The organism is Pandoraea vervacti, from assembly GCF_000934605.2.
Taxonomy (GTDB): domain Bacteria; phylum Pseudomonadota; class Gammaproteobacteria; order Burkholderiales; family Burkholderiaceae; genus Pandoraea; species Pandoraea vervacti.
In genome coordinates this window covers 2,242,838-2,300,508 of sequence record NZ_CP010897.2, presented here as the reverse complement: position 1 = coordinate 2,300,508, position 57,671 = coordinate 2,242,838, and the positions used below count along the sequence as shown (strand labels likewise).

47 protein-coding genes, 5 tRNA genes and 2 pseudogenes (1 of these 54 cut by a window edge) are annotated in these 57,671 nt (G+C 63.5%); 31 read left to right on the top strand and 23 right to left on the bottom strand.

Going from position 1 to position 57,671, the window contains the following annotated elements; translation table 11 throughout:
- The first annotated feature begins 225 nt into the window (after positions 1-225).
- Together UC34_RS10455 and UC34_RS10450 are read left to right on the top strand one after the other, a co-directional pair.
- Entirely contained in the window at positions 226-3,000 is a 2,775-nt protein-coding gene (locus UC34_RS10455; protein ID WP_157123133.1) for a hypothetical protein, read from the top strand.
- 12 nt (positions 3,001-3,012) lie between these two features.
- A complete protein-coding gene (locus UC34_RS10450; RefSeq protein WP_157123131.1) occupies positions 3,013-6,009 on the top strand; it encodes a hypothetical protein in 2,997 nt (998 codons plus the stop codon).
- A gap of 49 nt (positions 6,010-6,058) precedes the next feature.
- On the opposite strand, the gene rlmB is transcribed toward UC34_RS10450, so the two are convergent.
- Entirely contained in the window at positions 6,059-6,832 is a 774-nt protein-coding gene (gene rlmB / locus UC34_RS10445) for a 23S rRNA (guanosine(2251)-2'-O)-methyltransferase RlmB (protein ID WP_044455482.1), read from the bottom strand.
- A gap of 324 nt (positions 6,833-7,156) precedes the next feature.
- Positions 7,157-9,727 (bottom strand): ribonuclease R, encoded by a 2,571-nt coding sequence (gene rnr / locus UC34_RS10440; protein ID WP_044455481.1) that lies wholly within the window; start codon positions 9,725-9,727, stop codon positions 7,157-7,159.
- A gap of 279 nt (positions 9,728-10,006) precedes the next feature.
- On the opposite strand from rnr, the gene UC34_RS10435 reads away from it, so the two are divergent.
- Positions 10,007-10,091: transfer RNA gene (locus UC34_RS10435), tRNA-Leu, on the top strand.
- Positions 10,092-10,134: 43 nt separating this feature from the next.
- Here the strand turns inward: UC34_RS10435 and UC34_RS10430 are convergent.
- Positions 10,135-11,070, bottom strand: coding sequence for a LysR family transcriptional regulator (locus tag UC34_RS10430; RefSeq protein ID WP_052810980.1), 936 nt, complete (start codon positions 11,068-11,070; stop codon positions 10,135-10,137).
- Positions 11,071-11,173: 103 nt separating this feature from the next.
- Between UC34_RS10430 and UC34_RS10425 the strand changes: the two genes are divergently transcribed.
- The 6 genes from UC34_RS10425 to UC34_RS10400 all read left to right on the top strand — a co-directional run bounded on the left by UC34_RS10425 (position 11,174) and on the right by UC34_RS10400 (position 16,714).
- Positions 11,174-11,839 carry a short chain dehydrogenase gene (locus UC34_RS10425; RefSeq protein WP_044455480.1) on the top strand — a complete coding sequence of 222 codons (666 nt, stop codon included), beginning with the start codon at positions 11,174-11,176 and terminating at the stop codon, positions 11,837-11,839.
- Between the two features lie 432 nt (positions 11,840-12,271).
- A complete protein-coding gene (locus UC34_RS10420; RefSeq protein WP_044455479.1) occupies positions 12,272-13,186 on the top strand; it encodes a LysR family transcriptional regulator in 915 nt (304 codons plus the stop codon).
- A 138-nt stretch (positions 13,187-13,324) separates the two neighbouring features.
- A tRNA-Leu gene (locus tag UC34_RS10415) sits at positions 13,325-13,409 on the top strand.
- A 391-nt stretch (positions 13,410-13,800) separates the two neighbouring features.
- Entirely contained in the window at positions 13,801-14,814 is a 1,014-nt protein-coding gene (locus tag UC34_RS10410) for an AraC family transcriptional regulator (protein ID WP_044455478.1), read from the top strand.
- Positions 14,815-15,020: 206 nt separating this feature from the next.
- A complete protein-coding gene (locus UC34_RS10405; RefSeq protein ID WP_044455477.1) occupies positions 15,021-15,587 on the top strand; it encodes a carboxymuconolactone decarboxylase family protein in 567 nt (188 codons plus the stop codon).
- Positions 15,584-16,714: an acyl-CoA dehydrogenase family protein gene (locus tag UC34_RS10400; RefSeq protein ID WP_044455476.1), complete on the top strand. Its 1,131-nt coding sequence runs from the start codon at positions 15,584-15,586 to the stop codon at positions 16,712-16,714. The genes UC34_RS10405 and UC34_RS10400 overlap by 4 nt, the downstream gene beginning before the upstream one ends.
- Here the strand turns inward: UC34_RS10400 and UC34_RS25800 are convergent.
- Positions 16,692-16,940, bottom strand: a complete 249-nt coding sequence (locus UC34_RS25800) for a hypothetical protein (RefSeq protein ID WP_237165289.1) — start codon at positions 16,938-16,940, stop codon at positions 16,692-16,694. The two genes, UC34_RS10400 and UC34_RS25800, sit on opposite strands and share 23 nt — an antisense overlap.
- A 49-nt stretch (positions 16,941-16,989) precedes the next feature.
- On the opposite strand from UC34_RS25800, the gene UC34_RS10390 reads away from it, so the two are divergent.
- From UC34_RS10390 to UC34_RS10375, 4 genes are all read left to right on the top strand, one after another.
- Positions 16,990-17,757, top strand: coding sequence for an ABC transporter ATP-binding protein (locus UC34_RS10390; protein ID WP_044457995.1), 768 nt, complete (start codon positions 16,990-16,992; stop codon positions 17,755-17,757).
- A 35-nt stretch (positions 17,758-17,792) separates the two neighbouring features.
- Positions 17,793-18,977 carry an ABC transporter substrate-binding protein gene (locus tag UC34_RS10385; RefSeq protein ID WP_044455474.1) on the top strand — a complete coding sequence of 395 codons (1,185 nt, stop codon included), beginning with the start codon at positions 17,793-17,795 and terminating at the stop codon, positions 18,975-18,977.
- A complete protein-coding gene (locus UC34_RS10380) occupies positions 18,970-19,827 on the top strand; it encodes an ABC transporter permease (protein WP_084070525.1) in 858 nt (285 codons plus the stop codon). Before UC34_RS10385 ends, UC34_RS10380 begins: the two co-directional genes overlap by 8 nt.
- A gap of 74 nt (positions 19,828-19,901) precedes the next feature.
- Positions 19,902-20,621, top strand: a complete 720-nt coding sequence (locus UC34_RS10375; RefSeq protein ID WP_044455473.1) for a pseudouridine synthase — start codon at positions 19,902-19,904, stop codon at positions 20,619-20,621.
- A 162-nt stretch (positions 20,622-20,783) separates the two neighbouring features.
- On the opposite strand, the gene UC34_RS10370 is transcribed toward UC34_RS10375, so the two are convergent.
- The 6 genes from UC34_RS10370 to UC34_RS10345 all read right to left on the bottom strand — a co-directional run bounded on the left by UC34_RS10370 (position 20,784) and on the right by UC34_RS10345 (position 26,198).
- Entirely contained in the window at positions 20,784-21,656 is an 873-nt protein-coding gene (locus tag UC34_RS10370; RefSeq protein WP_044455472.1) for a 23S rRNA (adenine(2030)-N(6))-methyltransferase RlmJ, read from the bottom strand.
- Positions 21,656-22,318, bottom strand: coding sequence for a DNA-3-methyladenine glycosylase I (locus tag UC34_RS10365; protein ID WP_044455471.1), 663 nt, complete (start codon positions 22,316-22,318; stop codon positions 21,656-21,658). Before UC34_RS10365 ends, UC34_RS10370 begins: the two co-directional genes overlap by 1 nt.
- A gap of 356 nt (positions 22,319-22,674) precedes the next feature.
- Entirely contained in the window at positions 22,675-23,436 is a 762-nt protein-coding gene (locus UC34_RS10360; protein WP_044455470.1) for an SDR family NAD(P)-dependent oxidoreductase, read from the bottom strand.
- Positions 23,437-23,634: 198 nt separating this feature from the next.
- Positions 23,635-24,495, bottom strand: coding sequence for a fumarylacetoacetate hydrolase family protein (locus tag UC34_RS10355; RefSeq protein WP_044455469.1), 861 nt, complete (start codon positions 24,493-24,495; stop codon positions 23,635-23,637).
- 18 nt (positions 24,496-24,513) lie between these two features.
- Positions 24,514-25,269 carry an SDR family oxidoreductase gene (locus tag UC34_RS10350; protein ID WP_044455468.1) on the bottom strand — a complete coding sequence of 252 codons (756 nt, stop codon included), beginning with the start codon at positions 25,267-25,269 and terminating at the stop codon, positions 24,514-24,516.
- 188 nt (positions 25,270-25,457) lie between these two features.
- A complete protein-coding gene (locus UC34_RS10345; RefSeq protein ID WP_044455467.1) occupies positions 25,458-26,198 on the bottom strand; it encodes a FadR/GntR family transcriptional regulator in 741 nt (246 codons plus the stop codon).
- Between the two features lie 428 nt (positions 26,199-26,626).
- Between UC34_RS10345 and UC34_RS10340 the strand changes: the two genes are divergently transcribed.
- Positions 26,627-27,664, top strand: coding sequence for a calcium:cation antiporter (locus UC34_RS10340; RefSeq protein ID WP_237165288.1), 1,038 nt, complete (start codon positions 26,627-26,629; stop codon positions 27,662-27,664).
- Positions 27,665-27,843: 179 nt separating this feature from the next.
- Here UC34_RS10340 and UC34_RS10335 read toward each other — a convergent pair whose 3' ends face one another.
- Together UC34_RS10335 and UC34_RS10330 are read right to left on the bottom strand one after the other, a co-directional pair.
- Complete coding sequence (locus tag UC34_RS10335; protein ID WP_044455465.1) at positions 27,844-28,071, bottom strand: hypothetical protein; 228 nt, start codon at positions 28,069-28,071, stop codon at positions 27,844-27,846.
- 157 nt (positions 28,072-28,228) lie between these two features.
- Positions 28,229-28,483, bottom strand: coding sequence for a hypothetical protein (locus UC34_RS10330; protein WP_044455464.1), 255 nt, complete (start codon positions 28,481-28,483; stop codon positions 28,229-28,231).
- A 124-nt stretch (positions 28,484-28,607) separates the two neighbouring features.
- On the opposite strand from UC34_RS10330, the gene UC34_RS10325 reads away from it, so the two are divergent.
- The gene (locus UC34_RS10325; RefSeq protein WP_044455463.1) at positions 28,608-29,321 is read left to right on the top strand and encodes a riboflavin synthase; all 714 of its coding nucleotides are present in this window, start codon (positions 28,608-28,610) and stop codon (positions 29,319-29,321) included.
- A gap of 28 nt (positions 29,322-29,349) precedes the next feature.
- Complete coding sequence (gene xth, locus UC34_RS10320; protein WP_044455462.1) at positions 29,350-30,129, top strand: exodeoxyribonuclease III; 780 nt, start codon at positions 29,350-29,352, stop codon at positions 30,127-30,129.
- 105 nt (positions 30,130-30,234) lie between these two features.
- Here xth and UC34_RS10315 read toward each other — a convergent pair whose 3' ends face one another.
- The 6 genes and pseudogenes from UC34_RS10315 to glnA all read right to left on the bottom strand — a co-directional run bounded on the left by UC34_RS10315 (position 30,235) and on the right by glnA (position 40,016).
- A complete protein-coding gene (locus tag UC34_RS10315) occupies positions 30,235-31,218 on the bottom strand; it encodes a flagellar brake protein (protein ID WP_167370656.1) in 984 nt (327 codons plus the stop codon).
- A gap of 335 nt (positions 31,219-31,553) precedes the next feature.
- Positions 31,554-34,454: a pentapeptide repeat-containing protein gene (locus tag UC34_RS10310; RefSeq protein WP_167370655.1), complete on the bottom strand. Its 2,901-nt coding sequence runs from the start codon at positions 34,452-34,454 to the stop codon at positions 31,554-31,556.
- A gap of 127 nt (positions 34,455-34,581) precedes the next feature.
- Positions 34,582-35,463, bottom strand: a complete 882-nt coding sequence (gene rfbD, locus UC34_RS10305) for a dTDP-4-dehydrorhamnose reductase (protein WP_044455460.1) — start codon at positions 35,461-35,463, stop codon at positions 34,582-34,584.
- Positions 35,464-35,533: 70 nt separating this feature from the next.
- Positions 35,534-37,117 (bottom strand): nitrogen regulation protein NR(I), encoded by a 1,584-nt coding sequence (gene ntrC / locus UC34_RS10300; RefSeq protein ID WP_044455459.1) that lies wholly within the window; start codon positions 37,115-37,117, stop codon positions 35,534-35,536.
- 61 nt (positions 37,118-37,178) lie between these two features.
- A pseudogene (glnL, locus tag UC34_RS10295) lies at positions 37,179-38,231 on the bottom strand (nitrogen regulation protein NR(II)); the annotation flags it as partial.
- Between the two features lie 369 nt (positions 38,232-38,600).
- Positions 38,601-40,016, bottom strand: coding sequence for a type I glutamate--ammonia ligase (glnA, locus tag UC34_RS10290; protein WP_044455458.1), 1,416 nt, complete (start codon positions 40,014-40,016; stop codon positions 38,601-38,603).
- A 482-nt stretch (positions 40,017-40,498) separates the two neighbouring features.
- Here glnA and UC34_RS10285 point away from each other — a divergent pair, with 482 nt between their 5' ends.
- From UC34_RS10285 to UC34_RS10275, 3 genes are all read left to right on the top strand, one after another.
- Complete coding sequence (locus UC34_RS10285) at positions 40,499-40,966, top strand: rhodanese-like domain-containing protein (protein WP_044455457.1); 468 nt, start codon at positions 40,499-40,501, stop codon at positions 40,964-40,966.
- 46 nt (positions 40,967-41,012) lie between these two features.
- Entirely contained in the window at positions 41,013-41,630 is a 618-nt protein-coding gene (locus tag UC34_RS10280) for a LysE family translocator (RefSeq protein WP_044455456.1), read from the top strand.
- A 249-nt stretch (positions 41,631-41,879) separates the two neighbouring features.
- Positions 41,880-42,221 carry a DUF4148 domain-containing protein gene (locus UC34_RS10275; protein WP_044455455.1) on the top strand — a complete coding sequence of 114 codons (342 nt, stop codon included), beginning with the start codon at positions 41,880-41,882 and terminating at the stop codon, positions 42,219-42,221.
- Between the two features lie 298 nt (positions 42,222-42,519).
- Here the strand turns inward: UC34_RS10275 and UC34_RS10270 are convergent, their stop codons facing one another.
- The 4 genes and pseudogenes from UC34_RS10270 to UC34_RS10255 all read right to left on the bottom strand — a co-directional run bounded on the left by UC34_RS10270 (position 42,520) and on the right by UC34_RS10255 (position 46,978).
- Positions 42,520-43,953, bottom strand: coding sequence for an efflux transporter outer membrane subunit (locus UC34_RS10270; protein WP_044455454.1), 1,434 nt, complete (start codon positions 43,951-43,953; stop codon positions 42,520-42,522).
- Positions 43,950-44,840 (bottom strand): efflux RND transporter periplasmic adaptor subunit, encoded by an 891-nt coding sequence (locus UC34_RS10265; protein WP_044455453.1) that lies wholly within the window; start codon positions 44,838-44,840, stop codon positions 43,950-43,952. Before UC34_RS10265 ends, UC34_RS10270 begins: the two co-directional genes overlap by 4 nt.
- 1 nt (position 44,841) lies before the next feature.
- Complete coding sequence (locus UC34_RS10260) at positions 44,842-45,051, bottom strand: DUF1656 domain-containing protein (RefSeq protein WP_044455451.1); 210 nt, start codon at positions 45,049-45,051, stop codon at positions 44,842-44,844.
- Between the two features lie 4 nt (positions 45,052-45,055).
- A pseudogene (locus tag UC34_RS10255) lies at positions 45,056-46,978 on the bottom strand (FUSC family protein).
- A 330-nt stretch (positions 46,979-47,308) separates the two neighbouring features.
- Here UC34_RS10255 and UC34_RS10250 point away from each other — a divergent pair.
- From UC34_RS10250 to UC34_RS10220, 7 genes are all read left to right on the top strand, one after another.
- Complete coding sequence (locus UC34_RS10250) at positions 47,309-48,127, top strand: AraC family transcriptional regulator (protein ID WP_044455449.1); 819 nt, start codon at positions 47,309-47,311, stop codon at positions 48,125-48,127.
- A gap of 142 nt (positions 48,128-48,269) precedes the next feature.
- Positions 48,270-48,509 carry a hypothetical protein gene (locus tag UC34_RS10245; RefSeq protein ID WP_044455448.1) on the top strand — a complete coding sequence of 80 codons (240 nt, stop codon included), beginning with the start codon at positions 48,270-48,272 and terminating at the stop codon, positions 48,507-48,509.
- A 196-nt stretch (positions 48,510-48,705) separates the two neighbouring features.
- Positions 48,706-48,891, top strand: a complete 186-nt coding sequence (locus tag UC34_RS10240) for a hypothetical protein (RefSeq protein WP_044455447.1) — start codon at positions 48,706-48,708, stop codon at positions 48,889-48,891.
- A gap of 72 nt (positions 48,892-48,963) precedes the next feature.
- A tRNA-Lys gene (locus UC34_RS10235) sits at positions 48,964-49,039 on the top strand.
- Positions 49,040-49,098: 59 nt separating this feature from the next.
- Positions 49,099-49,174 (top strand) — tRNA-Lys (locus UC34_RS10230).
- Positions 49,175-49,228: 54 nt separating this feature from the next.
- Positions 49,229-49,304, top strand: a tRNA-Lys gene (locus UC34_RS10225).
- Between the two features lie 386 nt (positions 49,305-49,690).
- A complete protein-coding gene (locus tag UC34_RS10220; RefSeq protein ID WP_044455446.1) occupies positions 49,691-49,879 on the top strand; it encodes a glycine zipper 2TM domain-containing protein in 189 nt (62 codons plus the stop codon).
- Between the two features lie 109 nt (positions 49,880-49,988).
- Here the strand turns inward: UC34_RS10220 and UC34_RS10215 are convergent, their stop codons facing one another.
- Positions 49,989-50,351 carry a hypothetical protein gene (locus UC34_RS10215; RefSeq protein ID WP_044455445.1) on the bottom strand — a complete coding sequence of 121 codons (363 nt, stop codon included), beginning with the start codon at positions 50,349-50,351 and terminating at the stop codon, positions 49,989-49,991.
- 361 nt (positions 50,352-50,712) lie between these two features.
- Here UC34_RS10215 and UC34_RS10210 point away from each other — a divergent pair, with 361 nt between their 5' ends.
- The 5 genes from UC34_RS10210 to pdxY form a co-directional block, all read left to right on the top strand.
- On the top strand, positions 50,713-50,982 hold the full coding sequence (locus tag UC34_RS10210) for a MoaD/ThiS family protein (RefSeq protein WP_044457991.1): 270 nt from the start codon (positions 50,713-50,715) through the stop codon (positions 50,980-50,982).
- Between the two features lie 195 nt (positions 50,983-51,177).
- A complete protein-coding gene (locus UC34_RS10205; RefSeq protein WP_044455444.1) occupies positions 51,178-52,323 on the top strand; it encodes a beta propeller repeat protein in 1,146 nt (381 codons plus the stop codon).
- 414 nt (positions 52,324-52,737) lie between these two features.
- The gene (locus UC34_RS10200; protein WP_044455443.1) at positions 52,738-54,384 is read left to right on the top strand and encodes a methyl-accepting chemotaxis protein; all 1,647 of its coding nucleotides are present in this window, start codon (positions 52,738-52,740) and stop codon (positions 54,382-54,384) included.
- 329 nt (positions 54,385-54,713) lie between these two features.
- Positions 54,714-56,810 carry an elongation factor G gene (fusA, locus tag UC34_RS10195; protein WP_044455442.1) on the top strand — a complete coding sequence of 699 codons (2,097 nt, stop codon included), beginning with the start codon at positions 54,714-54,716 and terminating at the stop codon, positions 56,808-56,810.
- Positions 56,811-56,983: 173 nt separating this feature from the next.
- On the top strand, positions 56,984-57,671 hold the 5' portion of the coding sequence (gene pdxY, locus UC34_RS10190) for a pyridoxal kinase PdxY (RefSeq protein ID WP_044455441.1). The gene runs 173 nt beyond the window's last position; only the first 688 of its 861 coding nucleotides appear in the window; its start codon is at positions 56,984-56,986; its stop codon lies off the right edge, out of view.

Genomic DNA, 57,671 nt, shown 5'->3' with positions numbered 1-57,671 from the left:
CTGGCGCAAGCACGTATGGGCAGCGAACACCTCCCGCTGTCGAATGCCCAACCGGGATCGGTACGACTGCGATCGCGCTCGCCCTCCATGCCCGACCTGATGAAGCCGGGCAGACACGCCCCCGCGACGGTGGTCCTCACACCGGCGCAAATGCCGTCATCCTTCGTCGACAGGCAAGGCGTCCGACGATTTTCCGAATTGAGCGCGTGGCCGAGTCGCGAATCGATGACCCTGCATTACCACAGCGAGCGGGACGCTTCGGGCAGTCCTGCGCCACGTGCGCCACGTGCGCCAGCGCCCGGCGCAACACGCTTCGATTCCCGCCCGTCGGTCGAACTCGTGCAGGCACGTATGGACGGCGTGAACATCGCCGACCTACAACGCCTTGAACCGGCGATTCGGAAGTTCCTTCTCGATAGCCGTATCGGCGGCATTGGTGAGCATGCGGTCAAAAAAAGCGAGCGCACCACGCCGGATCTTGGCGCGCACCCTGACGATATCGCGGCGTTGAGCATGCCGTCCTCGCAGTATCCGGTGATTCTCACCTGTCGCAAGGCGCTGGATCTGGACGCCGTCGATCTACTGCCGATCGACACGGTGGCGGTCGGCATGGCCGACGTCGGGCTGGAGGAACTGGGGATCCCCCCGCCTGTGCATCCGCCCGCCGATACCCCCCAAACGGCGCCGGACGTACGCGACATCATTCCGAAGCTGTATCAACAGATGCTGGGCGTGAGCGCCGTGTTTCAGGTCGACGGGAAATGGAACATCGGAACCGCGTCCGGCGTGGCGCAGATGCAAGCGCGCCTTGACGTCAGCAATCTGATGATCGTGACCTTCAGCACGGCGAGCACGACATATCTGTACTTCGCCCAGGACATCGACCCGCACCAGAGCACCGCCCCGATGCTACCCGTGGAGTGGCTCATGAATCACGCGGACACCTTCGACGCCGGGCGGCTGAAGGTTGTCGACGCCAGACGCCGTGTGCGCAATGCCAGCGCCCAATCGGCCGGCGCCTCCGCGTTCGCGTACAGGGGAATACGCCCGGCGATTTCGTCAGTGCCCAGACAGGCCGATCAGGTCATCGCCAAGGCGATCGAACTCGACGTCAAAGACCACGAGATCCTCACGCGTCTCCATGTGAACCGTCTGGTCGACGTGGAAGCGTCAAGCGCCGATATGCTCTTGCCGCTGCGCAAAGTCACCAACCGCGCCATCAACTATCTCTACCTGAGAGACGCCGGTGTACGTGCGGCCAACAGTCCCTTGAGGTCCGTGCGGGGACTGCAAAGAATGGCGTGCATCGTGAACGAAATCCGCGACCAGTGGATTCTCGGGCATCGGGCGAGCATGACGCTATCGGCGCAGAAACTGTTCGACCCGCGCCTGCTTCAGAATTTCACGAATGCGCTCGACCATGCCCACGACGACTCGAAAGCGACGTCGGCGCTCTTCAGCAAGGCCATTTCAGCGTATTTGCACCTTCTCACGGCATTGATGGCCGACAGCGTATTGACGCCGCTGGCGGTCTGGGACACGCTCAAGACGCACGACGGTCAGCGCTTCACGAGCATGTTGGGCGAGCGCACCCGAGTCGTGCCCGCGTCCCACGTGGGCCCGAACCGGGCGCGCGGCGACGCGGCACCGGCACGCGCCTATGTGCGCCTCATGGATCAGTTCTTCATCCAGCACCTCTTTGTCTCCAGCATCACCAGTCTGCTGGTCGCAGAGCCATCGCTCAAATGCGAAGGCTTCTATCGCAAGGTATTCCAGGCGGCGAAGCCCGGCAACGCCGTGGCGCCGGATGCTGTCGCCATCCGGCACGAACTCGAACGCAAGGGCTACGTGGGACGAACGGCAGCCGTGCAGATCAGCAAGAAGAACCTGAGATCGATGCACCGTCATGCGTTTCAGGTGCTCAACGAGACCTCGGCGCCGCTGCGCGACAACGACCTCAAGCATGCCGAATTCGACAGGCTTGCGCCGGTAGACAAGTTGCTCGATGGATTGCGCGAGCTGCTTTGCAGCGAAACCTTCGAGCGCATGGAATCCTTCAGCTTCACGACCACCCTGCGCGAGGACATGCCGACCCTCCCCGTCAGTGAACATCATGCGCTTCGCGACATGATGGTATCTACGGTGGAAACGGCGTGGAGCAAGGCGCTGCCCCGCGAAGCACTCCCGGCGAAGGTCACGAGATCGCTGATCGAGTCCGAGGGCAAAGCGCTCGGCCATCACGTGGCGCAAGCCCGCAAACCTGCCAGAGACCAGATCATCGAGCGCGCGGGTCAAGCCTATGTGCAGCACCTGCGGACACACCCGGACGCCACTAAAGCCGACTTGATCGCAGCACGAGAACGCATCCGTGCGGCCGCCATGGACGAGTACCGCAAACTCGTCGGCACGCACAACGCAAGAACGGAGCGCGTGGCCCACGCGGCGGCGGCCCTCAGTGCAGATCATGCCGCCACCCGCGCGAGCGCCTTGATGACACAGCGGGTCGCGGCCGCTGCGGCCATCGGCACGGCAGCGCCGAAGGAAAGCGACGCCTTCCCGTCGCAATTTGCGCAGACGGCCGACGCCCGCGCAAGAGAAAGGGAAGCGACAAGGCAAGGATTGGCCGAATCCCACCAGACGTTTCAGGACGTCAGGAACACGCTCGCCCGCGTCGTGCAGGACAAGGCGCTGGAAAAGTCGATAGCACAGACAAAAGCCCGTGCGAAACGGGAGTCCGAAGCGCAGATCGCATGCGCCGCCGACGCCTACCGTAAAGCGATGGCGCAGGAACCGCATGCAAGAGCGTCCACGTGGACCTGGCAGCGGGCAGCCGAGTCCTTCAAGTCCGCCTCCCGGCTCTCGGTCAGTTCCGTCGACTCGGACGAAGCAATGGAAACAGCGTTTCGCATACTGCTGCCCGACCCACCCGCCAGCCCCGTTGGCGCTCGGCAACGAGATCCGGGATCCGGCAGACAGGCCGATCCGTCAGCAGGCCATTGATCGATGACCCTCATGATGACAACTTCGATGTCTCACACGGTGTCGCCGATTCCGGGCGCACCGCAAGGCGCAACGACGGACGTTGCCGACGCGCTCGTCGACCCGGCGCGCACACGCGCCGACGCTTTTAGCGACGAACTGCTTCTCGCGTCACACCGATCGCCCGATGCCGAACCGAACCGTGCAAACTCGCCGGTGTGCGTCACCACGACCCTGCACTACTATCCGGACGCCAGTCCACGAACCGGCCCAACCGGCCCACAAACCGACCCACAAACCGGCCGTATTACGCCTCCCCCGATGGCGTACCTCGACAGAAGCGACTCGCCCATCCTGTCCACCGTCGCGCAACGCAGGCTGGACGGCGTCAGTCGTTCGGCGTTGCGCAGCCTCGAACCCGAGATCCGGAAATTCCTGCTGGATAACCGCATCGGGGGCATCGGGTCGTTCGCCATGATCGTCTTTCCGGTGCCTGCGTCCCGCGATGCTGCCCACCCGTGCGACACCGAATCCCTGAGCGTGCCCAACGCGTTCTACACGCCAAGCGTGGCGAGCCGCAAGGTTCTGGATCTCGATGCGCGCGATCTGCAACCCGTCGAAACGGCGCCTGCGGACATGACGGACGTCGGCCTGGAGGAACTCGGCATTGCACCACCGGTGCATCCCCCCGCCGATGCCCCGCGCACCGACCCGGCTGCGCGCGAGATCATTCCCAAGGTGTATCGCCAGTTGCTCGGCAGGAGCGCCGTCTTTCAAACGCACGGTAAATGGAATATCGGCACCTCGTACGGTGTCGTGGCCATGCAGCGGGAAATGCACGTGACCAATCTCATGGTCGTCATGTTCGGCACGGCATCGTCGACCTTCCTCTACTTCGCGCAGGACATCGACCCACATCAGACGACCGCGCCGATACTTCCCATCGAATGGCTGATGAACACCGAAGAGAAGATCACCGAAGGCGCGCTGACCATCGTCGACGCACGGCGACGCGTGCTCAGGGCCACGGCGCGCCCGGGCGGCTCGGCGTTTGCACACACCTCGACGCTCGCGCCAACGATTTCGGTGTCGACCGAAAGTGCCGAGCAAGTCATCGCCCGCGCCATCGTGCTGGACGTGGGCGACACAACGATCGTCACCCGCGTTCTCGCCAGTCGCATTGTCGACGCCGATACAAGGAGCACGGACATGCTGCTCGCGATACGCAACGCGACGGGCCGTGCAATCGACTACACATTCCTGAGAGAGGCCGGTGTGCGGGTCGCCAATAGCCATCTCGCGCCGATCAATGGCCTTCAGGCGCTTGCCGTCGTGTTCGAAGCACTACGTCATCAGGTCATTGTCGGCCATAGCGCGAGCCTGAAGCTCACGGCGAGAAAGCTGCTTGAACCGAATATTGTCTCGACCCTTGCCTGCGCGATGAAGCACGCGCATAGCGACTCGAAAGCGACGGCCGAACTGTTTGGCAAGGTCACCGTAGGCTATTTGCAGTTGCTCACGAGCCTGATGGCCGATGGCGTACTCGAATCCATGTCGGTCTGGTCCATGCTGAAGACGATCCCGGGCCAGTTCCTGACCTCCATGCTCGCGGTTCGTGCACGTTACGATGCCGCGCCCGCCCGGGCGTTTGTCCGCATTGCCGACCAGTTCTTCATTCAGGAGGTTTTTCTGACGAGCATCCGGGGCACATTCTTCGCATCGACCTATTCGCAATACGAGGGCTTCTATCGGGAGATTTGCGCGGCGGCGAGCTCTCGCGACCCCGGCGCAGCGGCTGCCCGTGAGATCCGGGACGAACTCGAAGCGAAATCGTTCGCTTGCCGGACCAGTGCAAAGTCGAGGATCAGCAGGAAAAACCGCGAGGAACTGTTCAGGTTCCCGTTCGGCTCGCGAAGCAAGACGTCTCACAACCGGCGCAAGGCCGAGGACATGCCCAGCGAGTCGGCCGTCGAACTGCTCGACGGACTGTGCACCCTGCTCTGCCGAAACACGTTCGACCAGATCGAGAAGTCGGTGCTCGAGGACGCACTGAGAACCGACATGCCGACACTGCCGTGCGACGAGCTGCGCAACCTGCGCGAGACCATGACGTCGGCGCTCGAGCGGGAATGGCGCAAGGTGCTGCCGGACGACGCCCCCCCGCGTGGCGTCACGCGATCTGTGCTCGAGACCGATGGAAAAACGCTCGGACGCGCCATTGCCGAGGCACGCAGACCCGCACGGGACCACATCGTTCAGGAGGCGGGTGAAGCCTACGTGGAATATCTGCGAACCCATCCGGAGGCGACGGCCAACGAAAGGGTCGACGTGCGCACGCAGTTGATCGGCGTGGCAAAGGCGGAATACGAGAAATTGATCAGGGAAGACTCGCGCCTGGTCGGCACATCGGCACAGGTCGCTGTGGCATCGGGCGGGCAACAGGCATTGGCGAGCGCGCAAACCGTGCGGGCGCAGCGGGTTGTCGCCGCAGATGTCGCAGCGAGCGCCGCGACAGGTGCACCTTTGGGCGCGAAGACGCGCGTCGAGCAAACGATGCTTCAACTGACGAAGATCAACGAAACCCAGGCGGCGCAGCGGGCACGGGATGCGGCGTTCGCCAAGGCCATCGGCATTTCCCATGTGGCCGGACGCGCCGTGCAGACGCCTGCACGCCGCAAGCTCAAGCGAGTGGCCGTGCCGCAGCCGCAGGCCGCAGCAAAGGCCACAGCCGCACCGACGACATCAGCGACATCGGCGACATCCGCTACCGCGCCCTCATGGGGTCAGCATGCGGATCGCGACATGCGGATGCAGACGCCATCGCCCCTGCGTCGCGAAACCGCCTCCAGAGCGGACGACAGCTCCACCTGCTCGCTGAATTCGTTGTTTGCCTGCGCCGATGATGCGGGCGCCCCTACGCAGGCGTCGCTGCTGGGCAGGCTCCCCGACGTACCCTCCGGTCGCGTCGGCGGGCCCGACGCCGAGTCACAGCGTTCCGGCAGCCGGGCCATGGCGTCCCCGGGCCAATAGGCCGACGCGCGCCGATCGACCGCCGGGGGCATCCGGCGGTGTCCGAGGCTTACTTCGCGCTCTTTGCCGCCACCGCGCGTTGGCGCACGGCTTCGTACAGGCACACGGCGCTGGCTACGGAGACATTGAGGCTCTCGCAGCCGCCCGCCATCGGGATGCTCATGAGCTCGTCGCACGTTTCTCCGACGAGGCGCCGCATGCCCTCGCCTTCCGCGCCCATGACGATGGCCATCGGACCGGTGAGCTTCGTGCCGTAGATGTCGGCCGGCGCGTCGTCGGACGTGCCGACCACCCAGATGCCGCGATCCTTCAGTTCGCGCAGCGTGCGCGCGAGGTTCGTCACCATGATGTACGGCACGGTCTCGGCGGCGCCGCTTGCGACCTTGGCCACCGTCGCATTCAGGCCGACCGCCCGGTCTTTGGGAGCGATCACGGCGTGCGCCCCGGCACCGTCGGCAACACGCAGGCACGCGCCGAGGTTGTGCGGATCGGTCACGCCGTCGAGCACGAGCAGCAGCGGGTCACCCGAAATGCCGTCGAGCAGTTCGTCCAGATTGAGCGCCAGCGAGACTTCCTGCGCCTGCGCCACCACCCCCTGGTGACGCGACGAACCCGCCATGCCGTCCAGACGTTTGCCGTCGGCCTGAATGACCTTGATCTTGACGCCCGGCGCATTCTTGAACGACTCCACAGCCTTGAGGAAATCGGTCATGCGGCGGTCGCGGCGGCTCGGGTCGTAATAGATTTCCTCGATGCTGCTGGCGTCGTGGCGCAGTCGGGCAGTCACGGCATGAAAGCCGAACAGCAATTTCAATTTACTCATTTCACATCCTCAAAATAGCGTGCGCCCGGGCAGTCATCGCGAACCGTGCGACTCGATTCGGTCGATCACGTCGATCACGTCGATCACAACGGGCCGCCCAAAGCACGACGGCGGCGGGAGCCCGATGGGCCACCGCCGCCGCAATTCATCGCGGGTACCGAATGCCGCTGATTCCCGGCAAAGGCGCCCATCTTACTGCAAACCGCTCACTTCGCCGCCGTTCGGTGACACGTTGCCCGGAAATACGGGTGGCACGCCGTAGGTTCATCGCTTGACGAAGCCCGGTTGCGCTCACCGGCGCTCAAGGGTTTGGCGGCACAAAACTCAGCGGCGAGGTTTCTTCGCCGGCCCGCCCGGCCCGCCTTGGCGCTTGGCCGGCGCCTTGCCGCCACCACCGCCACTCCCCCCATGCTTGGCGGGCGCCGCGCCGCGCTCGGCACGTGCCGCTTTCACCTTGGCAGACTTGGGCTTGGCGGGACGCTTGCCGGCTGGTGCGGGCTGCACGCCGTTGAGCAACGCGCCGCCCTTGGGCAACTGGCGAATGCTCGGACCGGGGCTTGCCGAGCCGGCGATGCCTGGTGTGCCCGCCGCAGGCGACGGTGCAGGTGCCCCACCGCGTTCCGCACGACCCGAGGTCTTCGCCAGCGAGCGGGCGTTCGGCTCGCGCACGAGGCGGAAGTCGATCTTGCGTGCATCCAGATCCACGCGGCTCACTTGCACGCGCACGCGGTCGGTCAGGCGATAACGGATACCGGTTCGCTCGCCGCGCAACTCGTGACGCACCTCGTCGAACTGGAAATAATCGCTGCCCAGTTCGGTGACATGCACCAGACCTTCGATGAACAGATCGTCGAGCTGCACGAAGATGCCGAACGACGTCACGGCGCTGACCGTGCCACCATATTCCTCGCCGAGCTTGTCGCGCATGAAGTAGCACTTGAGCCAGGCTTCCACGTCGCGCGAGGCTTCGTCAGCCCGGCGTTCGTTCGCGGAGCAATGCAGGCCGAGTTCGTCCCAGATGGCATCGCGCTTCCTCGCCGCCGGCGACTTTTTGCCCTTGGCAGCGTCGTCGTCCTTTTGCAACTTGCGCGCGTGCGGCGAAAGCCCCGTCGTCAGTTCCACGCCCGCCGGAATCTCCGGCTCATACTTCTTGCCCGCGAGAATCGCCTTGATGGCGCGATGCGTGAGCAGGTCGGGATAGCGGCGAATCGGACTCGTAAAGTGCGTGTAAGCCGGATAGGCCAGACCGAAGTGACCGATGTTGTCCGGGCTGTAGACCGCTTGCTGCATGGAGCGCAGCAGCATGGTCTGCAGCATGGGGGCGTCGGGACGCGACTCGATCTGCGTCATCAGCTCGGAGTAATCGGACGTGGACGGCTCGTCGCCACCGCCGAGCGCAAGCCCGAGGGTCTTGAGGAACGTGCGCAGCACCTGGAGTCGTTCGCCGGAGGGTCCCGCGTGAATACGATAAAGGCCGGGCTGCTTGTGACGCTTGAGGAAATCGGCGGCGCACACGTTGGCCGTGAGCATGCATTCCTCGATGAGCCGATGGGCGTCGTTACGCGTGCGCGGCAGGATCTGTTCGATCTTGCCTTGCGCGTTACAGACGATGTATGTCTCCGTCGAATCGAATTCGATGGCGCCGCGCGATTTGCGCGCCTTCGCAAGCACCTTGTAAAGCTCGTACAGATTCTGGAGGTGCGGCAGCAACGCGGCACGGCGCTGGGCTTCGGCGCCCTTCGTGTTGCCGAGCACGGCGGCCACTTCGGTATAGGTCAGGCGCGCGGCGGAATGAATGACCGCCGGATAGAACTGATACGCCTTGACCTCACCGTTGGGCGCGACGAGCGCATCGCACACGAGCACACAGCGGTCCACGTCGGGATTGAGCGAGCACAGGCCGTTCGAGAGCTTCTCGGGAAGCATCGGAATGACGCGACGCGGGAAGTAGACGGAGGTGCTGCGCGTGAGCGCATCGGCGTCGAGCGGACTACCGGGCGCGACGTAGTGCGAGACGTCGGCGATCGCAACGATGAGGCGGAAACCGTTGACGCGTCCCACCTTGGCAGGCTCGCAGTAGACGGCGTCGTCGAAGTCGCGGGCATCTTCGCCGTCGATGGTGACGAGCGGCACGTCTCGCAGGTCGATGCGGTGGCGCAGGTCGGGGGCGCGCACCTCGTCCGGCAGCGCGCCCGCGGCAGCGAGCGCCTCGGCCGAGAATTGATGCGGCACGCCGTACTTGCGCACGGCGATTTCGATTTCCATGCCCGGGTCGTCGATATCGCCGAGCACTTCTGAGACGCGGCCGATGGGCTGGCTGTAGCGGCTGGGGTAATCGGTAAGTTCGACGGAGACGACCTGCCCCACCTTCGCTTTGCCCTGCGCGCGCGGCGGAATGAGGATGTCGTGGCCGATGCGCTTGTCTTCGGGGGCGACGACCATGACGCCGTTCTCATTGAGCAAACGGCCGATGACGTGCGTGTTCGCGCGGCTCACGACTTCGACGATATGACCTTCGGGACGGCCCCGGCGGTCGTAGCCGGCGATGCGCAGAAGGACCCGGTCGTTGTGCATGACCTTCTTCATTTCCTCATTAGGAAGGAAGAGGTCATCGCCGTCGTCGTCCCGAACGGCAAAGCCATAGCCGTCGCGATGGCCAATGACGCGGCCGGCGATGAAGTTCGAGGGGTGCGTCAGTTGGTAGTAGCCCCGGCGATCGAGGCGGATCTGATCGTCGCGCTCCATGGCGGCGAGACGTTTGAAGAAGCCTTCGCGTTCCTGCTTCTTGATGGCAAGCGCTTCGGCGATATCGTTAGCGGACAGCGCGGAGTCGGCGGTGCGCAGGACACCGAGGATTTCTTCGCGGCTCGGGATCGGATAGGGATATTTGCTCAAAGGTCGGTAGCGTTGCTTTGCCGGTTGAGTCCGGCCGAGTGGCGCACCATGCGCCCGACGGTCCGTGGAGGTGTATGACGCGCGTAGTGCGGCGTCCTACAGTCAGGGACAATCATACGGCAAACCTCACGAAAACTGCCACCTGTGCGGAATTTGAGCGCGGCAGTGGGCGGGGGCGAGAGAAAAGAAAATTTTTTACGCAAAAGTGTTGACACTCCCGCGCCCGATACGCATAATTCCACTTCTTCGCAGCGAGCAAGCAGTAAGCGAGCTGACGGGGCCCAGATGGCGGAATTGGTAGACGCACTAGTTTCAGGTACTAGCGGGTAACACCGTGGAGGTTCGAGTCCTCTTCTGGGCACCAACAAAATACGAAAAGCCGATGATCGAAAGATCATCGGCTTTTTTCATGCCTGCACGGCAGGGATGACCGCCGCGGAGGCAACACCTCCCCCGCGGGCTGACGCTTCGATCGACGTCAGGACGTCACGCAACCAGATCCCCATCGGGTTCCCGGCAGTTTTCCGGTGCCACCCAACGCTTGCCGTCAGGACCTCCGGCATCGGCGTCAGATCGACGGTTTGCAACCGACAAGCCACCGCAACCGAACAGGGCACGAACGCGAGGACGTCGTTGACGTCGAGAAACGGCTTGAGCGAGGTATAACACGCCAACGTCGCCACCGGCGCACCTGTCACGCCATGCGCCGCGAGCCACTGCGACACCCTATCGCGCGAGTCGCTGCTGCCAGGCGAAAAATCCACGCGCGCGAACTTCCCGATATCCGCAACCTCGCGAATTTGGCTCGCGATCCGCGAGCCATCTCCCACCACACAGCAATACCGCTCATCGCGCAGCGCGGTTCTCACGAGCGAGCCGTCGAAAAACGCGGAGAACCCGAGCACCAGTTCCGCCTCCCCTTTCGCGAGTTGCTCCGCGTGCGCAGCGTCATCGAAGTCCAGCACCTTCACCCTGACATGCGGCGCCGACTGACGAATCTGCGCCACGAACCTCGGCAGCATCGACAGTTGGGCGTACTCGTTGGCGATGATGCCGATGCATCGATCCCACGTCGCGGGATCGAACACGCCCGCGTGAAACACGCCGTCGACTTCATCGAGGGCGCGCTCGAACTTTCGCGCCACGTCCAGCGCAAAGTCCGTGGGCTCGATTCCATTGCTATGACGCAGAAAAATCTCGTGAGGCAGCGCGTCGCGCAAGCGTTTCAGATATCCACTTATCGCCTGCTGGGACATGCCCGTTTCGACGGCGACTTTCGACGCGCTTTTCTCACGAACGAGCCGCAGGAAGATGCGCATATGTTTGAGGTCGATACTGTCCACAACGATTCCTTGTAACGGATACAACCCCCGCCTGATTTACCGCACACCCGGCGATTTCTATGATGGCGCCTCGTTTTCCAATGTACTGAGCGAGGTAAGCAACATGAGCACCGGCACCAAGGACACCAAGGACACCAAGCGGAAAAAGCGCGTCATCGTGATCGGCGCGACGGGTCACATCGGACAGGCCGCCATGACCGATCTGGACGACCATGACATCCTCATGGCCAGCCGATCCGGCGGCAGCGATCCGAAGCATCTTCAGGTCGACATCACGTGCAGCGAGTCGCTCGCGAGCCTGTTTGCATCCGTCGTCGAGACTTATGGATCGTTCGACGCCGTCATCAGCGCCGTCGGCCACTGCGAATACGCCGACTTCGAGTCGATGACCGACAGCCAGTGGGCGACCACGATTCAAAGCAAGCTGGTGGGCCAGATGAACGTCGTGCGCGAGGGGTTGAAGTACATCGACGACCGAGGATCGTTCACGCTGATCTCCGGCATTCTGAACATCAAACCGATGCCCCTGGGCATCGCGGATGCCACGACCAGCGGCGCCATCGATACCTTCGTGAAATGCGTCGCACATGAGTTGCCGCGCGGCATCCGGATCAACGCGGTCAATCCGACCGTGATCGAATCGGCGTGGGCGGACTATCGGGACATGATGCCCGGCTATCAGCCGGTCGCCGACACCCTGGTCGGCAAAGCATTCCGGCGATGCGTCGACAGTTTCATCACGGGGCAGGTCATTTTCGTGGACGCCTGATGCGGCGTCCATGAAGTGACAAAACATAAGGGCGATTCCTGAATTCCTGGATTCCTGGCGAGTCGCCCTTGTTCGTGTTTCGCCGTGCACATGCAGACGCCAGGATGCGCTTGCCCGCGCGCACAATTCATCGCACCGAGATTGACGCGGTTGCCGTGCTCGACGCGCATCTTGCGCCGACCGCCCCCTCCTCGCCCCCCCATCCGCCGATCCCCTGCCGAAGGCGGCGCACCGAACTGCGGGGCGCCTGCGAATGAACGTAAGTGAGAATGTGTAGCGTTTGCGTCACTCCGCTCAAGGGGCCGCTCAGAACCAAAAGGAAATCTGTAAAATTTACCTCATAAAAAATTGAATATTGTTCAACAGACGCTTAACTCGTTGAGCTCGTCGGGTGTTTTTGGTTCTTGTTGCTTGATACTTGTTGGGAAATACATGCCTGCCTTCACTCGCGGCGAGCTTGCCGATTTGAACGTTTTTGTCACCATCTGCCGCCGGCAGAGTTTTCGCGAGGCCGCCACGGAATTGGGCGTGACGACCTCCGCCCTGAGTCACGCGATGCGAAATCTCGAAGCGCGTCTGGGCGTGAAGTTACTAAACCGGACGAGTCGCTCCGTGTCGCCGACGGCGGCGGGATCGGCATTGGCGAAGGAACTGGAAGCAGGTCTCGAGCAGATCGCGACGGCGATCGGCGCGCTGGACCGCTACCGGGCCTCGCCGGCCGGACGCTTGCGCCTGAATGTCCCACGCGATGCGGCGCGGTTGTTGCTGGATCCGATTTTGCCGCGCTTCGTGGCGTCGTATCCCGATATCGAGCTCGATGTGACGGTCGACGACCGGATGCTGGACATCGTCGCCGAAGGCTTCGATGCAGGCATGCGCTACGGCGATACGGTACCTGGCGACATGATTGCGACGCCGCTGACGCCGGCCCTCAAGTGGATCGTCGTGGCCTCGCCGGCGTACCTTGCGCGCCACGGTCGACCGAAGGCGCCGCAGGATTTGATGTCGCATAATTGCATCCGGATGCGCCTGGGCGACAACACGTTGTACAAGTGGGAGCTCGGCAACGGCACGTCGTCGGTCGAGCTGGATGTGCCCGGTGCGTTGAGCATCAACGAAAGCGATGGCGTGATTGCCGCGGCGGTGGGCGGGTTGGGCCTGGGATACGTGCTGGAGCGCAACGTCTCGGCGCAGTTGGCCAACGGCACCTTGGAGGCGGTGCTCACGGACTGGGCCGTCGATGGGCCGCCGTTGTCGATGTATTACCCGAGCCGCCGTCAGACGTTGCCGGGATTGCGCCATTTGATCGACATGATTCGATCGGAGCATATGGGCCGTGCGGCGTGACTTCGGGGCGTTCCCCGAGCGCAGCAGACGGCGCGTGAAAGTTTTTGAATTTTTTCACGCGCCAGTGTTGACAGCCCCCGACAGCCTCGGCATAATCTCACTTCTTCGCAGCGAGCAAGCAGTAAGCGAGCTGACGGGGCCCAGATGGCGGAATTGGTAGACGCACTAGTTTCAGGTACTAGCGGGTAACACCGTGGAGGTTCGAGTCCTCTTCTGGGCACCAACAAAATACGAAAAGCCGATGATCGAAAGATCATCGGCTTTTTTCATGCCTGCCCGAAACGCAATGCGTCCTCGCCGATGGCATGGGCGTCGAAACCCACCTCTTGCAGGCAATGCCCGGGGCGCCCCGCCCCGTTCCCCCATCGCCGGGTCCTATCATTGCCGCAGGCGCCCATGCGCGGCCCCGCGCCACGCTACCCGGCAAATCCCCGACCGTAATAAGCATCCAACGAAAAAATAGTTGTGCTGGCGAATGTCGGTGGGGAGCATGGTCGTTTTGCCGAAGCAGGCGTCAAGAGGTGGGGTTTGGGATGGATCGGGAGACTCAAAGTGTTTTGGCAGACGTTTCAGACACGCCGGATGTGGCTGACGCAACACTGCCGCACGCAAGCATGTCCCTGGCCGATCCGGGGCATCCGGGGCATCCCGAGCGCGTGGCCGACTGGCTGCTGGCCGGCCTCGAGCTGAAAAGCACGTTATTCCATGTGGGCGAGTACTGCGGCGTGTATCAGGCATCTACCGCGGGTCACCAGCGTGCGAGCTTCCACGTGGTGCTCGATGGTCGCTGCTACCTGCATATCGGCCCGCACGCAGGTCAACCGCCGCGCACCTTGGCCCTGCATGCCGGAGATGCCGTGTTCATGCTCTCCGACGTGCCGCATGCCCTGACCCCGTCGTCAACGCCTCCCGCCGATCTGCGCACACGCGCTGGCACGATGACGCCGCTGCCGCCTGCACCGCACACGGCATCCGACGCACCGCCTTTTGTCGCCCTGGCCTGCGGCTTTTTCGAGTTCCGCACCGATCTGGACGCGCTGGTGCTCGGCATGCTGCCAAATCCGATCGTCGCACGCCACGCCAGCGGCCGCCTGGAAGGCATGACGCAGATCTTCACCCTGATTCAGGCCGAAGCGCGCAGACCGGGTGACGCCCCGTCGCCGCTGCTCGCGCGCCTTACCGATCTGCTTTTCTACTATGCATTGCGCGAAGCGGTGCACACCGAAGATGTGGCGCCGGGCATGTGGCGACTCATGCGGCGCGACGCGTTCGGGCGGCTCGCTGCCGCGATCATCGAATCCCCCGGGGCACGCTGGACGACCGATCGCATGGCGGATTTCGTTCACATGTCGCGCGCGCGCTTCTGCAAGCAATTCGCGGAAATCGGCGGACAGCCCCCGGCGCAGTTCGTGACACTGGTCCGCATGAAGACGGCGGCCGCCCTGCTTCGCGCGGGCGTGTCGTTGCCGGAAGCCGCCGAGCAGGTCGGCTACCAGTCCGAGTCGGCCTTTTCGCAAGCGTTCAAGCGGGTGACAGGCATGCAACCGGGGGCGTGGCGCCGTCAGGCGGCCGATGCCGCGTCGCCGCCCACGGCCATCACACCCGCCGCCAGCTACCCGCTCCACTGAGCATCGCGCCCAGCCCCCCGCCTCTCGCATTGGCGCCGACACAGGTCGCCCAAACGTGCGGGCGGCACGGGCACGCCGTCGAGGAATCGCCCCATCGGACGATTCCTTCGCCCGATGAGACAAATCCGCAGAATTTTCAGACGGGCGCGCATTGAGCCTTGCCTCGGCATTGCGCACAATGGATGCTCGACTGTAAGGAGCCCGATATGAGCCGACTGCCACTGCATACCCTTGAGACCGCCCCCGAAGCGAGCCGTCCGTTCCTGGAGAAGTCGCTTGCGGCGAACGGGTTCCTGCCGAACCTCGTCGCGTCGCTGGCCAATGCCCCCACGGCGCTCGAAACCTATCTGAGCGTCGGCGCCATCAACGCGCGGGCGAGTCTGACGCTTGCCGAGCGCGAAGTGGTACAGATCACCGCTGCCGGCATCCACGGTTGTGGCTTTTGCGTGGCCGGACACACGGCTGTGGCGCTGAAGAAAGCGCAACTGTCGGAAGCGCTCGTCAATGAAATTCGCGACCAGGACACGCTCTCCGACGCCAAACTGGATGCGGTCGCCGTTTTCACCCGCGCAGTCATTGCCTCGCGCGGCGCGGTGTCGGATGCCGAGCTCGCCGCTTTCAAATCGGCGGGTTTCGACGACGCGGCCGCGCTGGAGGTCGTCCTTGGCGTATCGCTCGCCACGCTGTGCAATTTTGCGAATAATCTCTCGCAAAACGAACTGAACCCGCAACTGGCGGCATACCGCTGGGAACCGAAGGTAAAAGCGGCATGAGCGCCAACGCCAGCCTTCGCGGACTGGCCGCACGCGCCCCTGCGCTCGCGGCCTGGCTGGACACCCACGCCGAGACGCTCGACACCGATGCCACGCTCAGTGGGGATGTGGTCCCGCAGTTGGCCGAGGCGGGACTGTTGCGTGTCGGCGTACCGGTCGAGCTGGGCGGTACGGGCGGCTCGATTGTCGATGCGATCGACAGCGTTGCCGACGTTGCGGAACATTCGTTCGCGGCGGCGTTCGTGCTGTGGGGGCAGCGCACATTCATCGAATATTTGCTGCAAAGCCCGAATCGCCGTCTGCGTGAGCAGCGACTGCCCGCCCTGCTGGGCGGCGAACTCGCCGGCGCCACGGGCTTGTCGAATGCCATGAAATATCTCTCGGCAATCGAACCGCTGCAAATTCGCGCGACAGACGTCGTCACCGACGACGGCACGCGTGGCTGGCGAGTCAACGGGGGGCTGCCGTGGATCACGAACCTTCGCAAACAAGGTTTCGTGGCGGCAGCAGCGGTGGATCATGAGGCCGGTGGCCCGCCCTCGATCTTCGCGATCGCCCATCACGCGCCGGGCGTGACGCGCAGCGACGATCTGGATCTGATCGGCCTGCGCGGCACGAATACCGCGGCATTGCAGATGGCCGATACACTGCTGACCGATGACGATCGCGTGACCGACGACGCGCCGACATGGCTCGTGCGCGTGCGTCCCGCGTTTCTCGGACTGCAGTGCGGCATGTCGCTGGGGCTTGCCCGGCGCAGCCTGGCGGGTACGCGTGACGGCGGTCCGGGCGCCCGAGCAGCCGTGGCCGACGAGGTTGCCGCGCTATCCGAGCAACTTGATACGCTCACGACGCGCCTCAAAGCCGGGGTATCGCAGGGCGAATTCGTCGACGCGCCGGCCAGTCTTTTCAAACTGCGTATTGCGTTGGCGGAACTGGTTCACGATGCCGCCTCACTCGAAGTGCAGACTGGCGGTGGACGCGGCTATCTGCGCGGACTCTCGGGCATCGCGCGCCGGCAACGCGAAGCGGCCTTCGTGCCCATCGTCACGCCCAGTCTGGTGCAATTGAAGAATCAGCTCGCGGCGCAGCGCGCGCAACAACTCAGGACCGAAACGGCGCAATGACCCAACCCAAGGCGACGCAACGCGCGCACCCCGATACGTTCATTGCTGCAGCGCGTGAGGACGCGTCGCGAGCCGGCCCTGCGTCGTCGACGACAACGCGCGCGTTGGCGTCACCCGCTTCTTCGTCCGCTTCTTCGTCCGCTTCTTCGTCGGCTTCTTCGTCGGCTTCTTCGTCGGTTTCTTCGTCCGCTTCTTCGTCCGCTTCTTTGCCCACTTCTTCGCCCATTTCGTCACCCGCGTCTTCGCCCCTTCCGTCGCCCGCTTCGCCTCCTTTCCTGACCCTGCGCGACATCGGCCTGTCTTACGGCGATCGCGCAATCCTGCGAGGCGTCGACCTCGCGGTCGCACCGGGAGAACTCGTCTCCGTGCTCGGGCCGAGCGGGTCGGGAAAATCCACCTTGCTCCGCATTGCTGCCGGCTTGCTTGCCCCGACGCACGGCACGGTCTCCGTGGCCGGCGCATCGCTCACTGGCCCCCGGCCCGATGTCGCGCTGGCATTTCAGGACCCGTGCCTTCTGCCGTGGCTTTCCGTGGAGCGCAATGTGGCGTTTGGCCTCACCTTCGCGCGTCAACCGGCGCTGTCTCGGGACACCCGACGCGCGCGTATCGATGCCGCGCTCAACGAGGTCGGACTCGCCCACGCCCATCATTTGCATCCGCGCCAGTTGTCGGGCGGTATGGCGCAGCGCGTGGCGCTGGCCCGCTGCCTTGCGCGGCAACCGCAGGCGCTGCTTCTCGATGAACCGTTCGGCGCCCTCGATGAAGTCACGCGTGCCGACATGCAGCGTCTGCTCGTGACGGTCGTGCGCGATACCGGCGCGGCCACCGTGCTCGTGACACACGATATCGACGAGGCGCTGCTCGTCTCCGACCGCATCGTGCTGCTCGGCAATCAGGGGCGCACATTGGCGCAGTGGCACATCGAGGTACCTTCGCCGCGCGAGGCGCAGGTGCAGGCGCTGGGCGCGTTGCGCATCGACATCCTTCAAGCGTTGCAGCTCGCGATGTCGCGCGATGCGACGCTCACTCACACAACACGATAGGTCACAACGACCGAACTTACGGGGATTCCCAGACCATGTGCCAAATTTCCCGCCGCGAGTGGCTGAAACTCGCTTCGATGATGACCGTGGCCGGTGCCGCACCGTTGCTGGCGTCGGCGGCAGCGCGCGCCGCAGCGGAACCGGATGCCCCGCTGCGTATTGGTTACCTGCCGATCACCGATGCCACGCCGCTGCTCGTTGCCCACAACAACGGCTATTTCGAGCAGGCCGGCATCAAGGCAGACAAGCCGACGCTGTTGCGAAGCTGGGCGCAATTGATCGAGGCCTTCCTCTCCGGGCAGGTCAATGTCGTGCACCTGCTCTCGCCCATGACGGTGTGGGCGCGCTACGGCAGCCAGGCACAAGCGAAGGTCGTGGCATGGAACCACGTCAACGGTAGCGCAATGACGGTCGCGCCCGATATCAACAAGGTCAGCGATCTCGGCGGCAAGACGTTCGCCGTGCCGTTCTGGTATTCGATCCACAATGTCGTCTTGCAGGGCTTGCTGGCCGCCAACGGCCTCACACCCGTGCTCAAGAAAAACGGTGCGCCCGCCGCCAACGAGGTCAATCTCATTGTCATGGCCCCGTCGGACATGCCACCGGCGCTTGCTGCGAAACAGATCGCCGGATATATCGTCGCGGAACCGTTCAATGCGGCCGCAGAGAACCTCAAGGTCGGCAAGATCCTGCGCTTTACGGGCGACGTGTGGAAGAACCATGCGTGCTGCGTCGTGACGATGCACGAGCGTGACCTCACCTCGCGTCCGGAATGGTCGCAAAAGGTTGTCGACGCCATCGTCAAGGCGCAGGCGTGGACGCGCGCGCACCCGGAAGATGCGGCGCGCCTGCTCTCGAAGGAAGGAGAAAACCGCTATACGCCGCATCCGTTCCAGGTGCTGCAACGCGTGTTGGCCCCTGCGGCGTCCGAGCAAGGTCGCTATCTCGCGGACAAAGCCATTCTTCATGCCGACTGGCATGAAAAGCGCATCGACTTCCAGCCGTACCCGTATCCGAGCTACACCGAAGCACTGGTTCGTCATATGCAGAAAACGCAGGTCGAAGGTAACGCACAGTTCCTCGCCAAGCTCGACCCGGCGTTTGTCGCACGCGATCTCGTCGACGACCGTTTCGTCAAGAAGAGCATTGCCGCTGCAGGCGGCATGAAGGCATTCGGTCTGCCCGAGGGCTTTACGCGTCAGGAGGTCATCGTTGTCTGATCTTGTGTCCGATCGCGCGCATGCGTCGTCTGCCGGCGCCGCAGGTCCGTCGACCCGCCCCACGGCGCCGGTGAGCGCCCCGCGCGTAGCCCGGGCGTGGCTTGGGCTGGCGGGACTTGCCGGCGTCGTGGCGACCTGGTGGCTGGGCATCGCGCTTTTCACGACCTCCGGCTCGCTCGCCTCGCAGTTCTCGCCGACGGCGGCCCTTTACGCCCTGCCGGACTTGATTCGCGACGAGCAATTGGGTCTGCATATTGCCGCGAGTTTGCGGCGCATCGCGGTGGGCCTCGCGTGGGCGATCGTGCTGGGTGTGCCGCTCGGCTTTCTCATTGGTCGCGTGCGCTGGCTCGATAAGGCCCTGACACCGTCGCTGCAATTTCTGCGCATGGTGTCCCCCTTGTCATGGATGCCCATTGCCGTGATGTCGCTCGGCGTGGGCGACCCGGCCGTCTATTTTCTGCTGGCGTTTGCGGCGCTCTGGCCACTGGCCATGAGTACGTCGGCAGGGGTGACACACATCGACCGGCGCTGGGTACAACTTGGCGAAAGTCTCGCCGCCACGCGCTGGGAAATGCTCTGGCACGTTTATATGCCGGGCATCGCCGCGCATGTGCTCACCGGCGTGCGGCTCGCGATCGGCATTCTCTGGATCGTGCTGGTGCCGGCGGAAATGCTCGGCGTGAACGCCGGCCTCGGCTATCTCATTCTCGACACGCGCGACCGGCTGGCGTATTCGGAACTGACTGCCGTCATTCTCGTGATCGGTGTACTGGGGTTCGCGCTCGATTGGGCGGCACGCTTCGTCTATCGCCGATTCGGCGGCGCCATGCAGGACGATCAGGGCGGCTGACCCGCCGCCGGGCGTCGTCGGGCGCGGGCCGCTACAATAGCGGCCTGAATCCCGATGCCTGACGGAGAAGCATCATCGAGCTCGAACGTATTCTGCAATCTCAGGGTTTCGGCAGTCGCAAGATGTGCCGCAAACTCGTTCAATCCGGCGCTTTCGCCATCGATGGCGTTGTGCACGATAACCCTCGCGAATCGCTGGACCCGACGGGTCTGCAATTCACGCTCGATGGCGAGCTGTGGGATTACCGCGAGCACGTCTACATTCTGCTGAACAAGCCTGAGGGCTTCGAGTGCTCCACGAGTCCGACGCACCATGAAGGGGTGCATTCGTTGCTGCCCCTGCCGCTGGCGGTTCGCGGCGTGCAGCCCGCCGGTCGTCTCGATCAGGACACAACCGGCATGCTGCTGCTCTCGGACGATGGCCCCTTCCTTCACGCGATGATGTCGCCCCGCCGGCACGTCCCCAAGCGATACGTCGCCACAACCAAACATCCGGTGACCGAAGAGATGTTGCAGGCATTGCGCGACGGCGTATTGCTGCGCGATGAGACCGAAACGCTTGCTGCGACGGACGTCATGAGTCCGTCGTCTCACGAAATCGCGCTAACGATCACACAAGGGAAATACCATCAGGTCAAGCGCATGGTCGCCGCCGCAGGCAACCGTGTCGAAGGGCTGGTCAGAATCGCCATTGGTGGCTTGCCGATGGGGAATCTGGCGCTTGGTGAGTGGCGTTATCTGTCGCCGGATGAACTGCTGTCACTGCCGTATGAAGTGCCGCAACACACCAAGTGAACATCGATGCGTTCGGGGCGCAGCGTGCAGTGGCGGGCACAATCTGCGCCTTAGCCTCACCTTAGCCCTCCGTTTGACCACTCCGTCTTGCGGCCACTTCAATCGTCAGAACGATCAGCATGGCATCCCCCCGCCGGAAGGGCGAGTGCCCCGCAGAGCCGCTCAGCTCTGTTTACCGTCCAGCAGGAATTTCGCCCCCTTGTCCTGACCGAGCGCTTTGACGAGATATGGCATCGTCGTCTTGAGCGTGTCATGCAGCATGTATGGCGGGTTCACGATAAACATGCCGCTGCCGTGCAATCCCATGCCTCCGGGCACCGGGTGACAAACGTTCAGTTCGACCTGCAACCAGTTCTTGATCGGCTTCTCGTCGATCGTGAGTCGCTTCATGCGCTCCGGCAGTTGCGCAGCTTCACGGCGCTGCACCAGCGGATACCACACCGCGTACATACCGGTCGGGAAGCGGTCGAGCCCTTCCTGCACCGTCTGTGTCGTGCGCGTGTAGTCGCGCTTGTCTTCATACGACGGATCGATCAGCGTAAATGCACGGCGCGGCGCCGGCGGCAAAATCGTTTTCAGACCGGCGAAACCGTCGGCACCGAAAATCATCGTGCGACGTGCCACCGCGCGGCCCTGCGCCTCGAAGTTCTCGCGCAACACGTCCTGCTCGGTCGGATGGGCCTCGAACAGGCGCAGACGGTCACGATCGCCCAGCAACTGCAAGGCGAAATACGGCGAGCCGGGGTAGTAGCTCAGTTTGCCGTCCGGGTTGAACTCGCGCACCAGCGCAACATAGTCGGCCAGTGCGGGCGGCAGATCGTCGCGCGTCCACAAGCGGCCGATGCCGGTCTCGTACTCGCCCGTCTTATCGGCCCACTTGCCCTCGAGCGAATAGCCGCCCGCGCCGGCGTGCGTGTCGATGTACCAGAACGCCGTGTCCTTCTGGCGCATGTAATCGATGCATTCAACGGCGATGAAGTGTTTCAGTACGTCGGCGTGGTTGCCGGCGTGAAAGGCATGGCGGTAGCTAAACATTAGGCAGATCCTGATTCGTCAGGCGCGATTGTAGCCGACGGCGCCCCTACCCGGCGTTTGCGCGCCGCAACCACGAGGTTTTTCGCCTCGTTGGCGGCGAGCGCCTTCACAGCTTTGTGCCGCGGGCACGCGACCAGGTGGTCGTTCACCATGCCTGCAGCCTGCATGAACGAATAGCAGATCGTCGAGCCCACGAACGTAAACCCCGCCTTCTTGAGCGCTTTGCTCATGGCGTCCGATACGGCGGACGTTGCCGGAACTTCGCCCAGCGACGTCCAGCGATTTTGCAATGGCTCACCGCCGACGAATTGCCACACGAAATCGCTGAAACGGGTGCCCGCTGCCTCCATCGCGAGGTACGCGCGAGCGCCCTTGATGACACCGTTGATTTTCAGGCGGTTGCGTACGATGCCGGGATCGGCCATCAAACGGGCCTCGTCCTCGGGACCGTACTTTGCGATACGCGCCGGATCGAAATTGTGGAATGCCTGACGGTAGGTATCGCGCTTTTTGAGAATCGTGGACCACGACAACCCCGCCTGCGCACCTTCGAGCATCAACAGCTCGAATAACTCGCGCGAATCGCGCAGCGGCACCCCCCACTCCTGATCGTGGTAATGACGGTATTGTTCGAAGCCTTCGCTCCACGGACAGCGTTCCATTTGCCCCTCATGGTGAAGCCCGCGGACCATGTCGGCGGGCATATGCAGACGAATGGAGCCAGTGTGCCAGCAATTGCGCAAGAAGCGAACCCATGACGGTCTGCTGCGCGCCAGATTGGGCCGCAAAGGGATACCGATCCGGAATTTTCCGAAGCGGCACCGGAAAAGACTTGCGACGCCGAATTCGGCCACGCGCCAAATGCGCCGCTTCGCCCGCCATACGACCGGTGAACGACGGGTGAATGACTGGCGATGCCAGGCGGAAAAGCACACTAATGGCGCCGCTTTGTCCGCCGCACGTCGGGGGAACGACAGGTAAACGACTGGCGCCCGCTGCACGACGCCAGCGACGCACGCTACACCATCAGTTGCCCGCCATTGACCTCGATGATCTGCCCGGTGACATAACTGGCAAGCGTTTCCGAGGCGAGATACAGGAATGCGCCCGAGCATTCGTCCGGCTCGCCAAGGCGCCCCATCGGGATACTCTGGCGAAACGCATCGATCTGCGCCTGCGTGCTGAACTGCTCGTGGAATGGCGTCATGATGACGCCCGGTGACACCGCATTCACACGAATGCGATCCGGCATCAATTCCTTGGCCATGCCGCGTGTGAGCGTGCTCACGAACCCCTTGGACGCCGCATAAATCAGCGCGCCGGGGCCACCGCCGTGACGTGCAGCAATCGACGTGACATTGACGATGGCGCCTCCGCCCTGCTTGCGCATCGCCGGCACGACAGCACGCGAGAATGCCATGACCGAGCGTGCATTGACGTTGAGCACCTCGTCGAAATAGGCGTCGGTCACTTCGGTGAACGGCGTGCGCGCGACGAGGCTGCCCGCGTTGTTGATCAACACGTCGATGCGTCCGAAACCATCCAGCACATGTGCCACGGCCGCGTCGATCGCCCCGCTGTCCTGGACGTCGGCCGCCACGGTGATGGCCTTGACGCCATGGGCCCGCACCGCATCGGCCACCGCTTGCGCCTTGTCCGCGGAGCGGTTGTAGTGCACCGCCACGTTCGCCCCCTGTGCGGCGAATGCCTTGGCCGCCGCGGCGCCAATGCCGGTGCTCGCGCCCGTAATCAGAACGTATTTACCCTTCAGATCTTGCATGATGTGTCGCTCCCAATGATGTCGTCGACCGGCGTGCTGGACGCGGCCCAATGCAAAGCGGTGGCGACCTGCGCCACCGCCGTGCAAGCGCCCAGCAACCGCCAACCAACAGCCAACCAACCGTCAGACCACAGCCGGACAGCCGCCAACGTACAGGACGGATGTGAAAATCGTCTGGCCACGGCGCAGTACCACGCGTCAGTCGAGCAAGCTTGCATCGTAGGCATGGACCTTCTGCGTCTGCTCGCCCAGCCCGTCGATCCCCAGATGCATGACGTCGCCCGGTTTGAGAAATACCGGCGGCTTATGACCGAGGCCGACACCCGGCGGCGTGCCTGTGGTCACCAGATCGCCCGGCTTGAGCGTCGTGAACTGACTCAGGTAATGCACCAGATAGGCCACACTGAAGATCATGGTGGACGTATTGCCGGTCTGTCGACGCACGCCGTTCACGTCGAGCCACAGGCCCAGTTGCTGCGGATCGCGAATTTCGTCCGTCGTCACGAGCCACGGGCCGACCGGGCCGAACGTGTCGAAACCTTTGCCCTTGTCCCAGGTGCCGCCACGCTCGATCTGATATTCGCGCTCCGACACGTCGTTCACCACGCAATAGCCGGCGACGTAATCGAGTGCGCGCTCCAGCGGCACGTAACGCGCCGTGGTACCGATCACGAAGCCCAGCTCGACCTCCCAATCGCCTTTGACGGCATCCTTTGGCAGCACGACCGGATCGTTCGGTCCCGACAGACAGTTGTCCCATTTGGTGAACAGCACCGGCTCGGACGGCACGGCCAGACCTGCCTCGGCGGCGTGGTCGCTATAGTTCAGTCCGACCGCGAGGAACTTGCCGAGGCCCGAGAACGGCACCCCGAACCGGCCTGGCGACGGAACCACCGGCAGCGAATTCACGTCGAGCGCACGCAGCGCCGCCAGCCCCTGCGGACTCAGCGTTTGCGGCGTGATATCCGCGAGCACGCCGCAGAGGTCGCGCACCTTGCCATCCGCGTCGAGCAGACCCGGTTTTTCCTGCCCCTTGGGGCCATAACGCAGCAGTTTCAAAGTATTCTCCTTGCGAAATCAATTGGACCAGCCGCCGTCGATCACATGGATCGCGCCGGTGGTAAACGAGGATTCGTCGGAACCCAGATAGACGGCAAGCGCCGCAATTTCGTCGGGCGCGCCCACACGCCCCATCGGCTGACGGGCCACGAACTGATCGCGCACCGCCGCCTCGCTGGTCCCCGCCGCGTCGGCCTGCGTCGCAATCCGCTGACGCAACGATGGCGACTCCACCGTCCCCGGGCAAATCGCGTTGCAACGAATCCCCCGCGAGACGAAGTCGGCCGCAATCGATTTCGTCAGGCCGATCACGGCCGCCTTCGTCGTGCCATACACAAAACGATTCGCCACTCCCTTCACACTCGATGCCGCCGACGACATATTGATGATCGCGCCGCCGCCTGCGGCCAGCATCGCCGGGAGAAATGCCCGCGTCGTGCGATACATGCTCTTGACGTTCAGATCGAACGAGAAGTCCCACGCCGCCTCGTCGCACGCGAGGACCGAGCCGTGGTGCACGAACCCTGCACAGTTGAACAGCACGTCGATAGCGCCGAGTTCGCCCGCAAGTTCGTCTACGGCGGCACTGTCGGTGACATCGAGACCACGCCGCACGAGATTCGCGTGATCGGCAAGCGCCGCCAGGGCGTCGATGTTCAGATCCGTTGCGATGACGCGCGCGCCTTCTCGAAGATAGGCTTCGACGCAAGCGCGTCCGATACCTTGCGCCGCTGCGGTAATGACGGCGGTTTTGCCCGCCAGTCGAGCCGTCATGAGTGTCTCCTCGTGAGCCTGTGAGTCGGTGGTCTCAGTGGTGTCGTCAACGTCAGCGATACCCTTGACGTTGACGACGTCGTGTTGTGAATGTGGCCGGACGCGCGCTGTCGTGCGCGCTGTCGTGCGCGCTGTCGGTCGATCTGTCCGCTCAAGCCGCGCCGAGTCAATTACGTCAATTACGTCGATCAGGTCGATTGCGCCGACGTGGCGGCTTGGGCGCCGCCCGATGAAGCTGCTGCCGACACCGCATAGGCATCGCGCACGCGGCACAGATGCTCACGCATCGCCTGTGCCGCACGCGCCGGGTCACGCGCCGCCAGCGCGTCAAGAATCAGGTGGTGGTCCTGAAGGCTGCGCACAAGCACACCGTCGATTTGCGACGTGACGCGACGGCTCTTCTTGCCGAGCAGATACAGGCTGTTCGCGATGCTCTGCAAAAACGGATTCCCGCATGCCTCAATGATGGTTTCGTGAAATGCCATATCGGCCGCCGAGAACGTCTCGGGATCGCCAAGCAGCGTTTGCTCGTCGTCCACGAGCGCGCGCAATCGCGCAATGTCTGCGTCGCCGATGTGAGTTGCCGCCAGCGCTGCCACCCCGGGCTCGATCACCAGACGCGCGTCGAACAACGCTTCAAGCGTGCCCGCGTTCAACTCGATGACCATCTCCAAGGGTTCGAGGAGCTCTCGCGTCTCGAGCGACCCGACGAACGTCCCCTCTCCCTGCCGGATACGCAACAGGCCCAGCAGCGCCAACCCACGAATCGCCTCACGAACGGCCGGGCGCCCGACGCCGAGCATGCTCGCGAGATCACGCTCGGGCGGGAGTTGTTCGCCGGGTTTCAGCACTCCGGTACGGATCATCGTGAGCAGACGCTGCGCCACCTGCTCCGAGACGGAAACCTGCACGATGGGATCGAAAGACATGTGGCGATTCAGTGGTAAGACCAATAAACGAACACTACGCCTGTGACACACAGAATGTCAACGCGAGAGTTGCCTACCGCGTGGCACCGCAACAGGCTTCCGTAATTCGCCATTCCCTGTTCGCCCTATGGAATTTCTCCGTGAAATCAGACTCGGAGTCAAAAGCGTGGTCATGCGAGACCGTTTGTCCATGCGCTTTTCGGCGGACTTGCAAGACGCGATAGCGCTCGCGGCGAGTCAACGCCTTTCTGTTGTCGGGGTGTCACTTTTCTGCGACCATGACTCGTCGTCCCGAGGTTCTCATCGGGGCAATGTTTCCCGCCGTTGCTTGATCCGCAGCACCCCGCCGTACCCCCTTTCCCGAAAATCTGGAGTCTCCGACGATGTCCTCCTCAAAGACCGCCAAGCTGGGCCACTGGACTATGTACATGCCAATCCTGGCCCTCGTCGCGTTCGGCGTTGCCGGTTTCTTGCCAAACGGCGCAGCCCTTACGCTATGCGCGGCGGCGCTCGCGGGCGCCGTGTTCTCCGCCGTGCATCACGCCGAAACGGTCGCTCACAAGGTGGGCGAGCCGTTCGGTACGCTGGTGCTTGCCGTGGCCGTGACGATCATCGAAGTGGCGCTGATCGTTTCGGTCATGCTCTCAGGCGGCCCCGACAAGGCGGGACTGGCGCGCGATACGGTGTTCGCGGCCATCATGATTGTGTCGACGGGCATCGTCGGTTTGTGTCTGCTTTTCGGCGGCGTGCGCCATCACACGCAGGGCTTTCATGTCGAGGGAGCGAGCGCGGCACTCGCCGTCCTGTGTGCACTGTCGGTACTCACATTGGTACTACCGAATTACACGAGTTCGGTGCTCGGCCCGGGCCTCACGGCGTCGCAACTCGCGTTCGAAGGCATGATTTCACTCGTGCTTTATCTGGTGTTCGTGTTCGTTCAGACGATCAGCCATCGTGATTATTTTCTCGCCAAGGCCCCAAGCGAAGAAGTGCATGTGCCGCCGCCGTCGCGCCGTACGGCCGTGCTGAGTCTCGGATTGCTGGTGGTGGCGCTGGTGGCCGTGGTGGGACTGGCGAAGAAGCTCTCGCCGGCGGTCGAGCAGGCCGTAGCGGTTGCCGGCGCGCCCAAGGCCGTCGTCGGTATCGTGATTGCCGCGCTGGTGCTTTTGCCGGAGGGGCTGGCGGCATTGCGCGCGGCGCGGGCCAACAAGCTTCAGACGAGTCTGAATCTGGCGCTCGGTTCGGCGCTCGCCTCCATCGGCCTGACGATTCCGACGGTAGCTGCGGTGTCGCTGGTCCTCGACCAACAGATCGAGCTCGGTCTCGCGCCGAAGGAAACGGTGTTGCTCGCGGTCACCCTGCTTGTTGGCGTGATTACGTTGGGCACCGGACGCACTACCGTGCTGCAAGGCGCCGTGCACCTGGTGCTGTTCGCCGCGTTCCTGTTCCTGGCGATCGTGCCTTGAGTCTGGTCCGGGCGCACCGATATTGACTGCGGCCAGCGTGCGGTCGGTATCGCGCCCGATATCGCCATCGGGCGGCCTGATCCGGGGATGGGGAGGGGATGGGGATGGGGGGATGGGGGAATGAACAACGTCGCGCGGGACGTCAAGCCGTCATCCCGGCGCCTCTCCCGACGTCACGCTCAGGCTTTGGACTTTCCCTGCTGCGCACCCTGGTCAGCCCCAGCGTCGATGTCGGCATCGGGGCCGCCCTCCGAGGGCGTTCCGAGCAACGCGCCGAGCAGCTTGCTGCCGCCCGCACCTCGCTTGCCTTGCGCGCCCACCGTCTTACCCGTCGGCGGGCCACGACGCACGCCGGCGTCGATCTTCAGCCCGCGACGCTTCTGAAGTTCAAATTTAGTCTGAGTCATGGTGCTGTCCGTGATGCTTGTGAGGCGTAAGTACGTTGAATAGCCGGTTTATATCGCCGGGACGCGACTGAAATGCGGTGCAAATTTGCCAACCCTGCCGACCCGGCCGAACTCGCCGAATCGGGTGAATCCGCCGACACCGCGCGTTGGTGGTGGCTCACGGGTCGATGCCGAGTTCGCCCTCGGCGACCAGCGTCTTTGCCATGGCATGCGCGGCTTCGAGCGCATCGCTGGCCCAGCGGTAGGCCTCGGCTGTCGTGTGGGTCAGCGGCGGGTCCAGCGACTCGATCACATCGTCCACGTCGCGCCATCCCGTAAAATGCACCACTCCATGAAACTGCCCATCCGGCGAGGGCGACGTCTCCGCCCAATAGTAAAAGTCATCCGCCAGCAGGCAGCCTTCGAAACCCATAGCGATCCGTCGAGATCCCGTGAAAAGGCGGCATCGTAGCACGACGCGCAACGAGCGGCATACCGTCGCTACGCAGTAGAATACTGCGGCACAGCAACCCACGACTCTTAATACCGACATCACGATGTTCACCGGAATTGTTCAAGGCACGGCCACGCTGTCGTCCATCGAAGACCGCGACGGCATGCGTACGCTCGAACTGGCGTTCCCCGAAGGCTTTTGCGAAGACCTCACGCTCGGCGCCAGCGTCGCCGTCGATGGCTGCTGCCTGACGGTCACGCAACTGCTCTCGCCAACTGCCGCGTCGTTCGACGTCATCCTCCAGAGCCTGAATGTGACCACGCTCGGCAGCTTCGGCGTCGGCGCGCAGGTCAACGTGGAACGTGCCGCCAAGGACGGTGCGGAGATCGGCGGCCATCCGCTGTCGGGCCACATCGATTTCTCCACGGAAATTATCAGCGTTCGCACCTCCGATACCAATCGCGTGTTGCGCATCGCCATCCCGGAGGCGTTCCGCAAATATGTTTTCGCGAAGGGTTATATCGCCATCAATGGCGCGAGCCTGACGGTCTCGGAAGTCAACCGTCAGGAAGGCTGGTTCGAAGTCTGGCTGATTCCTGAGACGCGCCGCATGACGACGTTCGAGGACAAGGCGGCGGGCTCGCGCGTGAACATCGAGATCGAGCGCAGCACTCAGGTGGTGGTCGACACGGTGCGCGAAGCGGTTCAGGAAAGCCTCGGCCGCCTGCAACCGGTGCTCGAAGCGTTGCTCAAGGAAAAGGGCCTTTCACTCGAGGACTTCGTCGGCGTCCCCAAACTGCCCACCGACAAGGCCTAAGCCTGAGGCTCATTCTTCAAGGAAATTCATGCAACTTGCCACCTGGAACGTCAACTCGCTCAAGGTTCGTATCGGTCACGTGCAGGACTGGCTGCGCAGCAATCCGGTCGACGTGCTCTGCCTTCAGGAACTGAAGCTCACCGACGAAAACTTTCCGGTCGCCGAGATCGCCGCACTCGGCTACACGTCGCACTTCACCGGCCAGAAGACCTATAACGGGGTTGCGCTGCTGGTCAATCACGCGAAGGTGGGCGAAGCGACCGACATCGTCAAGAACCTGCCGAACTTCCCGGACGAGCAACAGCGGCTCATCACGGCGACCATCGGGGGCGTGCGCGTGGTGTGCGGTTATTTCCCCAACGGGCAGTCACTGGAATCGGACAAGTTCGTCTACAAGCTCAACTGGCTGGACGCCCTGACCCATTGGCTCTCGGACGAGTTGCAGTACCACCCGCAGCTTGCCCTGCTCGGCGATTACAACATCGCTCCGGAAGATCGGGACGTACACGATCCGGCAAAGTGGGAAGGCTGCAACCTGGTGTCGCCGCAGGAGCGTCAGGCATTCGCGCGACTGCAAGGACTCGGCTTGCGCGACACATTCCGCATGTTCGAGCAGCCCGAAAAAACGTTCAGCTGGTGGGACTACCGGATGGGTGCTTTCCGTCGGAACGCCGGGCTGCGCATCGACCATATCCTTGCGTCCGCCGCGCTCGCCGAGCGCTGCACCGGCTGTGAAATCGACCGTGTGCCCCGCACGTGGGAACAGCCGTCGGATCACACGCCGGTCGTGGCGACATTCAAGGACTGACGCGCTGCCACCCCATGTCACGAACGATGTTTCCCGGTCGTTCGCCGGCAAGAAGAAACGGCACCCCAGGGTGCCGTTTTCCGTTGATGGCGCGACGTCGACCGGTCAGTGACTCGCGCGCGGATCGGTCAGCCGCGATTCATACACGAAGCAGCGAATGGCCGCCTTGTTACGGGTGTCCATCTGCATGAACTCGAGGCCGTAGGCCCAGGTGCCATCCGCACGCGGCCCTTCAACGCCCCTCACCGCCGCCATTCCCAGAATCGGCACAATGTCCGCGCCGATGGGCACGCGGAACTGCAACGCGACGTGCGTGCATCCCTGCGGCAATGGCGCCTTCGCGACAATGCCAGCCCCATCCGCACTGATGTCACGCACCAGCACGAGCCATTCCGGCGTGTCCTGCGGATCCGCCAGCAAGCGTCGGAACGACGCGCGCGACGTCTCGTCGATTGCCGACAAACGCGCCACGAGTCGCGTATCGACGCGCGGCGTACGGCGCACGGGCGTCTCCCGCACTTGCGACGGTCGCGACACCACCACGTAGTCGAACGGACCGTGATGCACGCTATGCACCTCGCAAGTGAACTCGTAGAGATTGTCGCCAGGAAACGTCCAGAGTGCCAGCCGGTCGCCTGCCACCAGCGGCAACCGTGTCTCGCCCGCGGAGGGCGGCGTGAGGATCAGCATGCCGTTCGGCGCGCGCCCGATTAGTCTGGCACGCACGCGAGCCGTCTCGGCGTCCGGGGCGACACGCACCTGAAGCCATGCACCGATCGGCAGCGGAACCGGCAAACCTTGCAGATAGACCGTGGATGCCCCCGAGTCGAGCGCCGACGCGGAATTTGCCGCTTCGGTGCGACCTGCGGCCTCGCCCGTCGTCGCTGCGTCGGGAAGCGGGCGATGCGGTGCGAACATCGTGAATAGCCAATCGAGATCCGCTTCGGACGGTAATCGCTCGCCCGCCGCCAACAACGGTGTGCCGTCGGCGTCGAACAAGGGCCAGGAGAGTGGAGCATGTGCGTCAAGCTCGCGACGGTTGACCGCCACGAACCCCGGATAGCCTGACGCAATACAAGTCGAGTGCATGATGCCTGGAGGGTACGAAACCCTGAGAGTCTGGGAACAAGGCTTTGGCCTTCCCCGCATTCCCGCCCGTGTGGCCGCGGCTTGGGCGACCCTCTACGCGCGGACATCCGCGGCCAAAAACCCACAAATGTCGCCAACTTACCGAAATGCCACGCGCCCTGCCGACCGGAGGCGCTGCCTATTCGGGACAACGCATTGCGCGTACGTATTTTTACCACGAAAGCACCGCCGCCCCGATGCCGGAATATCAGGCAAAGCGCCCCTCATTTCATCGTTCATTGCATGGTTCATGCCTTCGCTCAGTCTGTCGCACAGTCTGTCGCTCGATCTGTCGTTCAGTCCTGTCGTTCATTCGGCCCCGCATCGAACCCTTCACCGCGCTGCCCGTTGTCATGTGCGCCTGTCGTGCGTGCGCCCCGACTGGATGCACACGTCAGCACAGCTTCGCGCGTCGTGTCGGCCGGAAGCGGGAAGCGCACCGCCCAGAACCAGGGAAGCGTGTCGCGGCATGCCAATGCCAATCCCGGCACCTCGCGAATGTCGGGACATGTCAGCCACTCAGCCAGCAATTGCGCAAGGTGACGAGACGAGCGCGTGTCGTCCGACAGACAGGCACGCAATGCCACGGCCTGCGGCAATCGTCGCCACAACGCGTCGCCGATCATCGTCTCGTTCAGAAGCGCAAGCGCGTATCGGCGGCACGCGAGCCGTGCGGCATCGGGCGCAGTGTCGCCGTGGCTCGCCAGCGCAGGCGCCCAATACCACTCCGGCTGCGTGGCCAGCCATGCAAAGCCGGCCACGAGCGACACCCACCGGGCGCGACGCGACATCGAAAGACTTAGCGGCGCATCGGACTGCGGCGACATGACCGGATGTTCGCGAAAAATCTCCTCGATATCGGCATGCGCCGTCATTCGCAATTTCACCCGTTCCGGTGACGCCGAAGCGCCGGTCAGCGCCTCCGATCTATCCGCGAGACTTAGCGGTGCGAGCGTCGATGCGTGCGACCGGCCGAGAACGCCGCCTTCCGGCGCACGCCAGGTCCCGCTGCACGCCGCGTTCGCCCGCGCCTGGGCGTCCTCGCCCACCCAGCGGCCCACGAGACGAATGAACGCATCGAGCGATCGCTCCAGCGGCCAGACGCCGGAGAGGCAACCGAATTCCCGCAACAATGTCTGCAATTGCCGCATCGTGCCCGGCACAAAATCGTTGGGTGACTTGGCGTCGCGGGCCACCACGCGCGTGCCAACCCAGGGCCACCCGGGCAGCGGATCGTCCGCGAATGCGGTATCCCCGTCCTTCGGCTGCCCTGACGTTGAAGTCCCGAGCGCTCCGGCGAACAATGCCGTCGGCAAACGCGCCGCGAGAGTGCCGTCGGCGCGAATGAGTACGAGGAATGCGGGGTCGAGCGCGCTGACACCGTCGCCGGACAAGGCGACATGAACCTGCGGCGGCAATACACCGAACCATGCCGCACGCAACGCCTCCTCGCCCCCCTGCGCCATCGCCATCCCGCTCGCGGCGCCTTGCCCGACCCAGTAAAGGGTCTGACACATCGCCCCCGCATACGGCCATACGGCCGTCGGCGACGTCGAGGCGCACCGTCTGTGCAACGCCCCCGCCAACGCCGTCGAAACCCATTGCGCCTCAGCGTACCCGAGCCGATCGTCCGTCAATGCCGACAGGCGATGCGCCACCCATTGCTTCCGCAACGTCGCAAACGCCTCGTGCGCGCCGAGTCCCCCCTGCTCGGGCGGTGCGACCAGCAAGCGCCCCAACCATTCGCTGCGCATCACATGCTCAGGCAATCGGTGCAGCGACGGCGCCGTTTCCTGCCGCGTCGTCATCAAACACGACGTGCTCGAAAGCGCCGTCAACAGTTGGAGAAAAACGCTCGCCCGAAGCGCCGGCTGATCGACGGGAAACGTCATCCAGGACCGTACGACAGCATCGAGCTCCGTGGGGGAGCGTCGACGCAACCACGCGCCGTCGAGTCGAAGGCGGGCGTCATGCCATTGCGAGCCGGACAGATCGCAATCCGGTCCGACGACGATACGCTTGAGACTCGCCCCGGAAAATCGCACGCCCCGCATGTCGCACGACTCGAACTGCGCGCCGTTGAGCCTGGCGCCGCTCGCGTCCCATCCCACCAGATCGCATTGTCGAAATTCGCTCCCCCGCAAGTCGGCCCCTGTCGCGCGCCCATTGCGCATCGTCACTGCGGTCCACCGCGAGCGCTTGGCCTGTGCGCAGACAAGCGCCAGACCACAGGCGCTGCTGTTCGTGACATGCGTGCCACGCAGGCGCGCCCGATGAAATGTCGCGTCATCGGCGCGCACCTTCGCGAACACAATGCCCTGACATCGGGCGTCACTCAAATCGGCATGCGTCATGACGGTATGCGAAAACGTCGCCCCGCGAAGGTCGGCATTCACCATGCGTGACCGACTGAGATCGGCCGCGCGAAAGCAGGCCTCTCGCAGGTCGGCGCCTTCGAAATTGGCCGTCACGTGATTCGCGTACGCGAATCCCGCGCGTCGCAGCGTTGCATCGCACCACGCCGCGCCATTGAACTGCCCGCCGCAAAACGTTGCGCCGCAAGCGCGAAGGCCACGCAGATCGGCATCGGAAAGCGACAAATCGGGAAGGACAGCGTCACGCAGATTCGACAATGTCAGCGCGACACTCAGCGCGCGGGCGGGCCACTCGCGTATTGGCAAATACGCAAACGACGCGAAATCGGGCAGCACCTCGTCGCATGCGGGAAACGAGCGCCATTGGCTCGCGCGAGACACCGGATCGTGACATGTTGAACACCACGCCACCATATCGCGCGATACGACGGCGGCCCGCGTATCGGGCAACAGGTGGGAAAACCTGACCGCCCAGGCACGTTCGAGCGCTCGCCGATCGAAAGGCAAATGACCCCGTGCCGCGTCGGCCCGCACACCTGCGCGAGCGGCACCGACGCATCGATCGCCGGCATCGCCCAGGCCGGAAGTTTGCGTTAGCGCGTAGGTCAGCCACGACACCTGAAGCAGAATCTCGCGTCGCTCGTTCACATCGGCTCGCATGATGGCGTAACGCAGCGCGTCGGGCGGCGCCGCGCTGCGCAGCGCCAGGTGAGTGCGGGCGATGCCGACGTCCGCGTTGGCGCGAACCTTCGCCGCCGGCGCCAGCGCCCCCGCGCCCGACGGGGCTTGTCCATCGAAGCTGACCGCGCGTCGAAACGGCATGATGTATCGCTCCTCGGCATGCGAAGGGCGCATGCACAAAAAGCCATCATGTTGCCGAAAGAACCTCGAACTGCGCGCTAAGGAATTTCCGATTTAGCCGCGCAGTCCTGGAAGGACAGCCATCGCTTCAGGCGAGACAGAGTTTGAGGGCGTCGCGCCAGTCCGGCGCACGAACGCCGAAATGCCGCGCAAGCTTGTCGTTATCCAGCACGGAAAATGCCGGACGTCTGGCGGGCAGCGGGTAAGCCGAAGTCGGAATTGCCACAACCGCGGGACGTTTTTCCGGTGCGCTCAGATCCAGAATCGCCTCGGTGAAACCGTGCCACGTCGTCTGCCCTGCCGCCGTCAGGTGATAAAGGCCGCCACGCTCGCGCCAGAAGTCGACATTGATGCCGGTCGGCGTGAGTCCCTGCGCCAGGACTTGCGACGTCAGCTCCGCAATCGTCCGGGACCACGTGGGCGCACCGTGCTGATCGGCGACGATGCGCAGTTCGTCGCGCTCGCGCGCCAGCCGCTGCACGGTCAGCAAAAAGTTGGCGCCGCGCGTGCCGTACACCCAACTGGTACGCAGCACCAGATGGTTCGCCCCGCTCGCGGCGATGGCCGCCTCGCCGGCCAGCTTGGTGCGGCCATAGGCGTTTTGCGGATTGGTGGGTTCGTCCTCTCGGTACGGCGCCGTTGAGGTGCCGTCGAATACGTAGTCCGTAGAGTAATGCACGACAAGGGCGCCGAGACGCTTCGCCTCTTCGGCCATGATGCCGGGCACCACGGCGTTGACCTGATACGCGGCCGCCTCGTCCGTCTCCGCGCGGTCGACCGCCGTGTAAGCCGCCGGATTAATGATCAGATCGGGCGCGAAGTCGCGCAAGGTCCTTGCGACGCTGTCGGTATCGAGCAGGTCCATTTCGTTTCGCCCGGGGGCGTGCACGTCGCCCATGCCCTGCAGACAACGTGCCAACTCCCAGCCGACCTGTCCGGTAGCGCCCGTCAACAGGATGCGTCTTGCCATGTTTACGGCTCCCTTGTTGCGTTGTGAGGAAACAAAGGAGCCTACCCCGTTTCTCGCCGGGATTCCAGCTTCAGGATTCCAGTCCGAGCTCTTGAATCTTGCGCGTGATCGTATTGCGGCCGATGCCGAGACGGCTTGCCGCTTCGACCTTTCGCCCTCGCGTGAAGTCGAGCGCCTCATTGATCAGCGCGGTTTCGAAGCGCCGCGTGAGCTGGTCCATCACATCAGGTGAGGCCGAACGCAGCAGTCGCGCGACCTCGCGACGCAAGATCGGCTCCCAGCTCTCGCCGCCCGCCATGGCGGACGCGGCGGCCATCTCGCCGGAAGCGCCACCGACGCCACCGCTCCCGCCGTTAGCGTGGTTCCCGCCTGCAACGGCAGGCGACGGCACACCGCCCACGCTCCCATAGCCGGCACTCGCGCCGGACGATGGCGACATGGCGGCGCCGGCAGACGTCGCACCGGCATAGGAAGGTTGCGCCGATACGACGGAGACCGGCACCGTCGTTTGAAACTCGGGCGGCAGGTCCTTGATTTCCACCGTTTGCGCCGGCGCCATGACGGTAAGCCAGTTGCTCAGGTTTTCCAGCTGACGCACGTTGCCCGGGAACGGGAAGCGCGTGAGGTGCACAAGCGCCGCCTCGCTGATTCGCTTCGTCTCGACGCCCAGCTCACGCGCACTCTTTTGCAGGAAGTGACGCACCAGCAGCGGAATGTCCTCGCTACGTTCGCGCAACGACGGCAGCCGCAGCCGGATCACATTCAGACGGTGATACAGGTCTTCGCGGAACAGTCCCTGACGCACCCGGTCCTCGAGATTCTGGTGCGTGGCCGCGATCACGCGCACGTTCGCCTTGATCGGGCTGTGACCGCCTACGCGGTAGTAATTGCCGTCCGAGAGCACGCGCAGCAAGCGCGTCTGCAGATCCAGCGGCATGTCGCCGATTTCGTCGAGAAACAACGTGCCGCTCTCGGCTTGCTCGAAGCGTCCGCGACGCGTTGCCTGCGCCCCCGTGAACGCCCCGCGTTCGTGGCCGAAGAGCTCGGACTCCAACAGATCCTTCGGGATGGCCGCCGTATTGAGCGCAATGAACGGGCCGGAGGCGCGCGGCGAGTGCCGATGCAGTGCGCGCGCCACCAGTTCCTTGCCCGAGCCGGACTCGCCGGTGATGAGCACCGTGGCGCTCGAATGGGACAATCGGCCGATGGCGCGAAACACATCCTGCATCGCGCTCGCCTGACCCAGAATTTCGGGCTCTTCGGTAATGCGCTCGTCGTCCGTCGCTTCACGCAGACTCTCTTCGACGGCACGCAGGATCAGCTCGACCGCGCGATCCACATCGAAGGGTTTGGCAAGGTACTCGAACGCCCCGCCCTGAAAGGCGGCTACCGCGCTATCGAGATCCGAGAACGCCGTCATGATGATGACCGGCAGTCCGGGATGCCGTTGCTTGGCCATTTGCAGCAGTTCGAGCCCGGAGCCGCCCGCCATGCGGATGTCCGAGACAAGCACCTGCGGCGAGTCGTGTTCGAGCGCCGCGCTGGCTTCGCGCGGACCGGTGAAGCTGCGCACCGGCAGGTTGGCTCGCGAGAGTGCTTTTTCCAGCACCCATCGAATCGATTGGTCGTCGTCTACTATCCAGATCGGCTTCATTGTTCACCGTGTAACGTCTATGCCCGGCCGCAGGTGTACGGCCGACGGCGTGAGGGCCGCATCAGCCCAGGGGCAGCAGGATTCGAAAATCCGTCCGTCCGGGCCGGCTTTCACATTCGATCAGACCGTCGTGACGCTGCACGAACGACTGCGCCAGCGTAAGTCCCAGACCGCTGCCTCCTTCGCGCCCGGAGACGAGCGGGTAGAAGATGCGATCACGAATGTCGGCAGGAATGCCGGGCCCGTTGTCGATCACATGCAATTCCAATGCCAGCTTGTGCAATCGCTTGGCAATCGTGATCTTTCGCGCGACGCGCGTGCGCAAAACGATGCGGGCGTCGCCACGCGCGATTTGTTCGCGCAACGCTTCCGCGCCGTTGCGCACGATGTTGAGTAACGCCTGAATGAGTTGCTCCTTGTCGCCACGAAAGTCGGGCAGACTCACGTCGTAATCCCGCTCGATCGACAACCCCTGAGGGAATTCGGCGAGCACCACCGAACGCACGCGCTCGCACACCTCGTGGATGTTCACGTCCGTGGCGATATAAGGATGACGGTGCGGCTCCAGCAGGCGGTCGACCAGCGTCTGAAGTCTGTCGGACTCCTTGATGATGACCTGCGTGTACTCACGCAGCTCGCGCTGGTCGAGTTCGAACTCCAGCAACTGCGCCGCGCCGCGAATCCCGCCGAGCGGATTCTTGATTTCATGCGCAAGGTTGCGAATGAGCTGCTTGTTCATCAACGCCTGATCGATGATCCGCTCTTCACGTTCGTTCTTGAGCTTCTGTTCGTTCTCGATCAGCTCGACGATGACGAAATCGGGGGCCGCTTCCGGTGCAGCCACAATGGCGTGCGTATGCAACGGCTCCTGCGCGGTGCGCTCAAGCACCAGATCGAGGCGCGTCGTCTGAAAGTGATTGGCGATGAGCTCCGCCATCGTCGACGCGAGCACTTCGCCGTTCGTGAACACGTCGTTCCACGTCATCTGAGACAGCGAGCGGCGTGAGAGCGCCAGCAGCGCCTCTGCGGCCGGATTGGCGAAAACGACGCGCAACGAATGCTTTTCGAGCACCAGCAACACGGTCGGCAGCGCTTCGAGCCCCGGCAGAATGCCGGTCGCGGCCAGCTTCGCTTCCCAGGGGTCGACACTCGCATGCAACACGGACACATGAGCCCCCGCCACGGGCGCGGCAGCGTCGGACGTCAAATCGGTGGCAGCGGGATTCTCGGCGGCAGCGTGCGCGGCTCGCTTCGTCTGCCCTTTCTCACCAGCGCGGACACTTTTCATCTAGGTTCGAGGCGATAAGTTCGTGACAGCTTCGCACTGCCATGACGGGAAACGGGAAGCCAGAGGGGAATGCATGACCATTTGGTGCGACGGATAAAAAAGGGGGACGGCCGCGGCCATCCCCCGTGCTTGTCGTGCATGACGGTCGGCCGCTGGCGTTCCGTCATGCCGGCGCATTCCCTGCGCGGCGTTCGATTACAGCGAGTAGTACATTTCGAACTCGAGCGGGTGCGTGGTCATGGCCACGCGGCGAGCTTCGTCCGTCTTGAGTGCGATGTACGAATCGAGCATGCCGTCCGTGAACACGCCGCCACGGGTCAGGAACTCGCGGTCTTCGTTCAGGTACTCCAGCGCCTGTTCGAGGCTTGCACACACGGTCGGGATCTTTGCATCCTCTTCCGGCGGCAGGTCGTACAGGTTCTTGTCGGCGGCTTCGCCCGGATGAATCTTGTTCTGCACGCCGTCCAGACCGGCCATCAGCATGGCCGAGAAAGCCAGGTACGGGTTGGCCATCGGGTCCGGGAAGCGCGCTTCGATGCGGCGGCCCTTCGGGTTGGCAACGTACGGAATACGGATCGAGGCCGAACGGTTGCGCGCCGAGTAGGCCAGCTTCACCGGGGCTTCGAAGTGCGGCACGAGACGCTTGTACGAGTTCGTCGACGGGTTCACGATCGCGTTCAGGGCGCGGGCGTGCTTGATGATGCCGCCGATGTAGTACAGCGCGAATTCCGACAGACCGCCGTAGCCATTGCCGGCGAACAGGTTCTGACCATCCTTCCAGATCGACTGGTGGATGTGCATGCCCGAGCCGTTGTCGCCAACGATCGGCTTCGGCATGAACGTAGCCGTCTTGCCGTAGCTGTGGGCGACGTTATGCACGACGTACTTCAGGATCTGCGTCCAGTCGGCGCGCTCGACGAGCGTCGAGAACTTCGTGCCGATTTCGTTCTGGCCCTGGCCAGCGACTTCGTGGTGGTGCACTTCGACCGGCACGCCCAGTTGTTCGAGCAACAGGCACATCTCCGAGCGCATGTCCTGGAACGTATCGACCGGCGCGACCGGGAAGTAACCGCCCTTCGTGCCCGGACGGTGGCCGGTGTTGCCGCCTTCGAAGTCCTTCGACGACGACCACGGGGCTTCTTCCGAATTGATCTTCACGAACGTGCCCGACATGTCCGTATTCCACTGGACCGAGTCGAAAATGAAGAATTCCGGTTCCGGACCGAAGAAGGCGGTGTCGCCCAGGCCCGTGCTCTTCAGGTAGGCTTCAGCGCGCTTGGCGATGGAGCGCGGATCGCGGTCGTAACCCTTGCCATCGGCCGGTTCGATCACGTCGCAGGTCAGCACCAGCGTGCTTTCTTCATAGAACGGATCGATGTAAGCGGTGTTGGCGTCCGGCACCAGCAGCATGTCCGAGGCTTCGATGCCCTTCCAGCCAGCAATCGACGAACCGTCGAAAGCGTGACCGCTCTCGAACTTGTCGGCGTCGAAGTGCGACACGGGCACCGAGACGTGCTGCTCTTTGCCGCGCGTGTCCGTAAAGCGGAAGTCGACGAACTTGACGTCTTCTTCCTTAACCAGGTTCATCACATCTGCCACAGATTTGCTCATGCTATCTCCCGAAAGATTCAATCTGGCGCTGCTGGCGCTCATCGCCTGCGTCGCCGCACCCTCTTAACGAACTCCGTGTTCGGATTCGTCGTTGATAAGCAGGAAGCGTGCCAGCCGCACGACTTCCTGCCGCATCTCACCCTCGCCCACTGATTTCTAAGGAAATAATCGATTCTGGTGCGCGTAGTACCGAATTCCCGCTCGTGGGCGTCAATTCTCCATTTCGGTGCGAATTGCGCCAAAACATCGCCAAATTGGTGCATTGATGGATTATGCACCTTTTGAGTGCATTTTTCTCGGCGACGTGACCCTAACTTGTGCGCCGCGCTGCACCGACATAATGCGTCACACACGCCCGGCTGTGCGCGAAGCGCAGAATATCCGGACGAGTCCCAATCCCTGGCCACGCTACGAAACACGCACCTTGCGTTTGGCCCACGCTAGAATGAAGGACAACCATCGACTAGCGAGATCACAACCGTATGACAAGCGCCAAAGCCATCCTCGATCAAGCCACGCAACGTCGCGCCGCGGGGCAACTCACCTACGCCGGCGCTGTCACGCCGGAAGAAGCGCTGGAACTGCTCAAGGCCGACGCGAATGTCCGGCTGATCGACGTGCGCACGCGCGCGGAGCTCGATTGGGTCGGGCGCCCCCAGGTGCCGGACGGGCAGTACGCCAATGTCGAATGGGTTCGCTACCCGGGCGGCGTGCCCAATGAACAGTTTCTCGAACAGCTTGCGTCCCAGACGCCGGACAAGACGACGCCGTTGCTGTTTCTGTGCCGGAGTGCGGCGCGCTCGAAAGCCGCCGCAAAGGTTGCCTACGAAGCGGGCTATACGCAGTCGTTCGATATTCTGGAAGGCTTCGAAGGCGACAAGGACAGCGCCGGTCACCGCAAGCATGTGAGCGGCTGGTGCTTCCGCGGGTTGCCTTGGCTGGGCGCATGATGCTTTTCGGACAGGTCTGATCATCATCAACGCGAGGAGACGCGAGATGGAATGGACGCATTTGTTGACCTTTGCCCTCGCCTTGTTCGTCGGGGCCGGCACGCCGGGCCCGGGCATCGCGGCGATTGTGGCGCGCGTGCTCGGACGTGGCACGCAAGGCGCCGTCGCCTTCAGTGCGGGCGTGGCCATCGGGGACGTCGTTTGGCTCACGCTTGCCGTGCTCGGTGTTGCGGCGCTGGCCCATACGTTCTCCGGTGTGTTCCTCGCGATCAAGTACGCAGGCGCGGCGTACCTGCTCTACCTCGCGTGGAAGATGTGGAACGCGCCGGCGATTCCGCCAACGGAGCCATTGGCGGCCGCGCCGCGTGAGAAATCGTGGCGCCTGTTTCTGGGCGGTCTGTCCGTCACCATGGGTAACCCAAAGGTCGTCGTGTTCTATTTCGCGTTGCTGCCTAACCTGCTCGATCTGGAGCGCGTCACGGCGCTCGGTTACGTGGAGGTCGTGGGTGTGACGTTGACGGTGCTCGCCATCGTCTTCGGGAGCTACATCGCGCTGGCCGCACGTGCACGGCGCTTGCTCAGTTCGGCACGCGCAGTAAAGCGACTCAATCGTGCAACCGGCACCGTCATGGCGGGCGCCGCAGTGGCCATCGCGACGCGCTGAACCCCGCACGACGTACGGACGGACGTGAACGACGCCACCCTCGGGGTGGCGTTTTTCATGTGCCGGGCGCACCGACAGCGCACTTGGCATGCGAGCTCGCCTCGGATGCCAACACATGGCGCATTGTTGCGATTCACGTAATTATTTATTGGCTTTATTGCCGTTTTTCTGTGATAGCCCGGGGCATAGACTGGCTCCAGCGGTCGCGCACCGAGCGCCCCCCAGCACAGAAGAACAGGAGTTATCGCCATGAATCGCAAGTTGATTGCCTCAGCCTTGATCTCGGCCGTGATGGCCACCGGCGCAGGCGCCGCATTAGCTCAGTCCGCATCGTCACGTCTTTCGAGCGACGCCTATCCCGATGGCTCACCGTACGCCTGGGTGGCTCAGACGACCCCGCTCACGCGTGAGCAAGTCCGTCAGGAACTGGTCGAAGCGCGGACTCAGGGCCTCATTCCCCAGAACGATTACGACTACCCGGCGCTCAAGCCGTTGAACAACGCCAACGAGCCGGGAAAGACGCGTGCTCAGGTCTACGACGAACTCGTGCGCGCTCGACAGCAAGGCGAGATGAAATATTCGCATCCCTGAACTGCCGGGCATGCCAGCATACTGAAGGTTCCGCATGGCCTCCATGCCCCCGATGTCCCGTGCGTTCCCTGAGTTCCCTGAACTCCCTACGTCCCACTGACAGGCGCGCGCCCTTGCCCACCCATGAAGTCCCGGGCCAGCCGTCATTCCTGCCGCCGCCTCACTTCCCCTAAGGCCCGGCAGGCATCGACGACTTTCCCACAGGCGCGTCTCCTGTCGTCATGCGTCACCCGGCACGCCCGGTGTTCGCATGGGACTTTCGCCCGCTCCCAGCCCTATGGAGCGGGCTTTTTTCATTTCAGACGCCCGACCATCCACCGCCAAGCGCAAGAAACAAGTCGATCTGCCGGTCGAGCAATTGCGTGCGCGACGCGGCAAGCGAGGATTCCGCATTCGCCAGCGCCGCTTCGGCGGACAGCACGTCGAGAAAGCCGATCTTGCCGAAATGGAACAGATGGTTGGCCTGTTCGCTGGCGCGAGCCGCATCGTCACGCGCTTTGGCAAGGCTGCGCTCGCGCTCGATTTCCCGCGCATAAGCGCCGAGCGCCGTCTCGGTCTGCTGCAATGCCTGCACGACCGCGCCGTCGAACGCCGCGAAGGCGGCATCGGCCCCCGCGCCGGCGGCCTCTATCCGCGCCTTCGCGGCCATGCGGTTGGGCCAGTGCCACGACAGCAGCGGCCCGAGCGTCGCACCGAAGCTGCCCGCAGAAAAGAGATTCGTGAGCGAATCGGCAAAGCCCGCCGAGGCGCCGATGCTGACTTGTGGATACAGTTGTGCCGTGGCCACGCCTATCATGGCAGTGGCAGCCGCCAGACGTCGCTCGGCTTCGCGAATGTCCGGTCGCCGCCGGATCAGTTGCCAGCCATCGCCGACGGGAATGGGCTGCTTCAGGCTCGGTGGCTGCATGCAATTTTCCAACGACTTCGGATAATCGGCGGGCAGCTTGCCCATCAACGCCGCCAACGCGAACAAGGCCGCCTGGCGCTGTGCGAGCAGATGGGGGATGGCGGCCTCGCTGTCGTTGGCGGCAGCGCTGGATCGGCTGACGTCGAATGCCGTGCCCTTGCCGCCTGTACTCAATTTTCGCGTGGCATCGAGGGTTTGGCGCTGCACATGAAGTACGTGGCGGGTTGCCGCCAACGTCCGGTTCGCGGAGCACACGTTGACATAGGCGCGAGTGACGGCAGCCGCGACGACCACGCGCACCTGATCGCGTGCCGCTGCAACGGCGTCGGCGTTTGCGTTGGCCGCTTCGATGCCTCGACGGATGCCACCGGCCAGATCCAGCGCATAGGACAGGTTGATGCCGAGCGCGTACGTTTGCGGCGTGCTGGACATCGGCAGCGTGTACCCGCCGACATGGGCAAAGGATGCCGATGCCTGTGCCTGCGTCTGGATGGTGCGGGCTTCCTGCGCTTCGCGCAAGGCGGCCGAGGCTTGCCGAAGGCGGGCGTCGGCCACGCGCAAATCGGTGTTCGCGCGCAGCGCCTCGGCGACATAGGTGTTCAGTTGCGCGTCGTCATATAGCGTCCACCACGTGTCCGGCACAGGGGCGTCGACATACGCGTCGGCATAGGCGAGGTCATCGCCGGCCACGAAGGCACGTTCGGCTTGTGGCGACAGGGCAACGGCGTGTTGCGGCACGCGGTAGTCCGGTCCGGCAACACAACCGGCGAGCGCCAGCACAAGCATGAGCGCAAGCGCGCGGGACGATGGCGTCTTCTCGCTCATTCGCAGGCTCCTGCGGCATGGGCATGGGGAACGAGCGTGATGGTCGCCGTGCGACCGGCGATCAGACGCGTGTCCGGCTGCGCTTTGTCGATGCTAATGCGTACCGGAATGCGTTGCGCGAGCCGCACCCAGGAAAACGTAGGCTGCACGCTCGGCAGCAGGTTATGACTGTTCGAGCGCTGGTCGTCCGCAATGCCTGCCGCGATGCTCTGCACATGGCCCTGGACCTCCTTGCTCTCCCCCATCAGGCGGATGATCGCGGCGTCCCCTTCCCTGATGCAGTTGAGCTTGGTTTCCTCGAAATAGCCTTCGATACGCAGCGTATCGGTATCGACCAACGCCATCGCCTGGGTTCCCGGCGAGAGGAAATCGCCCGGATGCAGGTCCAGATTGGTCACGATGCCATCCGTCGTCGCCCGGACCTCCGTGCGCTGCACGTTAAGCAACGCGACACGATGCTCGGCCTTTGCCTGCGCCAGGGTCGCCAGCGCCGTATCGACCTTGGCCGCGTCCTGTTCGCGGACTTCGGCGGCGACCAGCTCGCCCAGCGCGATGTCGCGCTTCAATTCGCGCCGCGCAAGGCCGAGCATCGCTTGTGCGCTTTGCACGGCGGCGTCCGCCTTCTCCAGCGCTGCCGCGAGACGCGGGCGGTCCAGTACCAGCAAAAGCTGTCCGGCCTTCACTCGCTCGTTGTCATGCACCAGCACTTGTGTGACCAGACCACCCAGGTCGGGCGATATCCGCACGACATCGGCGCGCACGTGGCCATCGCGCGTCCACGGCATTTTTTCATAGCGGTGCCACAGGGACAGTGCCACGTAGACAGCAACAGAGAACAGAAGGAGCGTCGCCGCCCAGCGGCCAACGCTTTGGAACAGGGGCTTCATTTCAGATCTCGAACAGGGGCGCGAGCTGGATCAACAGCCCGAACAGAATCACAAAAATGGAGACGCCGACGACCGGGCGCCACGCGAACCAGCGATGCAGCCCGAAACTCGCCAGGCAGCGGGATGCCAGCACGCTCAACACCAGCGCGAGCACGGATATCGCCAGCAAAGAAGGCACGAAAACACCGTCGATGGAAATTTCGCCAGACATCGCGTCAAGCTCCAGAACCATTCATACGGGACACCAGATCACGATGGAGGCGGGAGAGCAAAACGAGCATTCGCCGGCGTTCGGGGTCGCGGCTTGCCACTGCGGTGGCGCGTAGGCGATCAAGGCGTTCATACATGGATGCATGGCGAGGGGAAACATCGGCCACGGTATGGGTGAGGAAATACGCGCTCAGCGCATCGAGAAGTTCGACCAGGCCATTGCGCGCGTCCCGGTCGGTCAGCGTCGGTTCGAGTTTGCGAAGCTCGCTGGCGACATTGCCCACGCGTACGTCACAGAAGGCGGATCGCAGAATGCGCGCCGCGTGTTCGTGGCCGACCAGCTTCGGGGCGAGCAGCCCGATCCGGTCGAGCATCCGACTCGTCCATCGCGTGGTATCAGTGTCGCGGCCCGCCACACGACGCACCACGTCGCGCTGCATCGCCCGGCACAGCCTGACGCAGCTGCGGTTCGGGTCGAGGGTCTGGAACAGCCGCATGCTGACCATGGCCATGCCGGTCCCGACGAACAGCGCCACGCTGCCGTTGATGGCAACGGAAAAATTCGCGGCGTTGGTTGCGCCGAGGCCCGCGATGATCGGAAAGGTCAGGATCACGCCCAATGCCGCCATGGTGAAAGGCGGCCTCGGGAGGAACGAACCTGCGACCAGCAGCGTGGGCGCCAGCGCCCCCACCATGCCAGTGAAGTCGGCCATGCGCGGGAAAATCACGAAGCCATAGACCAGACCGATGACGACGCCGATGCCCGAGCCGATCAGGTAGCGCATGACATTGCCGACGGGGGCCTCGGCCGTGCCGAACAGCAGGCATGCGGTGCCAACGATGGACATGGCGGTCGCGCCGTCGGCCCAGCCCGAGACAATCCAGAATCCACAACCGAGCAAGATGCCGATCGTTGCGCCGAGGGCGCTGCGCGCCGCCACCCAGTGGTCGCGATGCAGAACATGGCCGTTCGTGTGCGTGGCGAGCCGCTTCGGCACATGACGCACCCACTGTGGGTCGGCCGACGCCAGTTGCTGTTCCAGCAGGCGGCAATCGTGATGCGCGATCTCAAGTTCGGCGAGCTCGGCGGTGAGGCCTTCGATCAGCAGACTGCGCCAGTTGCCCGCATCGCCCTTCCTACCCTTCTCGTTCGCATCCACCGCATCGACCACATCGACCACATCGACGGGGACATTGCGCAGGTTTGCGGGCACGCCTTCGGCACACGCGTGCAACTCGGCCATCGCATCATCGACGGCGCTCGACAACGTGAGCACCGTCAGCAGGCGGTCATGCAAGGCCCGCAAGATTTGGACTTGGGCAACACCGTGAGCAGTGTCGAAGGGCAAATGGATGGACAGGTAATGCAGTTCCACCAAATCCATCGCGGCGCGCGCGCGGTCCCGGACCAGCACGGCATCGCGTTCGCCCGCCAGCAGGTCGCGCGTCCACCGCTGCGTATCGGCGAGCATCGCGGCGACACGCATCCGCACCCGCTGCGACACGCTGCGCGGCAAGACCAGACTGTGAACCAGCGTCGCCGCCAGAATGCCGATCGAAATCTCCTGCACCCGCGTGCTCGCCACCGTAAAGATCTCGCCGGGCGCCGCGACGCCCGGAAAGCCGATCAGGCTGGTGGTGTATCCCGCCAGCAGAAAGGCTTAAGCGCGCGGCGTCCGATCGAGCACGCCGAGATACAGGCAGAAGCCCATCCACAGCGCAAGTGCAGCACTTAGCACCCAAGGCTCGTTGGCAAACGTCGGCACCAGCAGCACGGTGGCCACCGTGCCGCCGACCGTGCCCAGGAAACGGAACAGGCCACGGCTCACCGTCGCGCCGGAAAGCGGCTGCGAAACGAGGTAGACCGTTCCCAACACCCAGAACGGGCGAGTCAGGCCGATTCGCAACGACGCATACAGGCCGAGCATCGCGGCTGCGAAGCATTTGAGTGAGAACAGGGCCGCCTCCAGATCGGACCGGAACGCGGGCCCGAGTGCAGGCCCGGATGCGGCCCCGGATGCAGACCTGGGTGCGGGGTCGGGTGCGGGGTCGGGCGCGGCGTGGGGTGCGGAACTTCCGCCGGGCGCGTGTGCTTGCCGCTTCCGGGGCAAGCGACACCACGGACGTTGACGAGTACCGCAGGGGGTGGCCGCAAGGTTTGGGGTTTCAGCGATTGGCATGCGATCACTGTATCGACCGACCGGCGCATTGAATTTCGCTACAATGCCAACATATCGCTAAATCCGGCCAAATTGCGAATGACTCGCGTCCTCCTCCCCGGTTTTGACCTCGATCCGGACGCCACGGATCGGCCCGCCGTCGCGCGACGCTTTCAGATCGAGGACTACAACGCCGAAATTCCGGTACATCGTCACCGCAAAGGGCAATTGATTCTGGCCCTGCATGGCGCTGTGACCTGTTCGGTAGCCGGCGCCCTCTGGATCGTTCCGCCGCAATGCGGCGTTTGGATTCCGGGCGGCATGCCGCATAGCAACCGGGCCACGGCCAATGCGCGTTTGTGCTACCTGTTCGTCGAGCCGGACAGCGTGGCTCTGCCGCCGCAATGTTGCACGCTCTCCATCAGTCCGATGGTGCGGGAGATGATCCTGCATCTGGCAGACGCACCGCTCGACTACGAACGTGGCGGACATACCGACCGCCTAGCGCGCGTCTTGCTGGACGAATTGATGTTGCAGCCTATGGAGCGGCTTCATCTGCCCATTAGCGATCACCCGAAAATTCGGACGATGGCCGATGCGTTGTCGGCCAACCCGGGAGATCGCAGCACCATTGCGCAATGGGCCCAACGTCTGGCGTTGAGCGAGCGCACGCTGACACGCCTGATCGTCAGGGAAACGGGGCTTTCCTTCGGGCGTTGGCGACAGCAACTGCACTTGCTCGTCGCCGTCCGGGAACTGGCAGGGGGCGCCCCCGTGCAGCGAGTGTCCGAAAATCTTGGCTACGAATCCGTCACGGCATTCATCACCATGTTCAAGAAAGCGCTCGGTCTGCCGCCGACCCGCTACTTCGCCGCGCTTACGCAGAGCCAGTTGCCAGGCGCCTACCGTCAGAAATGACGCGCTTCGGGCCCCGCGCGCGAACGGCGACGCCCGCTGCGCGACAGACGCGACGCAGAGCATTTCCGCTGCCGTCCACGTTGGCGGCGCAGACTGCGTGCTACCATGCAGCCGTTTCAATTTGCATAGACAGGATCATCCGGTGAGTGACATCCAACTAGATATCGAGTGGACCGAGCGCGCAGCGAAGAAGGCCGAACGCCTCGTTCCGAAAGACACCCCGCTGGGGTTGCCGCCGCTCGAATGCCTGCCGCAGGAAGGTGACGTGATGTTCCTCGGCAAGGGCGACAAAAAGCAGCCGTTCGTCGTGGTGGAGCGTCAGTATCATCACGAAGGCGACGACGCGTGGACGATCATTCTGATTCTCGATCTGCCGGAGTAAAAACGCTGTCGCGACCCGACGGCGGCGCGATGACGGCGCGGCAGCGGTCGGGGCGCCACTTCGGAAGGCGGGAAATGCGGGAATGCGGCGCGGTCACTGGGGAAACCCCGGTTGCCGCGCCGCTTTGCTTCACGGGGACGGTTTTCTATACTGGAGGCGCACTTTGAATTGCGCTTCTGCGACAGGGAGACCGACCATGATCGTGCCCCATCTTTCCAATGCCCAGCTCGTCAGCATGTTTGCGATCGCGGTGTTCGGTGCGATCGTCGTCGGCGCCATGCCCTGCAAGGGGGCGATCCGAATGTGCTGGCGCTCGTTGCTCGTCGTCGTGGGCGCGGTGCTCGCGGTACTGGCATTCGAACTGGTTCCCCTGCTCGCCTGAGACCTTTTTTGCGGATTTTCACCATTAAGGGTTGACCCCATGCGGAAGAGCCGATATTATCTCGGTCTCGTTGGGGCGTTAGCTCAGTTGGTAGAGCAGCGGACTCTTAATCCGTAGGTCGAGTGTTCGAGTCACTCACGCCCCACCAAACGAATTTGATGAAGAAGGCTGCGATGCCGTGCAGCCTTTTTTATTCCCGGTAGCATCGGGGCGTTAGCTCAGTTGGTAGAGCAGCGGACTCTTAATCCGTAGGTCGAGTGTTCGAGTCACTCACGCCCCACCAAAGCATTACGAGAAGGCTGCGACGCATGCAGCCTTTTTTGTTCCCGGTAACACCGGGGCGTTAGCTCAGTTGGTAGAGCAGCGGACTCTTAATCCGTAGGTCGAGTGTTCGAGTCACTCACGCCCCACCAGAGGTATCGCAAGGGCCGCACATTGTGCGGCCCTTGTCGTTTTTGCTTCGATTTTGCTTCGTGTCGGCCTTGTCGTGTCGGCCTTGTCGTGTCGGCCTTGTCGTGTCGGCCTTGTCGTGTCGGCCTTGTCGTGTCGGCCTTGTCGTGTCGGCCTTGTTTCCGCTTCGCTTTTTGCTGACGCTTCGCGAATGCATCACCGCGCTCTGTCGTTCGTCACACGTGGCGCGTGCTTCCTCATCCTCGCTTTCACCTCTTCTCCTCTGACCTGTCGTCCAATTCCTACAGGCATTTCAGTCGCAGCCGATAGTGTGCAAAACCTCCGCGGGCTATGCTGGATTCATGTCGCTGTGCAAGTCGCGGCCGACACTGGCTACAGGAGGCGCATCATGAAAATGGCGAAATCGATTCTCGTTGTCATCACGGCACTCGCGATGGGGTCCTCCATCATCGGGTGCACGCTGGGTGGCGCAGCAGCGGGCGGCGTCATCGGTCACGAAGCGACTGGCGGCAGCACCGCCGGCACCATTGGCGGCGCCGTCGTGGGCGGTGTCATCGGCCACGAACTGGGCAAGTAACAACGCCTCTACGCTTGAGGTCATGTCCCGGCCTGCCCATGGCAAGCCGGGATTTGCTTCGTCAGCTTCGCCCAGCGCCGTCGAGATCCATCAGCACCATCAAGCACCATCAGCGGCCCACAATGTACAGCGGTGCGTTCGCGCCGAAGCCATACAGTATCAACACGTCCCCGATGAGCGCATCTCCCGCCGCCCTCGCTTGCGCCACACTTTCATAACGCCTTGCCTGCGCGGTGCATGTCACGTAGTGGCGGTGGCCGCCCACCACCGGATCGTCCTGGCGACCGACGAATGCGGCCTGCCTCACGCTCCACACAAAGTGCCCCTCGCATTTCGCAAGTTCCGGCGGACGCTTGATCGCCGGATCCAACGTGTTCGCATCTTCCCCGGCCTTATGCAAACGCCACAGGCGCTTGATCGCCGCGTCGTTCCACCGCCCCATACCAATGTCCTTGCCTTTGAGTCTTGCCATCACTCCCCTCCTCGGATATTTGCCTGCGGCACCGCGCTCGCGGGCACTTTGATAATGGTGACCAATAACGAGGTGAATGGGGTTGGGGAGTGTCCGATATGCGATGCCACACCCTACGATCACGCTCCACGCGCATCGAAACTCGTTGTGCGTCATGCAAAGGACACCAAATAGCGCCCTGCATCCAACGCATGGCCGCTAACTGCGTTATTTCCGGCCATACATAGCGCGGCGCATGCACAACAACACGAGGGCCGAGACTACGTCGCCGATGTGCAAATGATCCTCATTGTCTACACTGAAAGCCTCACCCATGCGGACCGTCCGACGATTCCCGCAGACGGCGCTCGACGACAACGACATGGCGACTGTCACTTTCGCACCGGCAATTCAACGTCACGTGCCCGTGGCCGAACAGCACGTCGACAGCAGCGACGTGCGCGATGCGCTCGCACAGTGCGTATCGCGCGCGCCAGCGTTGCGTGGCTATCTGTTCAACGATCAGGGCCGCTTGCGCGCGCACGTCGCCGTGTTTGTCGACGGCCGCCTGATTCGCGATCGTCAGACGCTGCGCGACGAACTCGGCGCTGCCAGCGCCGTGTACGTGGCGCAAGCGCTGTCAGGCGGGTAGCCACGCTGCAACGACACGTCGCCCGCATACGCACGCGGGCAACCGACGACGAATTTCGGACACACCTCGCGGGCACGACATCAGGCACAAACTCAGACACGATTCTTGGGCGATTCTCGGGCACTTGCCCAGCGACACCAGAGCCACGCAGGCGTCGTCACAGGACGATCCTCGCGCCAGCCAAGGAGGAGCAACATGGAACATGTCATCGGTGCGACGTTACTGGTCGCCACTCGCAAGGGATTGTTCACATGGGAACGGGAAGGCGCGGTCTGGCGATTGACGTCGAGCACCTCCGACTTTCCGGGAGAACCGGTGAGCATGGTGCTGCACGACCCGCGCGACGGCACCGACTACGCCGCGCTCAACCTGGGGCACTTCGGCGTGAAGCTGTGGTGTCGTTCGCGCGACGACACCACGTGGACCGAGTTGCCGCCGCCGGCCTTCGCACCACAGACGGCATCGGCGGCGCAGGCATCACTTCAGGGCGAGCCGCCCGATAGCGCTTGCGCCAACGCTCAGGCGCCCAGCGTCGATCTGCTCTGGTCGCTAGAAGCGGCGGGCCCCGATGCTCCCGGCGTATTGTGGGCGGGCACCATACCGGGGGGCCTGTTCCGCTCGGGCGACCATGGCCGCACCTGGCATTTGGTCGAGAGTTTATGGAACCGCCCGGAGCGTGCCCAGTGGATGGGCGGTGGGTATGACCATGCGGGAATTCATTCGATTTGCATCGATCCCCGTGACAGTCGTCAGGTGATCGTCGCCGTGTCGACCGGGGGCGTGTGGCGCACGAGAGACGGTGGCGACACGTGGGCGCTGGCTGCCTCCGGCATGGAGGCCGATTACATGCCCCCGGAGCGACGACTCGATCCGAATGCGCAGGATGTCCACCGACTCGTGCAGTGCCGCGACGCGCCCAATGCGCTCTGGGCACAACATCACAACGGCATCTTCCGCACGCTCGACTACGGCGCGTCATGGCGTCGCATTCAGGCGGCTCCGTCGAGCTTCGGCTTCGCCGTCGTCGTCGATCCGCACGACCCTGACGTTGCGTGGTTCGCGCCGGCGCAACGCGACGCATGTCGTATCCCCGTCGACGCACGACTGGTTGTCACGCGCACGCGAGACGGCGGACAATCGTTCACATCGCTCTCGCACGGATTGCCGGAAACCCCGTCCTACGATCTGATTTACCGGCACGGACTGGACATCGATGCCACCGGGCGAACGCTCGCCATGGGCTCGACGACCGGCGCGCTGTGGGTCAGCAATGACGCCGGCGAGCAATGGCACAGCCTGTCGGCACATCTGCCACCCATTTATGCCGTTCGTTTTGTCTGATCCTTCTAATTTTCGCCGTCAGGTTCTCTGACGGCGGTCATCTCACCCGAACGTCGCGTGAACGTCGCCAGCACGTCGCCTTCACGTCGTCTTCACGTCGTCTTCGCCCCGTCGCTGCGTCGTCGCTCTGTCGTCGCTCTGTCGTCGCTCCCCCCGTTCGGATGTAGGAAAAGCTTCAGTTCCCATATTTCCTGTCGTATATGAAGTCAGACGGACTGGCTTCATCGAATCCCCCCGTCACGCGTCGCCGGACATGTCACACGTGTCGAGACCGGCGCGTGAGCCAAGGTCGCGTCACGCCTTACCCCTGGTATCGACGCGCGCCGCGGCACCGGCGACCACTCCTCGAAACGCCGACAGCTTCACGTGACCCGTGTTGTCTTGGCATCCAATACCTATAAGGAGTCAATTTCTATGCGCATCGCCGACCTGAAGATCCGAACCCGATTGGCCGTCGGTTTCGGCACGTTACTTGTTCTGCTTCTCAGCATGTTGATCGTTGCGTTGGTACGCTTCGTCGCCATCGAGCGCGCCAACGAAGAACTGCTCACCAGCGCGTGGGCGAAAGCCGACGCGGCGCATACGATCGACGCCATGGTGCGTGGCAATGCGCGCCGCCTGCTCGAGTTTTTCACGACGACGAATCCCGCCCAGCGTACGACGTACAACGAGCGCATCGATGCCAACCTAGCGCGCATGAGCGAGGCGCAGGCCTTGCTGGACAAGTACGTCACCACGGAAAACGGCAAGCGGCTGACCAAGGCCATTCGCGAGCAGAACGAAGCCTTCAAGAAGGCGCGCATCGCGGTCGTTGCCGAACTCGACGCCGATCAGCGCGAGACCGCGCTCGGCATCGTGCAGCAGCAGGCGCTGCCCGCGCTCGACGCCATGCAGAACGAGGCCGTCGAGCTCGTGACCTTTCAGAAAAAGATTCTCGATGAGACGGGGGCGGCAACGAGCGCCGACATCGCGTTCGCCAAGCTGCTGCTCGTCGTATTGGGCGCACTGGCTTCGCTCGTTGGGATCGTCGCGGCCTGGTCGGTCACACGCAGCATCACACGCCCGATCGCACGTGCGGTAGAAGTCGCGCAACGGGTGGCGCAAGGCGATCTCACAAGCCGTATCGACGTGACGAGCCGCGACGAAACGGGGCAATTGATGGCAGCCCTCAAACACATGAACGAAAGTCTCGATCAGATTGTGCGGCGCGTGCGCAGCGGCACTGCCTCCATTACGTCGGCCTCGGGCGAATTGCTCGCCGGAAACACCGATCTGTCGTCGCGCACCGAGGAGCAAGCCGCATCGCTCGAAGAAACCGCGTCGTCGATGGAGCAACTGACGGCGACCGTCAAACAGAATGCCGAGAATGCCCGTCAGGCAAGTCAACTCGCGGCGAACGCGTCGGAGATCGCCGGGCAAGGCGGTCGTGTGGTCGATGGCGCCGTACGCTCGATGCAGGAAATCGCCGACAGCTCGACGAAGATCAACGACATTATCGGCGTGATCGACGGTATCGCCTTCCAGACCAACATCCTGGCGCTGAACGCTGCGGTGGAAGCCGCGCGTGCCGGCGAACAGGGGCGCGGCTTTGCCGTCGTCGCCGGCGAAGTGCGCACGCTCGCGCAACGCAGCGCCGCCGCGGCCAAGGAAATCAAATCGCTTATCGAGACCTCCGTGCACAAGGTGCAGGACGGCTCGTCGCAGGTGCGTGACGCCGGCCGCACCATGACGGACATCGTGCAGGCCGTCCAGCGCGTGACCGACATCATGGGAGAAATCTCTGCGGCGTCGACCGAACAGTCCGGCGGCATCGAACAGGTCAACACGGCCGTCATGCAGATGGATCAGGTCACGCAGCAAAACGCCGCGCTCGTCGAACAGGCAACGGCGGCCGCCAGTTCGCTCGAAGATCAGGCGCGCAACTTGCGCGACGCCGTAGCGATCTTCCGGTTGCCCGGCGGCGATCCGGCAAGCGCCGAGAACGATGACGGACCGGACGCCGCCGCGAACGCGCCGCGCGGCGCCGTGCTGGCGTTTTCACGTCAACGCCAGGTCGCCTGACGACACTGCAACACGGCGTCACATCGGCACCCCGGCGCCTCGGCCTCCGGTGCTTGCGCAGCCGTTGCGCACGGTCCGATGTTTCGTCGTTCCCTCACACGCCCCGCCCGTTCGGCAGGGCGTTTTCGTCAGCCGATTTCCTCTGTTATCGGAGAACGGGCGTCATTCGCGAGCCGTGCCCGCTGCCCTCGATTGCAATGTGAGCAACCGCTCCAAACCCCCATGACTGCTGGCCTTGCGGGCAATGTAGCGCTCAGCGCGTTCACCCGACATTGGAGTATGATGGCTGCTCCTATGCTTTTTCCCCACCGTCTGAAAAGAGGTGCACTGTGGCCCGAAAGACCCCCATCGAGCGCTACCGAAATATCGGCATCAGCGCTCATATCGACGCTGGCAAGACAACGACGACCGAGCGGATACTGTTCTACACGGGCGTCAACCACAAGCTGGGCGAAGTCCACGAAGGCGCTGCCACGATGGACTGGATGGAGCAGGAACAGGAGCGCGGCATCACGATCACGTCCGCAGCGACGACCTGCTTCTGGCGCGGCATGGCCGGCAACTTCCCCGAACACCGCATCAACATCATCGACACGCCGGGACACGTCGACTTCACCATCGAAGTCGAACGCTCGATGCGCGTGCTCGATGGCGCATGCATGGTCTACGACTCGGTTGGCGGCGTACAGCCGCAATCGGAGACCGTCTGGCGTCAGGCCAACAAGTACAAGGTGCCGCGCATCGCGTTCGTGAACAAGATGGACCGCGTGGGCGCCGACTTCTTTCGCGTGCACAAGCAGATTCACGAGCGTCTGCGTGGCAATGCCGTGCCGATCCAGATTCCCATTGGCGCCGAGGACAACTTCCAGGGCGTGGTCGATCTGGTGAAGATGAAGGGCATCGTCTGGGACGAGGAATCGAAAGGCGTGAAGTTCGAGTACGTCGATATTCCGGACAACCTCAAGGCCACGGCGCAGGAATGGCACGAGAAGATGATCGAGGCCGCCGCCGAGGCCAGTGAGGAACTGCTCGACAAGTATCTCGGCGGCGACACGCTGAGCGAGGAGGAAATCAAGGCCGGGTTGCGCAAGCGCACGGTCGCGGGCGAGATCGTCCCGATGCTGTGCGGCACGGCCTTCAAGAACAAGGGCGTGCAGGCCATGCTCGATGCGGTCATCGAGTACCTGCCCTCGCCGGTGGACGTACCCGCGATCGCCGGGCACGACGAAGACGACAAGGAAATCGAGCGCCATCCGTCGGACGACGAACCGTTCTCCGCCCTCGCCTTCAAGATCATGACCGACCCGTTCGTCGGCCAGTTGATCTTTTTCCGTGTGTATTCCGGCGTCATCGAGTCGGGCGGCACGGTGCTCAATCCGCTCAAGGGCAAGAAGGAGCGTCTGGGGCGCATCTTGCAGATGCACGCGAACACGCGTCAGGAACTCAAGGAAGTGCGCGCGGGCGACATTGCGGCGGCCGTGGGCCTGAAGGAAGCGACGACGGGCGACACGCTGTGCGACCCGAACCACGTCATCATCCTGGAAAAGATGGAGTTCCCGGAGCCGGTGATCTCGCAGGCCGTCGAGCCGAAGACCAAGGGCGACCAGGAAAAGATGGGCCTCGCGCTCAACCGTCTGGCACAGGAAGATCCGTCGTTCCGCGTGCAGACCGACGAAGAGTCCGGGCAGACGATCATCTCCGGCATGGGCGAGCTGCACCTGGAAATTCTGGTCGATCGCATGCGCCGCGAGTTCGGCGTGGAAGCGACCGTCGGCAAACCGCAGGTCGCCTACCGCGAAACGGTGCGAAAGAAAGTCGAAGACGTGCAAGGCAAGTTCGTCAAGCAATCGGGCGGACGCGGCCAGTACGGCGACGTGGTCATTACGCTCGAACCGGACAAGGAAAAGCCGTACGAATTCGTCGACGCCATCAAGGGTGGCGTGGTGCCGCGCGAGTACATTCCGGCCGTCGACAAGGGCATTCGCGAAACGCTCAATAACGGCGTGGTCGCCGGATACCCGGTCGTCAACGTGAAGGTCACCCTCACGTTCGGCTCCTACCACGACGTGGATTCGAACGAAAACGCATTCCGCATGGCCGGCTCCATGGCCTTCAAGGAAGCGATGCGCAAGGCCGACCCCGTGCTGCTCGAACCGATGATGGCCGTGGAAGTCGAGACCCCCGAAGAGTTCATGGGCAACGTGATGGGCGATCTCTCGGGACGTCGCGGCATCATGCAGGGCATGGACGACATCGTGGGCGGCGGCAAGATCGTTCGCGCCGAAGTGCCGCTCTCGGAGATGTTCGGTTATTCGACGTCGCTGCGCTCGCTCACGCAGGGGCGCGCCACATACACGATGGAGTTCAAGCATTACGCCGAGGCGCCGAAGAATGTGGCCGACGCCATCGTGACGTCGAAAAAGTAAGATCGTCAGTGAGGTAGTACGCGCCCTACGTAGGGACGGCAAGGCAAAATACGCCGTTACCTGCGCCACCGGCGGTCAACGCCCGCATCGGAAACGCCTTTGTCTTAGGATCAGGGACGTGCCGCTCGCGGGCGTTGTGTTTTTTTACCCGTATTTGCCCCTCCGTCTTCATCATGATGAAAAACGTCCTCAGCATTCAGTCCCACGTGGTGTTCGGCCACGCCGGCAACAGCGCCGCCGAGTTCCCGATGCGACGTCTCGGCGTCAACGTCTGGCCGATCAACACCGTACAGTTTTCCAATCACACGCAGTACGGCAAATGGACGGGACAGGCGCTGCCGAGCGACGAAATTCTGAAGCTGGTCGACGGCATTGCCGACATCGGCGAACTGGTCAATTGCGACGCCGTGCTCTCGGGGTATCTGGGGGCGCCCGAGCAGGCGAGTTTCGTGCTCGCGGCGGTGCAGCGCGTGAAATACGCCAATCCCGCCGCGATTTATCTTTGCGACCCCGTGATGGGTCATCCGGAAAAGGGTTGCCAGGTCAAGCCGGGCATCGAGCAGTATCTCGTCGAGCATATGCCCGCAGCAGCGGACATCATTGCACCGAACCATCTCGAACTGGAAAAGCTCTCGCAGCATCCCATCGACACGTTCGACGACGCGCTGGCCGCTTGTCGCGCCCTGCTCGCTCGCGGACCGAAGATGGTGCTCGTCAAGCATCTGGAGTACGCGGGCAAGCCCTCGGATAACTTCGAAATGCTCGTTGTCACGCACGACGAGGCGTGGCACGGCACACGCCCGCTGTATCCGTTCTCGCGGCATCCCGTGGGCGTCGGCGATCTCACCTCCGGCGTGTTTC

Coding starts and splice junctions, on each gene's coding strand:
- UC34_RS10455 (WP_157123133.1), top strand. CDS start 226: ATGACCCTGCATTACCACAGCGAGCGGGACGCTTCGGGCAGTCCTGCG.
- UC34_RS10450 (WP_157123131.1), top strand. CDS start 3,013: ATGATGACAACTTCGATGTCTCACACGGTGTCGCCGATTCCGGGCGCA.
- rlmB (WP_044455482.1), bottom strand. CDS start 6,832: ATGAGTAAATTGAAATTGCTGTTCGGCTTTCATGCCGTGACTGCCCGA.
- UC34_RS10425 (WP_044455480.1), top strand. CDS start 11,174: ATGAGCACCGGCACCAAGGACACCAAGGACACCAAGCGGAAAAAGCGC.
- UC34_RS10420 (WP_044455479.1), top strand. CDS start 12,272: ATGCCTGCCTTCACTCGCGGCGAGCTTGCCGATTTGAACGTTTTTGTC.
- UC34_RS10410 (WP_044455478.1), top strand. CDS start 13,801: ATGTCCCTGGCCGATCCGGGGCATCCGGGGCATCCCGAGCGCGTGGCC.
- UC34_RS10405 (WP_044455477.1), top strand. CDS start 15,021: ATGAGCCGACTGCCACTGCATACCCTTGAGACCGCCCCCGAAGCGAGC.
- UC34_RS10400 (WP_044455476.1), top strand. CDS start 15,584: ATGAGCGCCAACGCCAGCCTTCGCGGACTGGCCGCACGCGCCCCTGCG.
- UC34_RS25800 (WP_237165289.1), bottom strand. CDS start 16,940: ATGGGCGAAGAAGTGGGCAAAGAAGCGGACGAAGAAGCGGACGAAGAA.
- UC34_RS10385 (WP_044455474.1), top strand. CDS start 17,793: ATGTGCCAAATTTCCCGCCGCGAGTGGCTGAAACTCGCTTCGATGATG.
- UC34_RS10370 (WP_044455472.1), bottom strand. CDS start 21,656: ATGTTTAGCTACCGCCATGCCTTTCACGCCGGCAACCACGCCGACGTA.
- UC34_RS10365 (WP_044455471.1), bottom strand. CDS start 22,318: ATGGAACGCTGTCCGTGGAGCGAAGGCTTCGAACAATACCGTCATTAC.
- UC34_RS10360 (WP_044455470.1), bottom strand. CDS start 23,436: ATGCAAGATCTGAAGGGTAAATACGTTCTGATTACGGGCGCGAGCACC.
- UC34_RS10350 (WP_044455468.1), bottom strand. CDS start 25,269: ATGACGGCTCGACTGGCGGGCAAAACCGCCGTCATTACCGCAGCGGCG.
- UC34_RS10345 (WP_044455467.1), bottom strand. CDS start 26,198: ATGTCTTTCGATCCCATCGTGCAGGTTTCCGTCTCGGAGCAGGTGGCG.
- UC34_RS10340 (WP_237165288.1), top strand. CDS start 26,627: ATGCCAATCCTGGCCCTCGTCGCGTTCGGCGTTGCCGGTTTCTTGCCA.
- UC34_RS10335 (WP_044455465.1), bottom strand. CDS start 28,071: ATGACTCAGACTAAATTTGAACTTCAGAAGCGTCGCGGGCTGAAGATC.
- UC34_RS10330 (WP_044455464.1), bottom strand. CDS start 28,483: ATGGGTTTCGAAGGCTGCCTGCTGGCGGATGACTTTTACTATTGGGCG.
- UC34_RS10325 (WP_044455463.1), top strand. CDS start 28,608: ATGTTCACCGGAATTGTTCAAGGCACGGCCACGCTGTCGTCCATCGAA.
- xth (WP_044455462.1), top strand. CDS start 29,350: ATGCAACTTGCCACCTGGAACGTCAACTCGCTCAAGGTTCGTATCGGT.
- UC34_RS10315 (WP_167370656.1), bottom strand. CDS start 31,218: ATGCACTCGACTTGTATTGCGTCAGGCTATCCGGGGTTCGTGGCGGTC.
- UC34_RS10310 (WP_167370655.1), bottom strand. CDS start 34,454: ATGCCGTTTCGACGCGCGGTCAGCTTCGATGGACAAGCCCCGTCGGGC.
- rfbD (WP_044455460.1), bottom strand. CDS start 35,463: ATGGCAAGACGCATCCTGTTGACGGGCGCTACCGGACAGGTCGGCTGG.
- ntrC (WP_044455459.1), bottom strand. CDS start 37,117: ATGAAGCCGATCTGGATAGTAGACGACGACCAATCGATTCGATGGGTG.
- glnA (WP_044455458.1), bottom strand. CDS start 40,016: ATGAGCAAATCTGTGGCAGATGTGATGAACCTGGTTAAGGAAGAAGAC.
- UC34_RS10285 (WP_044455457.1), top strand. CDS start 40,499: ATGACAAGCGCCAAAGCCATCCTCGATCAAGCCACGCAACGTCGCGCC.
- UC34_RS10280 (WP_044455456.1), top strand. CDS start 41,013: ATGGAATGGACGCATTTGTTGACCTTTGCCCTCGCCTTGTTCGTCGGG.
- UC34_RS10275 (WP_044455455.1), top strand. CDS start 41,880: ATGAATCGCAAGTTGATTGCCTCAGCCTTGATCTCGGCCGTGATGGCC.
- UC34_RS10270 (WP_044455454.1), bottom strand. CDS start 43,953: ATGAGCGAGAAGACGCCATCGTCCCGCGCGCTTGCGCTCATGCTTGTG.
- UC34_RS10265 (WP_044455453.1), bottom strand. CDS start 44,840: ATGAAGCCCCTGTTCCAAAGCGTTGGCCGCTGGGCGGCGACGCTCCTT.
- UC34_RS10260 (WP_044455451.1), bottom strand. CDS start 45,051: ATGTCTGGCGAAATTTCCATCGACGGTGTTTTCGTGCCTTCTTTGCTG.
- UC34_RS10250 (WP_044455449.1), top strand. CDS start 47,309: ATGACTCGCGTCCTCCTCCCCGGTTTTGACCTCGATCCGGACGCCACG.
- UC34_RS10240 (WP_044455447.1), top strand. CDS start 48,706: ATGATCGTGCCCCATCTTTCCAATGCCCAGCTCGTCAGCATGTTTGCG.
- UC34_RS10220 (WP_044455446.1), top strand. CDS start 49,691: ATGAAAATGGCGAAATCGATTCTCGTTGTCATCACGGCACTCGCGATG.
- UC34_RS10215 (WP_044455445.1), bottom strand. CDS start 50,351: ATGGCAAGACTCAAAGGCAAGGACATTGGTATGGGGCGGTGGAACGAC.
- UC34_RS10210 (WP_044457991.1), top strand. CDS start 50,713: ATGGCGACTGTCACTTTCGCACCGGCAATTCAACGTCACGTGCCCGTG.
- UC34_RS10205 (WP_044455444.1), top strand. CDS start 51,178: ATGGAACATGTCATCGGTGCGACGTTACTGGTCGCCACTCGCAAGGGA.
- UC34_RS10200 (WP_044455443.1), top strand. CDS start 52,738: ATGCGCATCGCCGACCTGAAGATCCGAACCCGATTGGCCGTCGGTTTC.